At 66.7% G+C, this 57,671-nt stretch carries 47 protein-coding genes and 1 tRNA gene (1 of these 48 running past the window's edge); 24 read left to right on the top strand and 24 right to left on the bottom strand.

Features of this window, described 5'->3' with window-relative positions; genetic code table 11:
* Positions 1–145 precede the first annotated feature (145 nt).
* Entirely contained in the window at positions 146–1,282 is a 1,137-nt protein-coding gene (locus ABD022_RS01950; RefSeq protein ID WP_343819761.1) for a tellurite resistance/C4-dicarboxylate transporter family protein, read from the bottom strand.
* A gap of 166 nt (positions 1,283–1,448) precedes the next feature.
* On the opposite strand from ABD022_RS01950, the gene prfB reads away from it, so the two are divergent.
* Together prfB and lysS are read left to right on the top strand one after the other, a co-directional pair.
* Positions 1,449–2,553 (top strand): peptide chain release factor 2 gene (prfB, locus tag ABD022_RS01955; protein WP_325126489.1). Its coding sequence is split into 2 segments (ribosomal slippage): positions 1,449–1,529 and positions 1,531–2,553, totalling 1,104 coding nucleotides; the frame shifts between segments, so codons are not numbered across the junction.
* A gap of 88 nt (positions 2,554–2,641) precedes the next feature.
* Entirely contained in the window at positions 2,642–4,156 is a 1,515-nt protein-coding gene (gene lysS, locus ABD022_RS01960) for a lysine--tRNA ligase (protein ID WP_325126488.1), read from the top strand.
* A gap of 12 nt (positions 4,157–4,168) precedes the next feature.
* Here the strand turns inward: lysS and ABD022_RS01965 are convergent, their stop codons facing one another.
* The 8 genes from ABD022_RS01965 to uvrB all read right to left on the bottom strand — a co-directional run bounded on the left by ABD022_RS01965 (position 4,169) and on the right by uvrB (position 11,186).
* On the bottom strand, positions 4,169–5,068 hold the full coding sequence (locus ABD022_RS01965) for an alpha/beta fold hydrolase (RefSeq protein ID WP_325126486.1): 900 nt from the start codon (positions 5,066–5,068) through the stop codon (positions 4,169–4,171).
* A 21-nt stretch (positions 5,069–5,089) separates the two neighbouring features.
* A complete protein-coding gene (locus ABD022_RS01970) occupies positions 5,090–5,692 on the bottom strand; it encodes a TetR/AcrR family transcriptional regulator (RefSeq protein WP_343819766.1) in 603 nt (200 codons plus the stop codon).
* 93 nt (positions 5,693–5,785) lie between these two features.
* The gene (gene iscA / locus ABD022_RS01975) at positions 5,786–6,109 is read right to left on the bottom strand and encodes an iron-sulfur cluster assembly protein IscA (RefSeq protein ID WP_343819768.1); all 324 of its coding nucleotides are present in this window, start codon (positions 6,107–6,109) and stop codon (positions 5,786–5,788) included.
* Positions 6,078–6,509: an iron-sulfur cluster assembly scaffold protein gene (locus ABD022_RS01980; protein WP_325126481.1), complete on the bottom strand. Its 432-nt coding sequence runs from the start codon at positions 6,507–6,509 to the stop codon at positions 6,078–6,080. The genes iscA and ABD022_RS01980 overlap by 32 nt, the downstream gene beginning before the upstream one ends.
* Positions 6,509–7,720, bottom strand: a complete 1,212-nt coding sequence (locus ABD022_RS01985; RefSeq protein WP_343819772.1) for an IscS subfamily cysteine desulfurase — start codon at positions 7,718–7,720, stop codon at positions 6,509–6,511. Before ABD022_RS01985 ends, ABD022_RS01980 begins: the two co-directional genes overlap by 1 nt.
* 15 nt (positions 7,721–7,735) lie before the next feature.
* Positions 7,736–8,263, bottom strand: coding sequence for a Fe-S cluster assembly transcriptional regulator IscR (gene iscR, locus ABD022_RS01990; protein WP_325126476.1), 528 nt, complete (start codon positions 8,261–8,263; stop codon positions 7,736–7,738).
* Positions 8,264–8,489: 226 nt separating this feature from the next.
* A complete protein-coding gene (locus ABD022_RS01995) occupies positions 8,490–8,981 on the bottom strand; it encodes a low molecular weight protein-tyrosine-phosphatase (RefSeq protein WP_325126494.1) in 492 nt (163 codons plus the stop codon).
* 111 nt (positions 8,982–9,092) lie between these two features.
* Complete coding sequence (gene uvrB, locus ABD022_RS02000) at positions 9,093–11,186, bottom strand: excinuclease ABC subunit UvrB (protein ID WP_343819775.1); 2,094 nt, start codon at positions 11,184–11,186, stop codon at positions 9,093–9,095.
* Positions 11,187–11,279: 93 nt separating this feature from the next.
* On the opposite strand from uvrB, the gene ABD022_RS02005 reads away from it, so the two are divergent.
* A complete protein-coding gene (locus ABD022_RS02005; RefSeq protein WP_343819777.1) occupies positions 11,280–12,482 on the top strand; it encodes an amino acid aminotransferase in 1,203 nt (400 codons plus the stop codon).
* A gap of 118 nt (positions 12,483–12,600) precedes the next feature.
* Positions 12,601–13,356, top strand: a complete 756-nt coding sequence (gene lexA / locus ABD022_RS02010; protein ID WP_343819779.1) for a transcriptional repressor LexA — start codon at positions 12,601–12,603, stop codon at positions 13,354–13,356.
* Positions 13,357–13,502: 146 nt separating this feature from the next.
* Here lexA and lon read toward each other — a convergent pair whose 3' ends face one another.
* The 4 genes from lon to tig all read right to left on the bottom strand — a co-directional run bounded on the left by lon (position 13,503) and on the right by tig (position 19,471).
* On the bottom strand, positions 13,503–15,959 hold the full coding sequence (gene lon, locus ABD022_RS02015; RefSeq protein WP_325126467.1) for an endopeptidase La: 2,457 nt from the start codon (positions 15,957–15,959) through the stop codon (positions 13,503–13,505).
* A 237-nt stretch (positions 15,960–16,196) separates the two neighbouring features.
* Positions 16,197–17,489 carry an ATP-dependent Clp protease ATP-binding subunit ClpX gene (gene clpX / locus ABD022_RS02020; RefSeq protein ID WP_325126465.1) on the bottom strand — a complete coding sequence of 431 codons (1,293 nt, stop codon included), beginning with the start codon at positions 17,487–17,489 and terminating at the stop codon, positions 16,197–16,199.
* A 10-nt stretch (positions 17,490–17,499) separates the two neighbouring features.
* A complete protein-coding gene (gene clpP, locus ABD022_RS02025) occupies positions 17,500–18,159 on the bottom strand; it encodes an ATP-dependent Clp endopeptidase proteolytic subunit ClpP (protein ID WP_325126463.1) in 660 nt (219 codons plus the stop codon).
* A 1-nt stretch (position 18,160) separates the two neighbouring features.
* Entirely contained in the window at positions 18,161–19,471 is a 1,311-nt protein-coding gene (tig, locus tag ABD022_RS02030; protein ID WP_343819783.1) for a trigger factor, read from the bottom strand.
* A gap of 112 nt (positions 19,472–19,583) precedes the next feature.
* Here tig and ABD022_RS02035 point away from each other — a divergent pair.
* A tRNA-Leu gene (locus tag ABD022_RS02035) sits at positions 19,584–19,668 on the top strand.
* On the opposite strand, the gene ABD022_RS02040 is transcribed toward ABD022_RS02035, so the two are convergent.
* From ABD022_RS02040 to ABD022_RS02060, 5 genes are read right to left on the bottom strand one after another with little or no spacing between them, the layout of a single operon-like run.
* Complete coding sequence (locus ABD022_RS02040) at positions 19,647–20,711, bottom strand: DNA topoisomerase IB (RefSeq protein ID WP_343819785.1); 1,065 nt, start codon at positions 20,709–20,711, stop codon at positions 19,647–19,649. The two genes, ABD022_RS02035 and ABD022_RS02040, sit on opposite strands and share 22 nt — an antisense overlap.
* Entirely contained in the window at positions 20,708–22,840 is a 2,133-nt protein-coding gene (gene malQ, locus ABD022_RS02045; protein ID WP_343819787.1) for a 4-alpha-glucanotransferase, read from the bottom strand. The genes ABD022_RS02040 and malQ overlap by 4 nt, the downstream gene beginning before the upstream one ends.
* Before the next feature lie 37 nt (positions 22,841–22,877).
* Positions 22,878–24,986 (bottom strand): glycogen debranching protein GlgX, encoded by a 2,109-nt coding sequence (glgX, locus tag ABD022_RS02050; protein ID WP_343820176.1) that lies wholly within the window; start codon positions 24,984–24,986, stop codon positions 22,878–22,880.
* Positions 24,986–26,881 (bottom strand): 1,4-alpha-glucan branching protein GlgB, encoded by a 1,896-nt coding sequence (gene glgB, locus ABD022_RS02055; protein WP_343819789.1) that lies wholly within the window; start codon positions 26,879–26,881, stop codon positions 24,986–24,988. Before glgB ends, glgX begins: the two co-directional genes overlap by 1 nt.
* Complete coding sequence (locus tag ABD022_RS02060) at positions 26,878–28,722, bottom strand: putative maltokinase (RefSeq protein WP_343819791.1); 1,845 nt, start codon at positions 28,720–28,722, stop codon at positions 26,878–26,880. The genes glgB and ABD022_RS02060 overlap by 4 nt, the downstream gene beginning before the upstream one ends.
* On the opposite strand from ABD022_RS02060, the gene ABD022_RS02065 reads away from it, so the two are divergent.
* Positions 28,721–29,044, top strand: a complete 324-nt coding sequence (locus ABD022_RS02065) for a hypothetical protein (protein WP_343819793.1) — start codon at positions 28,721–28,723, stop codon at positions 29,042–29,044. The two genes, ABD022_RS02060 and ABD022_RS02065, sit on opposite strands and share 2 nt — an antisense overlap.
* A gap of 84 nt (positions 29,045–29,128) precedes the next feature.
* On the opposite strand, the gene ABD022_RS02070 is transcribed toward ABD022_RS02065, so the two are convergent.
* Positions 29,129–29,593 carry a hypothetical protein gene (locus ABD022_RS02070; protein WP_343819795.1) on the bottom strand — a complete coding sequence of 155 codons (465 nt, stop codon included), beginning with the start codon at positions 29,591–29,593 and terminating at the stop codon, positions 29,129–29,131.
* Positions 29,594–29,856: 263 nt separating this feature from the next.
* Between ABD022_RS02070 and ABD022_RS02075 the strand changes: the two genes are divergently transcribed.
* Positions 29,857–30,072 (top strand): prenyltransferase, encoded by a 216-nt coding sequence (locus tag ABD022_RS02075; RefSeq protein ID WP_325125144.1) that lies wholly within the window; start codon positions 29,857–29,859, stop codon positions 30,070–30,072.
* 77 nt (positions 30,073–30,149) lie between these two features.
* A complete protein-coding gene (locus ABD022_RS02080; RefSeq protein WP_325125142.1) occupies positions 30,150–30,311 on the top strand; it encodes a DUF1328 domain-containing protein in 162 nt (53 codons plus the stop codon).
* A gap of 85 nt (positions 30,312–30,396) precedes the next feature.
* Here the strand turns inward: ABD022_RS02080 and ABD022_RS02085 are convergent, their stop codons facing one another.
* A complete protein-coding gene (locus ABD022_RS02085; protein WP_343819799.1) occupies positions 30,397–31,416 on the bottom strand; it encodes a LysR family transcriptional regulator in 1,020 nt (339 codons plus the stop codon).
* Between the two features lie 141 nt (positions 31,417–31,557).
* Between ABD022_RS02085 and ABD022_RS02090 the strand changes: the two genes are divergently transcribed.
* The 12 genes from ABD022_RS02090 to ABD022_RS02145 all read left to right on the top strand — a co-directional run bounded on the left by ABD022_RS02090 (position 31,558) and on the right by ABD022_RS02145 (position 47,103).
* Positions 31,558–32,772 (top strand): efflux RND transporter periplasmic adaptor subunit, encoded by a 1,215-nt coding sequence (locus ABD022_RS02090; protein ID WP_343819801.1) that lies wholly within the window; start codon positions 31,558–31,560, stop codon positions 32,770–32,772.
* 8 nt (positions 32,773–32,780) lie between these two features.
* Positions 32,781–35,981: an efflux RND transporter permease subunit gene (locus ABD022_RS02095; protein WP_343819803.1), complete on the top strand. Its 3,201-nt coding sequence runs from the start codon at positions 32,781–32,783 to the stop codon at positions 35,979–35,981.
* Positions 35,978–37,414 carry an efflux transporter outer membrane subunit gene (locus tag ABD022_RS02100; protein WP_343819805.1) on the top strand — a complete coding sequence of 479 codons (1,437 nt, stop codon included), beginning with the start codon at positions 35,978–35,980 and terminating at the stop codon, positions 37,412–37,414. The genes ABD022_RS02095 and ABD022_RS02100 overlap by 4 nt, the downstream gene beginning before the upstream one ends.
* 118 nt (positions 37,415–37,532) lie before the next feature.
* A complete protein-coding gene (gene dapD, locus ABD022_RS02105; RefSeq protein WP_325125132.1) occupies positions 37,533–38,354 on the top strand; it encodes a 2,3,4,5-tetrahydropyridine-2,6-dicarboxylate N-succinyltransferase in 822 nt (273 codons plus the stop codon).
* 33 nt (positions 38,355–38,387) lie between these two features.
* Positions 38,388–39,521: a succinyl-diaminopimelate desuccinylase gene (dapE, locus tag ABD022_RS02110; protein ID WP_325125130.1), complete on the top strand. Its 1,134-nt coding sequence runs from the start codon at positions 38,388–38,390 to the stop codon at positions 39,519–39,521.
* A 55-nt stretch (positions 39,522–39,576) separates the two neighbouring features.
* Positions 39,577–40,473, top strand: a complete 897-nt coding sequence (gene prmB, locus ABD022_RS02115; protein WP_343819808.1) for a 50S ribosomal protein L3 N(5)-glutamine methyltransferase — start codon at positions 39,577–39,579, stop codon at positions 40,471–40,473.
* Positions 40,470–42,407 carry an ATP-binding cassette domain-containing protein gene (locus ABD022_RS02120; RefSeq protein WP_343819810.1) on the top strand — a complete coding sequence of 646 codons (1,938 nt, stop codon included), beginning with the start codon at positions 40,470–40,472 and terminating at the stop codon, positions 42,405–42,407. Before prmB ends, ABD022_RS02120 begins: the two co-directional genes overlap by 4 nt.
* Positions 42,408–42,580: 173 nt before the next feature.
* Positions 42,581–43,123 (top strand): carboxymuconolactone decarboxylase family protein, encoded by a 543-nt coding sequence (locus ABD022_RS02125; protein ID WP_325125124.1) that lies wholly within the window; start codon positions 42,581–42,583, stop codon positions 43,121–43,123.
* 14 nt (positions 43,124–43,137) lie between these two features.
* Complete coding sequence (locus ABD022_RS02130) at positions 43,138–44,238, top strand: acyl-CoA dehydrogenase family protein (protein ID WP_325125122.1); 1,101 nt, start codon at positions 43,138–43,140, stop codon at positions 44,236–44,238.
* A gap of 3 nt (positions 44,239–44,241) precedes the next feature.
* On the top strand, positions 44,242–45,081 hold the full coding sequence (locus ABD022_RS02135; RefSeq protein WP_325125121.1) for an ABC transporter ATP-binding protein: 840 nt from the start codon (positions 44,242–44,244) through the stop codon (positions 45,079–45,081).
* A complete protein-coding gene (locus tag ABD022_RS02140; protein ID WP_325125119.1) occupies positions 45,078–46,301 on the top strand; it encodes an ABC transporter substrate-binding protein in 1,224 nt (407 codons plus the stop codon). The genes ABD022_RS02135 and ABD022_RS02140 overlap by 4 nt, the downstream gene beginning before the upstream one ends.
* 25 nt (positions 46,302–46,326) lie before the next feature.
* Positions 46,327–47,103 (top strand): ABC transporter permease, encoded by a 777-nt coding sequence (locus tag ABD022_RS02145; RefSeq protein WP_325125117.1) that lies wholly within the window; start codon positions 46,327–46,329, stop codon positions 47,101–47,103.
* A 36-nt stretch (positions 47,104–47,139) separates the two neighbouring features.
* Here the strand turns inward: ABD022_RS02145 and ABD022_RS02150 are convergent, their stop codons facing one another.
* From ABD022_RS02150 to purN, 4 genes are all read right to left on the bottom strand, one after another.
* The gene (locus ABD022_RS02150) at positions 47,140–49,440 is read right to left on the bottom strand and encodes a UvrD-helicase domain-containing protein (RefSeq protein WP_343819814.1); all 2,301 of its coding nucleotides are present in this window, start codon (positions 49,438–49,440) and stop codon (positions 47,140–47,142) included.
* 8 nt (positions 49,441–49,448) lie between these two features.
* Positions 49,449–50,651 (bottom strand): DesA family fatty acid desaturase, encoded by a 1,203-nt coding sequence (locus tag ABD022_RS02155; protein WP_343819816.1) that lies wholly within the window; start codon positions 50,649–50,651, stop codon positions 49,449–49,451.
* Between the two features lie 67 nt (positions 50,652–50,718).
* Complete coding sequence (locus tag ABD022_RS02160; RefSeq protein WP_325125158.1) at positions 50,719–51,987, bottom strand: RsmB/NOP family class I SAM-dependent RNA methyltransferase; 1,269 nt, start codon at positions 51,985–51,987, stop codon at positions 50,719–50,721.
* Positions 51,988–52,174: 187 nt separating this feature from the next.
* Positions 52,175–52,864, bottom strand: coding sequence for a phosphoribosylglycinamide formyltransferase (gene purN / locus ABD022_RS02165; protein ID WP_325125111.1), 690 nt, complete (start codon positions 52,862–52,864; stop codon positions 52,175–52,177).
* A gap of 82 nt (positions 52,865–52,946) precedes the next feature.
* On the opposite strand from purN, the gene ABD022_RS02170 reads away from it, so the two are divergent.
* The 4 genes in view from ABD022_RS02170 to coaBC are tightly spaced (at most 13 nt apart) and all read left to right on the top strand, a layout consistent with a single transcriptional unit that may run on beyond the window.
* Complete coding sequence (locus tag ABD022_RS02170; RefSeq protein ID WP_325125109.1) at positions 52,947–53,912, top strand: bifunctional riboflavin kinase/FAD synthetase; 966 nt, start codon at positions 52,947–52,949, stop codon at positions 53,910–53,912.
* On the top strand, positions 53,869–56,727 hold the full coding sequence (ileS, locus tag ABD022_RS02175) for an isoleucine--tRNA ligase (RefSeq protein WP_414647440.1): 2,859 nt from the start codon (positions 53,869–53,871) through the stop codon (positions 56,725–56,727). Before ABD022_RS02170 ends, ileS begins: the two co-directional genes overlap by 44 nt.
* Positions 56,720–57,268, top strand: a complete 549-nt coding sequence (gene lspA, locus ABD022_RS02180; protein WP_325125105.1) for a signal peptidase II — start codon at positions 56,720–56,722, stop codon at positions 57,266–57,268. The genes ileS and lspA overlap by 8 nt, the downstream gene beginning before the upstream one ends.
* Before the next feature lie 13 nt (positions 57,269–57,281).
* On the top strand, positions 57,282–57,671 hold the 5' portion of the coding sequence (gene coaBC / locus ABD022_RS02185; RefSeq protein ID WP_325125103.1) for a bifunctional phosphopantothenoylcysteine decarboxylase/phosphopantothenate--cysteine ligase CoaBC. Its footprint extends 807 nt past the window's final position; the window shows 390 of its 1,197 coding nt (coding positions 1–390); the start codon lies at positions 57,282–57,284; the stop codon falls past the right edge of the window.

Consider the following 57,671-nt stretch of genomic DNA (forward strand, 5'->3'; position numbering starts at 1 on the left):
CCAAGATGAGCATCGGCCAGGTCGTGCGCGCCGCCTTCCCCTGGCTGCTCCTGCTGCTGACCTACCTGGCCTTCATCACCTACGTGCCTGCCGTCAGCCTCTGGCTGCCCCGGTTGCTGGGGTAAGACGGCCTCCCGGGCCGGTCTCAGGCCGGCCCGGCCCGGCCCGAAGCGCGCATGATCCGCACCACCTGGCGGATCATGCCCGCGAACGTCAGCACCCAGGCAAACAGCGCGATATACAGAAAGCCCCGCGGCAGCACGGAAAGAAACCCGAAGCCCATGGCATGGTCCATCTGCCAGGTGCAGGCGGCATACATGCCCAGCGGGAACACCGCGCCCCAATACAGGGGATCGTACTGGAACGGAAAGCGCTGGAAGACATAGCGCCAGATCCCCAGCAGCAGCAGCATCGGGATCCACCAGGTGCCCGTGGCCCAGTAGAACACCGTGAAGCCCTTCAGGAACGGCAGCAGCGACACCAGGTACGGCGCGGCGGGCGCGTTCAGGATCAGGAGCGAGCCGGCCAGGGTGGAGATCGCCATCGCCCCCATGTTGATCCAGTACGGCGGCGCCAGATCGTCGGGGGAAAACCGGAAGAACGCGTAGCGGTAGAAGATCAGCGACATCATCCAGATGTACAGCATTCCTCCCCACAGCCACATCGACAGCGCCATCAGGTTCAGTTCTAGGCGGAAAGGCTGGCCGATACGCGCCGCCAGCAGCGCGCTGGACACCGCCAGCGACTGGGTCGCCACCACCGCCAGCAGCCAGGCGCCGCTGATCCCCCGGTCCAGTGTGGGCTTGTCCGGCTTGACGGTGAAAGCGGTGAAGATGGTGTAGGTCAGCCCCAGCCACAGCACCACCGCCACGGCCCAGAGCACGAAACCGACCCGGATGTTGTCGGTCTGCACGATGAACTGGCTGGCCAGGATGCCGGTACCGGCCACCGTGGTGAAATATCCCGGCCCCCTCAGGTGGTCGACCATGTCGCCGAAAAAGCGGCGGGGATGGTGGATCGCCCGCAACGCATACAGCCCGCACAGCACGGCATACTGCACCACGTTCAGCAGGAACAGCAGCCGCGACACCAGCGGCAGCCCCATCATGCCGGATCCCAGCGACACGATGCCGGTTGCCATCACCAACCCGAAATAGGAAGGCGACAGGCCGGCCAGGGCTGCACGCCAGCCCGACGGCGGCGTCCCGCCGCCAGCCCGCAACGCGGTGGCTGCGGCCGACGCCGGCAACCGGCGACTGTCGTCCGAAGATGTCCTGTCCATGCCTGTTTCCCCCATGCGGCCCACGGACCCCATGTCCCTTTGCGCGGCCGCGTTAAAATATTCGATTATCCACATATTTCGACGCAGATGAAGATCGGCGCGCCCCAGCCGGAAGCCGGGGTGCGTGGTATGTCGCGTCGTGCAGACACCCACACAGGACATCTCCATGGAAGCCGAACGCCAGAACCAGATCATCGCCCGCATCGACGATTACGCCGAGCGCCAGGGCCTGCTCCGGAGGTATCTTTGACTACGATGCCAAGGCCGAACGCCTGCTCGTCGTCAACGCCGAACTGGAAAGCCCGGACGTCTGGAACGATCCGCAGCATGCCCAGGAACTGGGCCGCGAAAAGAAATCCCTGGAAACCGTCGTCCACACCCTGGCCGACATCGAACGCGGCCTGAACGACGCCCGCGACCTGTTCGAACTAGCCAGCGCGGATGACGACGACGCCACCCTGCTCGCCATCGAGCAGGACTGCGCCGCCCTGGGCGAGCGCCTGGAAGCGCTCGAATTCCGCCGCATGTTCTCCAACCCGGCCGACCCCCTGAACTGCTTCGTCGACATCCAGGCCGGCGCCGGCGGCACCGAGGCCCAGGACTGGGCTTCCATGCTGTTGCGCCAGTACCTGCACTACGGCGAACGCAAGGACTTCAAGACCGAGGTCCTCGAGGAATCCGAAGGCGAAGTCGCGGGCATCAAATCGGCCACCATCAAATTCGAAGGCGAATACGCCTACGGCCTGCTGCGCACCGAGACCGGCGTGCACCGCCTGGTGCGCAAGAGCCCCTTCGACTCATCCAACGGCCGACACACCTCCTTCGCCAGCGTCTTCGTCTATCCCGAGATCGACGATTCCTTCGAGATCGACATCAATCCGGCCGACCTGCGCATCGACACCTACCGCGCCAGCGGCGCCGGCGGCCAGCACATCAACAAGACCGATTCGGCCGTCCGCATCACGCACCAGCCCACCGGCATCGTCGTGCAGTGCCAGAACGATCGTTCCCAGCACCGCAACCGCGCCGAAGCCATGCAGATGCTGAAGTCGCGCCTCTACGAACTCGAAATGCGCAAGCGCATGGCCGAGCAGCAGAAGCTGGAAGACGCCAAGAGCGACGTGGGCTGGGGCCACCAGATCCGCTCCTACGTCCTGGACCAGAGCCGCATCAAGGACCTGCGTACCGGCGTGGAAATATCCAATACCCAGAAGGTCCTGGACGGCGACCTGGACCCTTTCATCACGGCCAGCCTCAAGCAGGGCGTCTGACACCGGCGCGCATGGCCGCCGGCCCGCGCGGGCCGGCGACCGCCGCCCGGCCCGGATGCCCCCGCCCTTCCCTTACCGACCGCACGACATGACTTCGACTGAAACCCAAGCCCCCGACGAGAACCGCCTGATCGCCGAGCGCCGCGCCAAACTCGACGCGCTGCGCCAGGCCGGCCCCGCCTACCCCAACGACTTCCGTCCCGACACCCGCGCCGCCGACCTGCACCGCGACTGCGGCGCACTGGACGAAGACGCACTGCAGGCCCTGGGTCGGCGCGCCCGGGTCGCGGGGCGCATGATGCTCAAGCGGATCATGGGCAAGGCCAGCTTCGCCACGTTGCAGGACGCCACAGGCCGCCTGCAGCTGTACCTGGACCGCGGCGTGCTGGGCGACGAGGCCTATGCCGCCTTCAAGTCGTGGGACATCGGCGACATCGTCGGCGCCGAAGGCGAGGTCTTCAAGACGCGCAAGGGCGAATTGTCTCTGCGCGTGGAATCCCTGCGCCTGCTGTCCAAGTCGTTGCGCCCGCTGCCCGACAAGTTCCACGGCGTGGCCGACCAGGAACTGCGCTACCGCCAGCGCTACGTCGACCTGATCATGACCGAGGGCACGCGCGAGACCTTCCTGGCACGCAGCCGCATCATTTCCGCGATCCGCCAGATCATGTCGGAAGCCGACTTCCTGGAAGTCGAGACACCCATGCTGCACCCCATTCCCGGCGGCGCGGCGGCCAAGCCATTCATCACCCACCACAATGCGCTGGACATGCAGATGTTCCTTCGCATCGCGCCCGAACTCTACCTGAAGCGCCTGATCGTCGGCGGCTTCGAGCGGGTCTTCGAGATCAACCGCAATTTCCGCAACGAAGGCGTCAGCCCGAGGCACAATCCGGAATTCACGATGATGGAATTCTATGCGGCCTACACGGACTACCGCTGGCTGATGGATTACACCGAATCCCTGATCCGCGAAACCGCGCGGCGCGTGTGCGGCACCGCCACCCTGGTCTACCAGGACCAGCCCCTGGACCTGGAACGCGCCTTCGACCGGCTGACCATCACAGAGGCCATCCTGAAGCACGCTCCCGGCTACAGCCCCGAGCAGCTCCAGGACGAAGCCTGGCTGCGGGGCGAACTGCGCCGCCTGGGGGCCGACATCGACGGTCCGGCCCTGGCTCATGCCGGCCTGGGCGCCCTGCAACTGGCGCTGTTCGAGGAAACCGCCGAAGCCAGGCTCTGGCACCCGACCTTCATCATCGACTACCCGGTCGAGGTCTCGCCCCTGGCCCGCGCGTCCGACGCCCAGCCCGGCATCACGGAACGCTTCGAGCTGTTTGCCTGCGGGCGCGAGATCGCCAACGGCTTTTCCGAACTGAACGACCCGGAAGACCAGGCTGCCCGGTTCCGTGCCCAGGTGGCCGCCAAGGATGCCGGCGACGAAGAAGCCATGTACTACGACGCGGACTACGTGCGCGCCCTGGAATACGGCATGCCCCCCACCGGCGGCTGCGGCATCGGGATCGACCGCCTGGTGATGATGCTGACCGACAGCCCCAACATCCGCGATGTGATCCTGTTCCCGCACCTGCGGCGCGAGGACTGAGCCGCAGACCCCTCAGGCGAAGCCCAGGGGCAGATTGGGCGAACCCACCACCCGGCTGCCGACATCGCGGCCGTCCGCGAATGCCAGGGCGGCCGCGATCGTTTCAGGGTCGTCCAGCAGCCGGCGGTGCCCCAGGCCCTGGGTCGTGAGCAGGCGGGCGCCCGGCCAGCGATACGCGTAGTATTCCCCTTCGCTCCAGGGCACCTGGCGGTCGCCCAGATCGTGCACGATCAGTGCAGGTTGCCCGAGCGCCGGCAGGCGCCGGGAAATGTCCAGGGACTCGATGTCCGCGCCTGTGCGCCGCAGCAGCCACGCGCACAGGGCCGGACGCAGAGTGTCCCCCAGCCACAAATGACGCAGGTGCCGGCCGATCGCCTGTTGCACGTCGGCGGGCGGCGCCACCAGCACGAGGCGGCGGGCCTGCCAGGCCTCGTCCTGCGCCAGGACCAGTGCCGCCCCACCCAGCGAGTGCCCGATCGCCAGGGCCGCGGGCCCATAGTGGACGCCCACGGCACGGATCGTGGCGACGAATTCCGGCAGCGAACTGTGCCTGCCGGTGCTTCGCCCATGGGCTGGCTGGTCGAACGCCACCACGGCATAACCCCGTGCGCGCAGGCCGTCCACCCACTGCCTGAAGCAGAGCCCGTGGCTGGACCAGCCATGCGCCAGCAAGGCGTAGGGCTCGGAGCCCGGATCACCCCAGACATAGGTGGCGACGGACTCGCCCAGGACCTCGAGCCGGCCATGCCGCGCGGTGCCGTCCTCGGGCACGGCCCGCGTCCGGGAAGACGGCGTGGCAAACAGCCGCGCAGCCCAATCGGCCGCATGGCCGGGCGCCAGCCAGGCGCTCAGCACCAGGCCCGTGCGCAGCGCCCCCAGGCGCAGGCGGGCAGAAGCAGGCAGGGAAGACATGGAAGAGCCTCTCGGTCGGGTTCAGGGTTGGCCGCTGCGCCAGAGACGCTCGAACGCCGCGGCAGCATGGCGGCCGGCTTCTTCGTGACCGAACAGACCGCCGTCATGGTGCAGGGCCAGCATCAGCGCCTGGACCTCGAAGGCCAGCTGGGCCGCATCGGTATCGGCGCGCAGGTGCCCTTCCTGCACGGCCTGCGCGATGGTCTTCTTCAGTTCGTCGCGCCAGCCCGCCTGCTGGGCCAGCACGGCTTCGCGCAACGCACCTTCGCGGCCATCGTATTCGCTGACCGCAGACAGCAGCAGGCAGCCGCTCTGGTAGCGGTGGACCCAGGCGATCCAGTTCGCCACAATGGCGCGCAGCCGCGGCAGGCCGCGGGGCTGCTTCAACGCAGGCACCAGCACATCGGCAATGAACCGGTCCTTGCCGACATCCAGCACGGCCAGCTGCAGGTCTTCGCGGGAACCGAAATGCGCGAACACGCCGCTCTTGGACATGCCGACGCTGGATGCCAGGGTGCCGATGGACAGGGCTTCCAGCCCCCCTTCGCAGGCAAGGGCATAGGCGCTGTCGAGGATGACATCGCGCGTGGCGGCGCGCTTGCCGGTATGGGATAAAGTATTCATGGAAAAAATAATAGCACGATCGTTCGTGCTATTCAAAGGCCAAAACAAAGGGCGTGGCGGCACCCCGCCCCGCCCCATGGAAACGACCGCGCGTCAGACGGAGAAGGATTCCCCGCAGCCGCAGGCGGCCTTCTCGTTGGGATTGTTGAAGCGGAAGCCTTCGTTCAGGCCTTCGCGGGCATAGTCGAGTTCCGTGCCCTGCAGATAGGGCAGGCTGTCGAGCGCCACGTACACGCGAGCCCCGAACTGCTCGAAGACCTGATCCCCGTCGGTGGGATCGTCGACGTATTCGAGATGGTAGGACATGCCCGAGCAGCCCGAGGGTTTGACCCCCAGGCGCAGCCCCAGCCCCTTGCCGCGTTTGTCCAGATGCCGCTGGATGTGCTCAGCGGCCCGTTGTGTCAGCGAGATTCCCATGATGTGCCTCAGGAATGGAATGTTTGTCGGTATAGTCGGCCACAGCCGCGCGGATGGCATCCTGGGCCAGCAGCGCACAATGCAGTTTGTCGGCGGCAAGGTCCAGGGCCTGGACGAAAGCCTGGCTGTCGATGGCCAGGGCCTGGTCCAGGCTGCGACCCCGCAGCCATTCGGTCGCAAGCGACCCGGCTGCGATGGCCTCGCCGCTGCCGAAGGCCCGAAAGCAGGCAGATTCTATGGTAGCGTCTTCCAGCCGGATCTGCAGTTTCAGGATCTGACCCAGTTGCGGCGATCCCACCAGCCCGGTGCCGACCCGGGGGTCGTCTGCGTCGAACGAGCCGACGTTGCGCGGATGCAGGTAGTGCTCCAGGACCTGCGGCCCATACCACGATCCCGTCATCAGCAGTGCTCCGCCCAGGCGCCCAGGGTGCCCTGCTGGCGCATTTCCCACAGGGGAGACAATTCGCGCAGACGTGCGATCTGGGTGCGCAGCAGCCGCACCGCACGATCCACTTCGTCTTGCGTGGTGAAGCGCCCCAGGGTCAGGCGCAGTGAGCTGTGCGCCAGCGTGTCGCTGCGCCCCAGGGCACGCAGCACGTGCGACGGCTCCAGGCTGGCCGAGGTGCAGGCCGACCCCGATGACACCGCCAGCTCGGGTACGGACATCAGCAGGGCCTCGCCCTCGACGTGGGCCACGCTGAGGTTCAGGGTATGCGCCACGCGCCGGTCCGGGTCGCCATTGAGATAAACGTCAGGCAGGTCGCGCAGGCCGTCCCAGAGGCGGTCGCGCAGCGCGCGGATGCGGGGAATTTCTTCGTCCATCGAATCGCCCGCCAGGGCAAAGGCCGCCCCCATGCCGACGATCTGGTGGGTGGGCAGCGTGCCCGAACGCAGGCCGCGTTCGTGGCCGCCGCCGTGGATCTGGGCTTCCAGGCGCACGCGCGGCTTGCGGCGCACGTAGAGCGCCCCGATGCCCTTGGGGCCATAGGTCTTGTGCGCCGACAGGGACATCAGGTCCACGCCCAGCGCCTGCACGTCGATCGGCAGCTTGCCCGTGGCCTGGGCGGCATCGGTGTGGAAAAGAATGCCGCGTTCGCGGCATAGCGCCGCCAGCGCGGCAATGTCCTGGATGACGCCGATTTCGTTGTTGACCAGCATCATCGACACCAGGATCGTGTCGGGCCGCAGGACCGCGGCCAGGGCATCCGGGCTCACCAGGCCGTTGGCATCCACGTCGAGCCAGGTGACATCGAAGCCCTGGCGTTCGAGCTCCAGGCATGGATCCAGCACCGCCTTGTGCTCGGTGCGCACCGTGACGATGTGCCTGCCCCGAGCGGCATGGAAATGCGCCACGCCCTTGATCGCCAGGTTGTCGGATTCGGTGGCGCCGGACGTCCAGACGATTTCACGCGGGTCGGCGTGGATCAGGCCCGCGACCTGGGCCCGGGCCCGTTCCACGGCTTCTTCCGCATCCCACCCCCAGGCATGGCTGCGCGAGGCGGGGTTACCGAAGCGTTCGCTCAGCCAGGGCAGCATGGCCTGGAGGACGCGTTCGTCGACAGGTGTGGTTGCGGAATAGTCCAGGTAGATCGGGAGCGGGTCCTTTGGCATCGAAACTCCGGTAAATCAGGCCGATACGGGCTCCTGGGCCCGGGAATCGGCCGCCACCGGCGTGATCGGGATCGTGGGGCGGCCGTTGTTGTTGCGCATATGGCCGGATTCCTGCCATTCGCGCAGACGCTGCTGATCGACCAGATCCTGCAGCGAGACCGAGTCCAGGTATTCCAGCATTTTACGACTCAAAGTGGCCCACAGGTCGTGGGTCATGCATTTGCCGCTGTGCCCGTTGCGCCCGATGTCGCAGTTTTCCTTGCCGCCACAGCTGGTGGCATCCAGCGGTTCATCCACGGCGAAGATGATGTCGGCCACCGAGATATCGCGCGCATGCCGGGCCAGCATGTAGCCGCCGCCCGGACCGCGCACACTGTCGACCAGTTCGTGCCGGCGCAGCTTGCCGAACAGCTGCTCCAGGTAGGACAGGGAAATGTTCTGGCGCGCACTGATGGCCGCCAGCGTCACCGGGCCGCTGTGATGGCGCAGGGCCAGATCGATCATTGCCGTAACGGCGAAACGTCCCTTGGTCGTCAAACGCATGGTGAGGTCCTCTGTGAGTGCTGAGAATTCCCGGGTATTCCTAATACCCGACTATTTGAGTCAAGTGTACCCTTTTACCCGACTAAAACACTCGGTTTTAGAGAGAAAAAATGGGAAAACTTGACTCTTGTCAATTCCCACCCCGCAACAGGGGTCATGCAGCCACACCGCGGCCAAAACACAAGGGGCGCCTGAGGCGCCCCTGGGCATGGCGAACGGAAAGGAATCAGGCGGCCTGGTACTGCAGCGCGCGCTTGCGCACCAGTTCGAGAACACCCTGACAGGAATCCTCGATGTAGTCCAGGACCTTGTTGAAGCCTTCGGGGCCGCCGTAATAGGGATCGGGCACCGTGGCTTCCTCGAATTCGTTCGAGAAGCGCATCAGCAGCATGAGCTTGTGCTGGTAGACCTTGGGGCACTGCTGCTGCAGCGCGGAAAGGTTTTCCCAGTCCATGGCCAGGATCAGGTCGGCGTCGCGGAAATCATCGGCGCGGATCTGCCGGGCCACCAGGGACGACAGGTCGTAGCCCCGCTTGCGCGCAGCCGCCTGGGCGCGTGCATCGGGAGCCTCGCCCACATGGAAATGGTGCGTCGCAGCGGAATCGACCGCAATGGCATCGGACAGGCCGGCCTCGTCGACGAGGTGCTGGAACACGCCCTGGGCTGTGGGGGAGCGGCAGATATTGCCCGTACAGACAAAAAGTACCTTATGCATGATGGTGAAAGTGTGCGGGAAAACCCGGAAATTGGCAAGCATTTTCTGTGGAAAACCGCAAAAAAACCTGACATCTGAAGCACTTCCGAAGCGGTCCCGCAACAGGCAGTGCCGTCACTCCATCAGGGCGCGGGCTTTGAGTGCGCGCAGGGCATCGCGCACTGCGGCCGCCTGCTCGAATTCCAGGTTGCGGGCATGTTCGTTCATGCGCTGTTCCAGGCGGCGGATCTCGCGCGCCAGCGATTTCTCGTCATGCAATGCCGACTCGTCGTACCCAGCCCCGGCCGGCGCCGAGGCCGCCGCGGACACGGCCACCCCGTCGATCAGGTCGCGCACCGCCTTGCTGACGCCCCGGGCGGTGATGCCGTGCTCGATGTTGAAGGCTTGCTGCTTTTCCCTGCGGCGAGCCGTCTCGTCCATGGCGCGCCGCATGGAATCGGTCACCTGGTCGGCATACAGGATGGCGCGGCCATTCAGGTTGCGCGCCGCCCTGCCGATGGTCTGGATCAGGCTGCGCTCGGAACGCAGGAAGCCTTCCTTGTCGGCATCCAGGATCGCCACCAGGGAGACTTCCGGGATGTCCAGCCCTTCCCGCAGCAGATTGATCCCGACCAGCACGTCGAAGGCCCCCAGGCGCAGGTCGCGGATGATCTCGACCCGTTCGACCGTATCGATATCGGAATGCAGGTAGCGCACCTTGAGGCCGTTTTCCCCCAGGTATTCGGTCAGATCCTCGGCCATGCGCTTGGTGAGCGTGGTGACCAGGACGCGCTCGTGGCGCGCGACGCGCAGCTTGGCTTCGCCCAGCAGGTCGTCGACCTGGGTGGCGGCCGGACGCAGTTCGACTTCCGGATCCACCAGGCCTGTGGGGCGCACGACCTGCTCGACCACCTGGTCCGCATGGGCGGCCTCGTACGGGCCCGGCGTGGCGGACACGAAGACGCACTGCGGCATGCGCGCCTCGAACTCTTCCAGCCGCAGGGGGCGGTTGTCCAGCGCCGAAGGCAGGCGAAACCCGAACTGGACCAGGGTTTCCTTGCGGGAGCGGTCACCCCGGTACATGCCGCCCAACTGGCCGATGGTGACGTGGCTTTCGTCGATGAACATCAGGGCATGGGCCGGCAGGTAGTCGATCAGCGTCGGCGGCGGCTCGCCAGGCAAGGCGCCCGACAGGTGCCGGGAGTAGTTCTCGATGCCCTTGCAGAACCCCAGTTCCTGCAGCATTTCCAGATCGAAGCGGGTGCGTTGTTCGAGCCGCTGGGCCTCGACCAGCTTGCCCGCGGCCGTCAGTTCGGCCAGGCGATCGCGCAGTTCTTCCTTGATGGTCTCGATGGCGCGCAGCACGGTCTCGCGCGGCGTGACGTAGTGGGAGCTGGGGAAGATCGTGAAGCGCACCAGGTTCTGGACCGGCTTGCCCGTCAGGGGATCGAACAGGTCCAGGGACTCGATCTCGTCGTCGAACAGGGTGATGCGCAAGGCATGCTCCGCGTGTTCGGCCGGAAAGACGTCGATGACCTCGCCGCGTGCCCGGAAGGTCCCGCGGGAAAATTCCATGTCGTTGCGCTCGTACTGCATCGATACCAGCCGCGCCAGGATTTCCTGGCGGCCGATCCGATCGCCCGTGCGCAGCGTGAGCACCATGGCGTGATAGTCGCCCGGGTTGCCGATGCCGTAGATGCAGGACACCGTACCCACGATGATGGTGTCGGGACGCTCCAGCAGGCTCTTGGTGGCCGACAGGCGCATCTGCTCGATGTGCTCGTTGATGGACGAGTCCTTCTCGATGAACAGATCGCGCGACGGCACGTAGGCCTCGGGCTGGTAGTAGTCATAGTAGGAAACGAAATATTCCACCGCGTTGCGGGGGAAGAATTCGCGCATCTCGGCATAAAGCTGGGCAGCCAGCGTCTTGTTGGGCGCCAGCACGATGGCCGGCCGCCCGGTGCGGGCGATCAGGTTGGCCATGGTGTAGGTCTTGCCCGAGCCCGTCACCCCCAGCAGGGTCTGGCACATGAGCCCGTCGCGCACACCCTCTTCCAGCGCGTCGATCGCGGCCGGCTGGTCGCCGGCAGGCGGATAGGGCTGGAAAAGCTGGAAAGGACTGTCCGGGTACTGCACGAAGCCCGCCCCGGCCTCGGGGACGGCCGGGGCGGCGACCGAAGGATCGGCCTGGGTCCGGGCCCGCTGGGTTTTGGCCTGATGTGGCATGGGGCTCAACTAGACACTGTTCGGGTAAACCCCTTATTATCACACTGTTGGCCCACGTGACCAAGACTCCTCTCTCTCGTCCTCCCGGTAACCATGTCTTCCATTTTCGCATCCGTCGAACTCGCCCCGCGCGACCCCATCCTGGGCCTGAACGAACAATTCAAGGCCGATACCCGGCCCACCAAGGTCAACCTCGGCGTCGGCGTCTACTATGACGACGCCGGCCGCATCCCCCTGCTCAAGGCCGTCCGCCAGGCCGAAGCCCGCCTGTTCGAGCAGGCCGAACCGCGCAATTACCTGCCGATCGACGGCATCCCGGGTTACAACAACGGCGCCCGCGCCCTGCTGCTGGGTGCCGGCTCGCCGCTGATCGCCGAGCACCGCTCGCTCACGGTCCAGACCCTGGGTGGCACCGGCGCACTGAAGGTCGGTGCCGATTTCCTCAGGCAGATCCTGCCTGACGCCAAGGTTGCCATCAGCAACCCCAGCTGGGCCAATCACCAGGCCCTGTTCTCGGCCGCCGGATTCCCGGTCGTCAGCTACGACTACTACGACGCCGCCACGCACGGCCTGGATTTCAACGGCATGCTGGCCTCGCTGCGCGCCCTGCCCGCCGGCACCGTCGTGGTGCTGCACGCCTGCTGCCACAACCCCACGGGCGTCGACCCGACCCTGGAACAATGGCAGGAAATCGCCCGCGTGCTGCAGGCCGGCCAACTGGTGCCTTTCCTGGACATCGCCTACCAGGGCTTCGGTGCCGGCATCGATGAAGACGCCGCCGTGGTGCGCCTGTTCGCGGACCTGGGCATGACCATGTTCATCAGCTCCTCGTTCTCGAAATCCTTCTCGCTGTATGGCGAACGCGTCGGCGCCCTGACCCTGGTCACCGGCGGCGACGAGGAAAGCACCCGCGTGCTCAGCCAGCTGAAGCGCGTCATCCGCACCAACTACTCCAATCCTCCCACCCATGGCGGTGCCCTGGTCTCGACCGTACTGAACACGCCCGAACTGTACGCGCAATGGGCCGAGGAACTGGCCGGCATGCGCGATCGCATCCGCACCATGCGCCACCAGCTGGTCGAAAAGATCCAGGCTCAGGGCGTGGACCAGGACTTCAGCTTTGTCAAGGCGCAGCGCGGCATGTTCTCCTACTCGGGCCTCACCAAGGCCCAGGTCGACCGCCTGCGCGAGGATTTCGGCATCTATGCCGTGGGCAGCGGCCGCATCTGCGTGGCGGCGCTGAACAGTGGCAATATCGACTACGTGGCCGAAGCGATCGCCCGCGTGATCAAGTGATCCGATAGCCATACCCGGCAAAGCGCGCGGCGCGGGCAGGTTCTCCTCCCGCGCCGCGCTTGCTTTCAGGAAACGCTTCGGACACAATATGGGCTGTGTTTCCATCCAGTAGCGCGACATGGCCCTGAAACTCACCGCCCGGCAGTCCCAGATCCTGGACATCATCCAGCATTCCATCCAGCATTCGGGCCGCCCGCCCACCCGGGCCGAAATCGCCGCCCAATTGGGATTTCGTTCGGCCAATGCAGCGGAAGACCACCTGCGCGCCCTGGAACGCAAAGGCTACATCCGCCTGTCGGCCGGCACGTCACGCGGCATCCAGCTCACCGGCCAGGCACAGGCACAGGCATCGGCGTCGGGCCACGATCCGGCAGGTCGCCCCGCCATCCCCGGCCACAGTCCGGAACCCACGTCCGCTGGCACGGCAACGGCCCATGATCCTGCCCCCCTGCCAGGCACGCCGGTCTGGATCGCTCCATCCGACAGCCGCCTGGTGCCCCTGGTGGGCCGTGTGGCCGCCGGCAGCCCCATCCTGGCGGCCGAGCACGTCGAACGCGAAATCCCCCTGGCCCCCCATCTGTTCGAATCCGCGCCCGACTACCTTCTGCGCGTACGCGGCAGCAGCATGCGCGATGCCGGCATTCTCGACGGCGACCTGCTGGCCGTGCGCAGCACGCCCAATGCGCGCCATGGCCAGATCGTCGTTGCCCGCCTGGGAGACGACGTCACCGTCAAGCGGCTCGAACACCAGGGCCGGCGCATCCGCCTGCTGCCGGAAAACCCGGACTTCCAGCCCATCGACGTGGGGCCGGGCGATGAATTCGCCATCGAAGGCATTGCCGTCGGATTGATCCGCACCACCGCGCTGCACTAGAACGGCCAACTCCGCCACGGCCTCGCGCCGCCGGCTGGCGCACGCGCCGCCATGGCTGCAGGTACCGCAGAAACGCCAAGGGCTCCCCGGAACGGGAGCCCTTGGGTTCTATCTGCAACGGCCGGGGCGATACGCCCCGAACGGCATCAGTGCTTCATCATTCCGCCGCTGCCGGTTTCCGCCGGCTTGGCGGTGGCGACCGCCTCGGCCGCCAGGCGGGCGACTTCTTCGTCGGACAAGGGTACGGGCATGCGCTGCAAGGCGACTTCCAGCACCCGATCGATCCAGCGCACCGGGATGATCTCCAGGTGGTTTTTCACGTTGTCGGGGATTTCAGCCAGATCCTTGACGTTTTCCTCGGGGATCATCACGATCTTGATGCCGCCGCGGTGCGCCGCCAGCAGTTTTTCCTTCAGGCCGCCGATTTCCAGGATCTCGCCGCGCAGGGTGATCTCGCCCGTCATGGCGACATCGGCGCGCACCGGGATGCCCGTCAATGCCGACACCATGGCCGTGGTGATGGCCGCCCCTGCCGAGGGGCCGTCCTTGGGCGTGGCGCCCTCGGGGAAGTGGATGTGCAAATCGCGCTTCTCGAAGGCCTGGTCTGCGATGCCCCACTTGCGGGCGCGGGCACGAACCACCGTGCGCGCGGCCTCGACGGATTCCTTCATCACATCGCCCAGCGAACCCGTGCGCAGGACCACGCCCTTGCCCGGCATGTCCGCCGCCTCGATGGTCAGCAGGTCACCACCGACTTCGGTCCAGGCCAGGCCGGTCACCTGGCCAACCTTGTCTTCCTTTTCGGCCACGCCGAAATTGAAGCGGCGGACTCCCAGGAAGTCGCTCAGGTTGGCGGCATTCACCGTGATCGCGGCCTCGCCGTCCGCCCTTTGCTGGTCCAGCTCGGGGCCTGCGCTCAGCAGGCGCTTGACGGTCTTGCGGCAGATCTTGGAGATTTCGCGTTCCAGCGCGCGCACCCCGGCCTCGCGCGTGTAGTAGCGCACGATGTCGCGGACCGCGTCTTCGGAAATACTGAGCTCGCCTTCCTTGACGCCATTGTTCTTCATCAGCTTGGGCAGCAGGTGATCGAAGGCGATGTGGACCTTTTCGTCTTCCGTGTAGCCCGACAGGCGGATGACTTCCATCCGGTCGAGCAGGGCCGGCGGAATGTTCAAGGTGTTGCTGGTGGCGACGAACATGACATCGGACAGATCGAAATCGACCTCGATGTAGTGGTCCTGGAAGGTATGGTTCTGTTCCGGATCGAGCACTTCCAGCAGTGCCGATGACGGATCGCCGCGGAAATCGGCACCCAGCTTGTCGATCTCGTCAAGCAGGAACAGCGGATTGCGCACGCCGACCTTGGCCATGTTCTGCAGGATCTTGCCCGGCATGGAACCGATATAGGTGCGCCGATGGCCGCGAATTTCGGCCTCGTCGCGCACGCCACCCAGCGCCATGCGCACGAACTTGCGATTGGTTGCGCGCGCCACGGACTGCCCCAGCGAGGTCTTGCCCACGCCCGGGGGGCCGACCAGGCACAGGATCGGCGCCTTGAGCTTGTCCACGCGCTGCTGCACCGCCAGGTATTCGATAATGCGTTCCTTGACCTTTTCCAGGCCGTAGTGGTCTGCCTCGAGGACTTCCTCGGCGTTCTTCAGCGCATTGTTGACGCGGCTCTTCTTGCGCCACGGCAGGCTGAGCAGCGTGTCGATGTAGTTGCGCACCACAGTGGCCTCGGCCGACATGGGCGACATCAGCTTGAGCTTCTTCAGCTCGGCGTCGGCTTTCTTGCGGGCTTCCTTGGGCAGATGCGCCGCCTCGATCCGGCGCTCGAGCTCTTCGATGTCGGCGCCTTCCTCGCCCTCGCCCAGTTCCTTCTGGATGGCCTTGACCTGCTCGTTCAGGTAGTAGTCGCGCTGGCTTTTTTCCATCTGCTTCTTGACGCGGCCACGGATGCGCTTTTCGACCTGCAGGATCTCGATTTCCGATTCCAGCTGGGCCAGCAGGGCTTCCAGGCGGCGGGCGGTGCCGGGCATGTCGAGCAGGGACTGTTTCTGCTCGATCTTCAGGGGCAGATGGGCTGCGATGGTGTCGGCCAGGCGACCGGCATCCTCGATCCCGGACAGCGAAGTCAGGATTTCCTGGGGGATTTTCTTGTTCAGCTTGACGTACTGCTCGAACTGGGCCACGACGGCGCGGCGCAGGGCCTCGGCCTCGGCCTGGTCGGACTGGTCTTCTTCGATGCCCGAGACGCGCGCCGAGAAATGCGTCTCGGCATCGGTGACTTCGTGGATGCGGGCGCGCTGCAGGCCTTCGACCAGAACCTTGACGGTGCCGTCGGGCAGCTTCAGCATCTGCAGGATGTTGGCCGCACAACCGATTTCATACAGGTCGTCGGGCGTGGGCTCGTCCTTGCCGGCTGACTTCTGGGCCACCAGCATCACGCTGCTGCCGGCTTCCATCGCCAGCTCGAGCGCCTTGATGGAACGCGGCCGCCCCACGAACAGGGGGATGACCATGTGGGGAAACACCACCACGTCGCGCAACGGCAGCAGCGGCAGTTCCACAGGTTCCTGGGTCAGAATCTGGCTAGCAGACATGATTGATTCCTCAAGCGATTGAATCTGAAAGAAAAAGGAAGCGCGGGCTTCCTTTTTCGCATAGTGCCTGCTTGTGATATGGTGCCGCGCGGGCGCTTTTCAAGGGCCGGAGACACATCGTCAGTATACGGGAACGGATGCGCGGACGGTGCCCGGAACCGGACCGCCCATGAGCGGACATGGCGCCGGCCTCGCCCGGTCCCGGCCCGAAGGGCGGGATCGAGCTTCGGCATGCGGTCAGGCGGCGGCGGAGCGCAGGGGCTTGTCTTCCGTCTGCCGGTCGGGCCGGGGACCCTTGACCAGCGTCGGCGCGGTCCGGCCTTCGACCGCGTCTTCTTCCAGGACCACGCGGTTGATGTCCGGACGCGACGGCAGTTCGTACATGGTGCCCAGCAGCGCCTGCTCGATGATGGAGCGCAGGCCCCGCGCACCGGTACGGCGTTTGATGGCCCGGCGGGCGATCGCCGTCAGGGCCTCGGGCGTCACGTCCAGTTCGACGTCTTCCATCTCGAACAGCTTCTGGAACTGCTTGACCACGGCGTTGCGCGGCTCGGTGAGGATGCGCACCAGCGTGTCCTCGGTGAGTTCTTCCAGGGTGGCAACCACCGGAAGACGGCCCACCAGTTCGGGGATCAGACCGAACTTGATCAGGTCCTCGGGCTCGACCTCGGCGAACAATTCGCCCACGCCGCGCTCGGAACGGGCGCGCACCGTGGCTGCGAAACCGATGCCGGAACGTTCGCTGCGATCGCGGATGATCTTTTCCAGCCCGTCGAAGGCGCCGCCCACGATGAACAGGATGTTGGTGGTGTCGACCTGGACGAAATCCTGGTTCGGGTGCTTGCGGCCACCCTGGGGCGGCACCGAGGCGACCGTGCCTTCGATGAGCTTCAGCAGGGCCTGCTGCACGCCCTCGCCCGAGACGTCGCGGGTGATGGACGGGTTGTCGGACTTGCGCGCGATCTTGTCGATTTCGTCGATGTAGACGATGGCGCGCTGGGCTTTCTCGACCTCGTAGTTGCAGTTCTGCAGCAGCTTCTGGATGATGTTCTCGACGTCTTCGCCGACGTAGCCGGCTTCCGTCAGAGTGGTGGCGTCGGCCATCACGAAAGGAACGTCCAGCATGCGGGCCAGCGTCTGGGCCAGCAGGGTCTTGCCCGAGCCGGTCGGCCCGATCAGCAGGATGTTGCTCTTGGAGAGCTCGACATCGCCATCCTTGGCGTCCTGGTAGCGGATGCGCTTGTAGTGGTTGTAGACCGCCACCGCCAGGTTGCGCTTGGGCGTTTCCTGGCCGATGACGTAGCCATCCAGGAAAGACTTGATTTCCTGCGGCGTGGGCAGTTCCTTGCGCACGGCAGCCCGTGCCGCGTCCTGGGACTCTTCACGGATGATGTCGTTGCACAGGCTGATGCACTCGTCGCAGATGAAGACGGAAGGCCCGGCGATCAGCTTGTGGACTTCGTGCTGGCTTTTGTTGCAGAAGGAACAATGCAGCGCCTTGTCCTCGCTGGAACCCTTTTTTTCGGTCATGGCAATCCAATCACTTGGCTTCGTCGGTGCGCGAAACCAGTACCTTGTCGATCAGTCCGTATTCCCGCGCATCGTCGGCGGACATGAAGTTGTCGCGTTCGGTATCCACGGCGATGCGCTCGATATCCTGGCCGGTGCGTTCGGCCAGGATGTCGTTCAGACGCTCGCGCAGGCTGAGGATTTCCTTCGCCTGGATCTGGATGTCCGAGGCCTGGCCCTGGGCACCGCCCGAAGGCTGGTGGATCATGATGCGGGAATTGGGCAAGGCATAGCGCTTGCCCTTGGCTCCGGCGGCCAGCAGGAACGCGCCCATGCTGGCGGCCAGGCCGGTGCACAGCGTGGAGACCTCGGGCTTGACGAACTGCATGGTGTCGTAGATCGCCATGCCGGCATAAACCGAGCCGCCCGGGGAATTGATGTACAGCGAGATGTCCTTGTCGGGGTTCTCCGATTCCAGGAACAGCAGCTGCGCCACGACCAGGTTGGCCGACTGGTCGTTGACCGGCCCCACGAAGAAGATCACCCGCTCGCGCAGCAGCCGCGAATAGATGTCGTAGGACCGTTCTCCACGCCCGGACTGTTCGATCACGATGGGCACATAGCCCAGGCCGGTGGGGACGACCGAGTCCCCGCCGTACATCGATGCGTAGAAATCGGTGAACCGGTTCATATCAGCGGGCACCCATCAAAGTGTCGAAATCGAGGGCTTCGTCGGTGACCTGGGCGGACGCCAGGATGTGCTCGACGAGGTTGTCTTCCAGGACCAGCGACTCGATCTCGGCGCGGCGCTGGCGATCGGACAGATAGTAAGCCACAACCTGGGCGGGCTGCTCGTAGCTCTTGGCGAAGTCCTCGATGCGCGCGCGCACCTGCTCGGGCTTGGCCTTGAGATCGGCGGACTTGATCAGCTCGGCCACCAGCAGGCCCAGGCGCACGCGGCGCTCGGCTTCCGGACGGAAGGTGTCTTCCGGGATGGGGATGCTGTCGGCGTTGGGCAGACCGCGCTGCTTCAGTTCTTCGCGCGCGGCGGCCGTGCGGTTGGCGACTTCGTTGTCGACCAGGGCCTTGGGCAGATCGAAATCGCAGGCGGCGGCCAGGGCGTCCATGACGCTGGCCTTGGTGCGGTTCTTGGCGCGGGCCTGGGCTTCGCGTTCGACGTTGGTGCGCACGTCGGCCAGCAAGGCCTGCACGTCGCCTTCGGCCTGGCCCAGGGCGCGGGCGAAATCGGCGTCGACTTCGGGCAGTTCGGGCTCGGCGACTTCCTTCACGGTGATGGTGAATTCAGCCTGCTTGCCGGCCACGGCGGGGCTGCCGTAGTCTTCGGGGAAGGCCAGCGGGAAGGTCTTGGTCTCGCCAGCCTTCAGTCCGGTGGCAGCCGCCTCGAATTCGGGCAGCATGCGGCCCTGACCCAGCACGAAGGGGAAATCCTGGGCGGAACCGCCTTCGAAGGCCACGCCATCGATGGTGCCGGTGAAGTCAAGGGTGACCCGGTCGCCGCTCTGGGCGGCGCGGTCGGCGGCCGGCTTGAAGATCGTGCGCTGGCGGCGCAGGATGTCGATGGTCTTCTGCACTTCGGCGTCGCCCACCTCGACGGTGTTGCGGGTGATCTTCAGGGTCGACAGGTCGGGCAGCTGGATCTCGGGATAGACCTCGAAGGTGGCGGAAAACGCCATCACGCCTTCTTCGACGCCTTCCACCTTGGGTTCCAGGCTGGGGGTGCCGGCCACGCGCAGGTTCGCGTCCTGGATGACCTTGTCCAGGGACTTGCCGATCTGCGTGTTGATCACGTCGTAGCGGACCGACGGACCGTGGCTGCGTTCGATCACCGACAGGGGGGCCTTGCCGGGGCGGAAGCCCTGCACTTTCGCCGTCTTGGCGACGCGCTTGAGCTGTGCCTGGACTTCCTTTTCGATGTCGGCGACCGAGACGGTCAGATCAACGCGGCGTTCCAGGCCGGACAATTTTTCAACCACGGGCTGCATTCGGGACCTATTGAATGATGGACAATAAACGAGGTATTTTAGCGGAAAGTGGAGCGCCCCGTAGACGCCCAGGACGCTTGGCTGAATTACGATACAATGCTCGGCTTGCCTGGCGAACGTGGCGGAATTGGTAGACGCACCAGATTTAGGTTCTGGCGCCGCAAGGCATGAGAGTTCAAGTCTCTCCGTTCGCACCACGGCCCCCCGATTCCCGTGGATGCCGGCCGGATCCCCGCGCAAGAAACCCGAACAGCCGGTGTTCCGCTGCGGTCAACCCGCGCGGGACGGGCGGGGCCCGCCGCCATTCCGGCATGCCCCCCTGCAGATAGGCGGACACGATCGACGGATGCACATAGCAGGCGCGACAGACCGACGCGCTATTCCCCAGCCGCCGGGCGACAGTCTTCATGACATCGTTCACCTGGTGCAAGCCCTCCGAAGGCGTGTTCGCATTTGGGGCACGGCCCAGCAGGTCCAGCGCCAGCACCGATCCTCCCCAGGTCCTGAAATGCTTGGCGCTGATGTCGCAGCCCGTGATCTCCCGTAGATAGGCATTGACTGCCGTGGAATCGATCCGGTGGCACACCCTGCGCTCATCGCGATACTCGAACAACCCCTGCCCGGGAAGTTCCAGGCTGCGCCGCAGCAAATTGGCCAGCCTTCGGTCCCTCACGGTGACATCCTGGTCCACGCCGCTCTTGCCGCGGAACCGCAAGCGTATTCTCTCGCCTGAAACGCGGGCATGGCGCCGCTCGAGCGTCGTCAGGCCATAGCTGCCGTTGCCGCGTGCATAACGGGAGCTTCCTATCCGGATGAGCGTCTGGTCCAGCAAGGCCACCGCCAGAGCGAGCACCCGCTCCTTCGGCATGCCCGGCAGGCGGAGATCGCGGCGGATCCTGAGCCTGATCCGCACGAGCGCGGCACCGAATTCAAGCAACTGGTCGAATTTGTCCCGATCGCGCAGTGCAGTCCAGCCGGGGTGGTAGATGTACTGCTTGCGGTCTCGCCCATCCCGCCCGGTGGCCTGCAGATGACCGTCGGCCCGCGCGCAGATCCAGACATCTTCATAGGCAGGCGGAATCCCCAGGGCACGGATGCGTGCCAGGACGGCCGGATGCCGGATGGGCCGTCCGGCACGGTCCCGATACAGGAAATCGCCGTGCCGGTCGCGTTCCCGGCGATAGCCGGGCTCGCTGTCCTCTGTGTAGACGAGCCCGCCGCCGGAACCCTCCGGCGTCATGCCGGTCCGCGCCACCGCCGGATGGCCTCGAACCGTTGGCGCCAGGGTGCCGAAGCGCACGCCCCGACCGCGTCGGCCGGCATGCGGCGACGCCAGTTGGGGAACGCATGCACCGTGCCGGGCACATTGGGCGCCTCTCCTTCGCCGGCGAGATCCTCCAGTGCCGCCAGCATGAGCGGGCACGGGGTCGCGGCGACGAAACCCAGCAACGCGGGTATCGGTGCCCGGTGCGGCGGCGCAGCGCAGTCGGGTCCGGCTACGCATTTCCACAACTGCGAGCGATCCTCGGCGCGCCGTGCCCGCAGCTCCACGGCTGTTTCGTGTGGGCCCAGCAGGCGGGCATGCGCGCGCTGGGCAATGTCGACACCCTGCCACCACCCGGCCAGCGTCGGCAGATCGTGTGTGGTGGCCATCGCCACGGCATGCGGTGGCCATCGCTTCGAAGGCGTGAAGGACACCCGCCCCGGACCGAGCCCGGGCTGCTGCATGAACCAGAGCACGTCCATGCCCAGGATGCCGTTCTGTCGCAGGGCCGCATCCAGGCCGGCCGGGACAGTGCCCAGGTTTTCACCGATCACCAGGGCCTGCCGGCGCCAGGCCTCCAATGCCGTCAATGCCAGCAACTCGCGCGCCGGCATCCGCAGGTAGGCTCCATCTGCCGCCTCGCCGCCTTCGGGAATGACCCACAGCCGTTCGAATCCGGCGATGTGGTCGATGCGAAGGCCTCCGACATGTTCGAGGCTGGCCCGCAGCACAGCCAGGAAAGGCGCCTGCGCATGGGTACGCAATGCCTGCGGGGAAAATGCCGTCAGGCGCCAGTTCTGGCCCAGCGGATTGTGGATGTCGGGTGGCGCCCCCACCGACACGCCTGCCAGCAGGTGGCCGGCCTGGCTCCACGCCTGGCTTCCGGCGGGACTGGTTCCCACCGCAAGATCCGCCATCAGCCCGATGCGCATGCCGGCACGACAGGCCGCACGATGGGCCTGGTCCAGGCTGGCCGCTGCCAGCCACTGGAGAAAGCAGTGAAAATCGACCTCACTGGCGTGTTCGGCGGCATAGGCCCGCACCTCGGGCGTCCCCGGATCCCGCCAGCAGGATTTCCACTGAGTCCAGGGCAAGGACTTCCCCTGGTGATCGGATGCAACGGATGCATCGGCCTGCAGGCACTCGAATACCGCGTGGTCTCTCAGCGTTTCGCCCCGGCTGCCCAGGAAATGCCGGTAGTCGGCCTGTACGTGCGGCCCGAAACCGGCAAGCCCATGGTGCAGGCGGCGCAGTAGCCGCATGCGTGCGGCGCATGCCCGTGGCCAGTCGATCCGCCGCGGCGCATCCAGGGCCGCCCAGTCGACCTCCGCCAGGGACCGCATCGCCTTGCGGACCGCATCTTCCCCCAGCACATCGGCGGGCGCCGCATAGGCGGCATTCAGAAAGAGGCGGCTCGACGGACAATAGGGACTGCACGCCGCCGGGTCTGCGCTGAACATCGCGTGGGCGGGGCTGAGCATCAGGGCGTCAGCGCCTTCCCGCGCGAGCTGCTGCGCCAACCGGCGAACCGCGGCGAAGTCGCCATGCCCCCAGGTGGCCTTCACCGGATCCTCATCGGTCGTGCGAAGGCTGTAGATCTGGGCCGCCACGCCCCACAACCGTTCGCGGCGCGCCAGCATGCGGCTGGCAGCGGTCTCGGAGCGGCACGGCGCGATGGCGAGCCGGACGGATTCGCCGCACCGCGGGTGCAGCCGGTAATACCCCGGCTGCGATGGCGCTCTCAGCCAGGCGCCGGATTCGTCGCAGGCAATGCGCAACCCAGCCTGCGGTGCGCTGCCCTCTTCCGGCTCCAGCAGGCAAGGCCCCAACGGCAGGCCCGGCAGCCGGACAGCGCCCCCGGCGTAGCCGACCAGCAGCTCCGGTCGGCTGCCGATGGATTCGACCGCCGCCCGGCTTTCTCGGACGCGAGCCGCCGTGCCGCCGGGCAAGCCCATCGAATCCAGCAGGGAACGCAGTGTATCGGACGATACCCGCCGTGGGACGCCGTACGGATCAACCCAATGCTCCTGCAGGCCGGCCTGCGCCGCCAGTGCGGACAACCCACCTTCGCCAGGAACGTGCCAGCGTTCTTCATCTCGTCTCATGCCTGCGCTCCAATACCGGCCCTGCCCCCCGCCGCCTTCACGCCGGGCCGTCCCCGGCCCCCTGCGCAGCCAGCAGGACAATGGAATGCGCCTGCACCTCGATTCCATCCGTCACGGCGGTGACGGAATGATCTTCAGTGCCGGAATCCAGCTCGCATGTCCAGGTCAGCGAAGGTTCGGGCAGCACGAAAGACAAGGCCCCGTCGCGGGGATTCAGCAGCAGCAGCGTGACATCCACCACTCCGCCGCGAAGCGAGGCCCGCCGCAACGCGAAGGCGCGCTGCTCGCCCTCTTCCCAGTCCGCTGGAGAAACCGGCCGGCCATCCGGCTCGAAGAAACCCGCACGCGCCACCCCAGGCAGTATTTCCTCGGCCAGGTCCAGGTAGCGGTCCGCATGCAGGCTGGGGTGAAGCCATCGCAATTCGGCAAGCCGCCCGACAAACCGTATCATCGTCTCGCCGCGGGTGCTGTCCACACGGCTCCAGTCCAGCCACGACAGCGGGTTGTCCTGGCAATAAACGTTGTTGTTGCCCGATTGCGTGTGGCCGAACTCGTCGCCCGCCAGCAGCATCGGCGTGCCATCCGAGAAGAACAGGCTGGCCAGCAAGGCGCGGCGGACGCAGTCACGCAAGCCTGCGATGGCTTTGTCGTCGGTATCGCCCTCCACGCCCCAGTTGGCACTGAAATTTTCATGGGTGCCGTCTTGGCCGTCCTCGCCGTTGGCTTCATTGTGGCGTTCGGCGTAGCTCACGAGATCGGCGAGCGTGAAACCATCGTGCGCGGTAATGAAGTTGACGCTGCTCCAGGGCCGCCGGTGGCGGCGATCGAAAAGACTGCGAGAGCCGCACAGCGCGCCCGCCATGCCCTGCCTCTGGGCCGCGTCGCCACGCCAGTAGCGACGCGCGCTATCCCGGAATACACCGTTCCACTCGGCAAATCCGGGCGGATGCTGGCCGAGCTGGTAGCCGCCAAGCCCCACATCCCAGGGCTCCGCGATCAACTTGAGGCGAGAAAGAACCGGATCCTGGAGAATGGCGTCGAAGAATCCCGCCCCCGGGTCGAACCCCGTGCCCTCGCGTCCCAGCGTCGCGCACAGGTCGAAGCGGAAACCGTCCACACGGTACGAGCAGGCCCACTCGCGCAGGGAATCGAGGACCATGCGCAGCACGGCGGGATGGGACAGATTGACTGTATTGCCGCAGCCGGTTTCATCGATGTAACGGCGCTCGTCGCCAGGCACGAGGCGATAGTAGCTGGCGTTGTCGATCCCCCGCCACGACAGCGTGGGGCCCCACTCATTGCCCTCGCAAGTGTGGTTGTAGACGACATCCAGGACGACCTGTATGCCTGCTGCATGCAGGCGGCGGATGGCCTGGCGCAGGGTATTGGGGCCATTGGGGACATAGCGGGGTTCGGGCGCGAAATAGGCCAGCGTGTCATAACCCCAGTAGTTGCACAGGCCCCGTTCTTCCAGCGTGCGGTTCTGCAGGAACGCATGCACGGGCAACAGTTCGACCGCCGACACGCCCAGCCGGTGCAGATGCTCCACGAAACGCGGATCGCCCAGCGCCGCGGCCGTGCCGCGCATGGATACGGGAATGTCATCGCGCATCATCGAGGCGCCCCGCACATGGACTTCGTAGAGGATCGTGTCGGCCCAGGGCGTGTCCGGCGCCCTGGAATCCCCCCAGGAATACGGGTGCTCCGCCGTGACGATGCATTTCGGCATCAAGGCTGCACTGTCGCGCCTGTCCATGCTGAGGTCGCCGCGCGCATGACCCACGCGATAACCGAACAAGGCGTCACCCCAGTGCACCTCGCCATGCAGGCGGCGCGCGTAAGGGTCGAGCAACAGCTTGAAGGGGTTGAAGCGATGGCCGTTGGCGGGATCGTAGGGTCCATGGACGCGAAAGCCGTACAGCAACCCCGGCTCCGCATCGGGCAGGTAGCCGTGCCACACCTCGTCGGTGCATTCGGGCAGCGCGACACGCCGCATTTCCTTGCGGCCATTGGCGTCGAACAGGCAAAGATCGACACGGGTGGCATTTGCGGAAAACAAGGCGAAGTTGACGCCGAGTCCGTCGTGGTTCGCACCGAGCGGATAGGGCCGCCCGGCCGATAGCGGGGCATGCGGGGCCTGGTTCATCATTGCGGCTCCTGTGAGACGAATAGCAGCGTGGAATTGCCCGGCAGGTCCAGCACGAGCGAACAGGGCCGCCCGTGCCTGGGCTCTTCCCATGCCGCGATGTTTCGGAGAGACGGCGGCCGGTCGGCGCAGCTCGAGTCCAGAAGCAATTGCCACGGCCCGGCACGGCTCGCCCCCACCGCATAGCCGGCATGGGGCACCGGCGTGAAATTGCAGACGGCCAGCAGCGACGCCTGCCCCGGCGCGGAACGCTCGAAGGCGAACACGCTGTTCTCCACATCATCCGCGACGGTCCACGAGAAGCCAGCCACATCGGCGTCGCTGGCGTGCAAGGCGGCCAGGTCGCCGTACAGGCGATTGAGCCGACCGACCAGGCGCTGCACATCTCTGTGGGCCGGCTGGTCGAGAAGATCCCAATCGACGGCGGCATCATGGTCCCATTCACGCCACTGGCCGATCTCGCAGCCCATGAATAGGAGTTTCTTTCCCGGATGGGCCCACATGAAGGCCAGGTAGGCACGCAATGCATCCAGCCTGCGCGCCGGGTCGCCTGCCATCTTCGCTGCCAGGGATCCCTTGCCGTACACGACCTCATCGTGCGAAAGCGGCAGGATGAAGCGCTCCGAGAACGCATACTGAAAGCCGAAGGCGATGTCGCCATGATGGTAGCGGCGATGGATCGGGTCGCGCCGCATGTATTGCAGGGTATCGTGCATCCAGCCCATGTTCCATTTGTAATCGAAGCCCAATCCGCCCTCTGCCGCCGGCGCCGTGACTCCCGGCCACGCAGTGGATTCTTCCGCGATGGTGACCGTGCCATCGCCCCGGGCGCGCACGCTGCCGGTCAATTCCCGCAGGAAATCGATCGCTTCCAGGTTCTCCCGTCCACCATGGCGATTAGGTATCCATTGGCCCGGCGCGCGGCTGTAGTCGCGATACAGCATCGAGGCGACCGCGTCCACGCGCAGGCCGTCGATGTGGTATTCGGTGAGCCAATGATGGGCGCTTGCCAGCAACATGGCTTTCACCTCGTTGCGCCCAAGGTTGTAGATGGCGCTGTGCCAATCGGGGTGATGCCCCTCGCGAGGATCCGCATGCTCGTACAGCGCGGTTCCATCGAAATGCTCAAGACCGTGCGCGTCTTCGGGAAAGTGCGAAGGCACCCAGTCCAGGATCACGCCGATTCCCTCGGCGTGGCAGTGCCCGACGAAACGGGCGAAGCTACGGGGCGTTCCATGGCGCGCGGTCGGCGCGAAAAGGCCAAGCGGCTGATAGCCCCACGAACCGCCGAACGGATGCTCCATGACCGGCAGCAGTTCGACATGGGTGAAACCCAGCGCGCGTGCATACGGCGGCAAACGTTCGCCCAGCCTTTCCCACAGATCGTCGCCTCCGCCTGGGCGCACCCAGGACCCTGCGTGGACTTCGTAGATGCTGACCGGCCGGGACGGATGCTGGCGGTCCGGCCGTGCGGCACACCAGTCGCCGTCATGCCACTCGACGAGTTCCGCGCCATCGACCACCGAAGCCGTATGCGGCGGGCATTCCGCGCGCCGGGCGAGCGGATCGGCCTTCCAGCGCAGGATGCCGTCCGCCCCCAGCACGGCGAATTTGTAGCGGTCTCCGGCGCGCACGCCCGGCATAAAGAGTTCCCAGACGCCCGTCCCATGACGCAAGCGCATCGGATGGCGGGACGGATCCCATGCATTGAAATCGCCCACCAGGGCGACCTGCCGCGCATTGGGCGCCCACACGGCGCAACGCAGGCCCTGCTCGGTTCCGATCTTCACGAGGGCGGGCGCGAGCGAAGCGACGGCGCGCCAGTCGCCCGCGCCGAAACGCTCAAGCGTGGCGTCGTCGATCAAGGCACCGGCCGTCTGGAGAGACTCGATCATGGCGAACCGCCTGCAGCAGGCGCGGCCTGCAACCCCAGTAGTGCGCCCGCGAGCCGCACGAGCGCATGCACGGGGATCGGCAGCCATTCGGGGCGATGCGCCGCCTCGTAGCGCACTTCGTAGGCCGCTTTTTCCAACTGGAATATCGTGAGCAGCGCGGATTCCGTCTCATCGCTCAACGCCAGCGCGGGGGCCCGGGCATCACGGTAGCCGTCCAGGAACGCCGCACCGGCGCGCGCGCGGAAGATCGACAGCAGCTCGGCAGGCGGCGCGGCGGGCGCAGCCCCGGGGGCCTGCGGCAGCCCCGCCCCGGCAGCCGCATCGGACGGCGTCTCCGGCATGCCCGGCGTGCGGTCTTCTTCCCGCCGCGCGAGCGCCGCAGCGTAATCGAAAGAACGCAGCATGCCCGCAAGATCCTTGTAGATCGTGGAAGCCTCGCGCCGCCGTTCCGGATCACTGAGCGGTTCACCCTCGAAATCGATCAGGTACGCATCGGCATGCGAGACCAGGATCTGACCCAGGTGCAAGTCGCCATGCCCCCGCAGCCGCATGACGCTTCCGGCCAGACGGACCACCTCGTCCACGCGGGACGCCAGGGCGACGCGATGGGTGCGCAGGAATGCAACGGCATCCCGCAAGGGCGCCAGAACATCCGCGGGCTGCCGCGCAAGCGCTTCGAGCGCCAAGGACAACGCGTGCAACGCCCGCCTGCCATCAGCGGCGATGTCGGCCAAGGTGCCAGCCGTCGCCGGCGGCGGTCCGCCATCTTCCGCATCCACCGGCCGTGCAAAGACCGCATGCAGTTCGGCCACTCTGCGGCCCATGCGCCGTGCAAGCGCCAGATAGCCCGACAGGCTCTCCTCGAACGCGGTCGCATCGTTTCCGGTCAGCAGCGTGGCCTCCAGGTTGCGGTGCAGGAACTCCAGAGTCCATTGCCAGGCATTGCCTTCATTGGGCACGTAGCGGTGCAGCACGGCCAACGTGCGGCAACTGCCGTCGGCGGCATGGCATTCGACGGTACCGAGCAAAGCAGGCGCATTGGCGTAGCCGGCCTGCGTCAGCCAACGGCTCATTTCGATCGCCGGGTCGGGTTCAGGTCCGACCTGCCGCAGGACCTTGATCACGATCTGTTCATCCACGATCGCGGAACTGTTGCTCTGTTCTCCCCCGACCCAGCGTACATCGGCATCGGGCGGGAGCGGCTCCAGGGCGTCCGCAACGCGCCGGTAATGCAACACCGGCTGGCCGGACGAGGACGGTCCGGCCCTTGGCTCCGGCTCGCCGCCCGCAGGGGCCCTGCTCAGTCCATCCACCAGCGCGCGCAGAAAACCGGCCTCCTGGACAGCATCGACCAGAACCCCCGTGTCGGCGCCGCAACGGACACGTGCAATCGGATAGGCCGGCCGGGCATCTTCGTTCCAGCACAAAGTGACCGGAACGCTCAGGCGCCTGGCACCTGAACCTTCGAATCCGAGCAGCACCCAGCAATGCCAGGATGCCGCCTGGGCTGCCGGCGCACCGGTGGCCGGCAGGGGAACCATCTCTTCGATGCAAAGGCTGGACAGACCGGCGGCCGACCAGCGCTGCCGGGCCAGATAAGCAGGCAGCGCCTCGCGTTCGAAGAGCTTGCGTGGCGCTTCACCGAAGGTCCGCGGATGCTTCGACCGCAGGACCAGCGTGGCGAGTTCCCGCACCCGCTCCGGTTGCTCGACATGCCAGTCCGGCGGTGCGGCATCGGCGTCCAGTTCGAACCAGTAGAAACCGTAAGGCGGCAGCGTCAACAGGTAAGGCAGCTCGCCGACGCTCGATCCACGTCCGTGCAAACGACTCGGGCGGCGCATGCAGCACGCGCCGGGTGATCAAGTCTTCATGAGGCACCTGGGGATCGATGCGTGGATCCTCCAGGTCGGGCTGCAGCCATTCCGGGCGCGCCGTGGCCGGAAGCGCGCCACGGGCGACGCGATCCAGCGCCAGCTCGAGATGGCAGGTCAGGCCTTGGTCCGCAAGGCGGCGGCCAGCTTCGGCAATCTCTTCGCCGATCGGCAGGCCGGACCGTTCGCTCAGATCCGCATCGAGGGGAGCCGCCCTGTGGGATCGGCCGCCAGTCCGCCAGGGCACGGGCGCAATGACGCCCGTGGCGCCAGCGGCCTTCCACCGTTCTGAGTGCTCTACCGCTGCCTCAAGCGAAACGGCCCTGGCGAGACAGGGCCAATGCGCAGCGCAATTCCGTTCCCGGGCCATGGGTGCTTATCCAGCCGCCGAAAAACGTGCTTCTTTGGCGCAGGCGATGAAGATTCGCGCGATGGCGCCCGCGAAAGCCTCGTCGAACCAGGGAAAGCACCCACTGACCCCCACCGCGACACCATCGACGATCACGCCGCCCCACAAAGGCAGCTCACCCGCCGCCATGCGGTGCGGTTCGAGGTCGCAAACCTCGTGTCCGTCACGCCCGGAGCGCCAGCACATGCGGGCCTTGCCGCGCGCATAGGCGGCATAATCGGCGTCCCAGCGTTCCGCATCCCCGACGTTGTGCTCGTACAGGATGGCGTCTTCGAAAGATGTTTCGCCGGGCGGCGCAAGCGGATTCATCACCACGACATGCAGGAAACCGCTGTCCCCGGCCTCGTGCGAATCCATGGCGGCGGCGATCATGGGCATGGCCAGGCGCACCGCACGCGCAGCCGATTCCCGGTCGAAGAATGCTCCCTTCATGAAGCCTCCTCTTGGCTTTTCATCCTCGAAGATTCAGCAAGCGGCATGCCCGCGTTTTCTGAAGGAATTGATTTGTATCCTGGTGTACGGACCCCTGCATCGATATTTCCGTGGCACGGACCCACGGCGGCCGGAAACGAAGCATTAGCCAGGAAAATTATTTCCTTGTTACTGCATACAATATTCGCAAGAAAACCGTCGGTTAATCACGGCCAATATCGTGCTAGGGTGAAAGCGAATATCAACAACACGGAGGCCGTATCATGAGAAAACTGAAAATGATCGCCAGCCATGTGACCATGGCGGGGATGTTGCTCAGCCTGGGCGCTTGCGGCGGAATGTCGCAGCAGGGCAAAAGCACGGCCGCAGGGGCGGGAATCGGAGCGGTCGGCGGCGCAGTCCTGACGGGCGGAAGCGCCGCAGGCACGATCGGCGGCGCGGCAGTGGGCGGCATCGTGGGCCATGAGGCCGGAAAATAATCATCCATCGCCTGCCGCGTGAATCCACACTCCCGATTCACGCCGAAACACGCCATTCCTGATTCTGGAGATCACCAATGCTGTATTACGCCATCGTTTTTCTCATTATTGCGCTGGTCGCCGGCGTCTTGGGCTTTTTCGGTATAGCCGGGATGGCCGCGAGCATTGCCAAGATCCTGTTCTTCATTTTCATCGCCCTGTTCGTGCTGTCGCTCATATTCGGCCGCAGGCGGCCATGAAAGCGCTGCCTCATGGCGGCCCCGCAGCCGCCCGCCGGCGGCGCGCGTCAGGGGCGGGGCGGACCGCGGGTGGCCCGCCCCGTTTTCAGAATGCGCCTTCCAGTTCGTTTTGCCGGTCCAGTATCTCGCGCAAGGCGTGTCCGTGCTGCGACCCGCCCGCAAAGCGGCAGGTTTCTTCCTGCGGATAATCTGCCAGGCACTTCTCCATGGCGGAGCAGCAGCGGAAAACCCCGGTGATCCAGTCGACGAAGACATTCACTTTCGGGGAGAGGTGGCGGCTCGGCTGATAGACGACGGAAATCGGCATGGGCGGTGGCGCCCAGGCGTCCAGCACTTCGATCAATTCACCCGATTCCAGGTACGGCGCCGCCATGTACAGGGGCGGCTGGATCATGCCGAATCCCGCCAGCCCGGCGGTAACGTAGGCATCCGCATCGTTCACCGACAGTGCGCCCGGCACGGCAATATCCACGATCTCGTCGCCGACCTTGAAACTCCAGTCGATATTGCGCCCCGTGCGTGAAGAAAAATAATTGACGGCACGGTGCCTGCTCAGGTCATCCAGCGTCTGCGGCTTTCCGTGCCGGGCGATGTAGGAAGGCGCCGCGCACGACACCCCCTTGAATACCCCGATCCGCTTCGCGATCAGGGAAGAATCCTTCAGATCTCCGATCCGCAACGCGCAGTCCACGGCTTCCTGGACCAGGTCGACAGGCCGGTCGCTCAGGCCGACGACCAGTTCGATGTCCGGATAGCGTTCGTGGAAATCGCACAATTTTGGAATGAGCAACGTACGGCCCAGGGATGGGGGCGCATCGATGCGCAGGCGTCCCCGCGGCCCCCGGGTGCGGTCCTGGAAGGAAGCCTCGGTCTCCTCGACCTCCGCAAGAATGCCGATGCAGCGCTCGTAATAGGCGGCCCCATCGGGCGTCAGGCTCAACCGGCGCGTGCTGCGGTTCAGCAGCCGGACGCCCAGGTGCTCCTCCAGCTTGCGGATGATCGTGCTGACGGTTGCCCTGGGCATGTCGAGGCTGTCCGCCGCCAGGGAAAAGCTGTTGGCATCCACGACCCGGACGAAAACCTGCATGGCTTGAAGACGGTCCATCGCGACACTCCTGTGCGGACATGGTGTGGCATCCACGCCCGCCATTGTTATCCATTAATGAATAGTGATGACAAAAATTGGGTATTTATCCGTTTTTGCGAATAACAAATAATACCGCACTGTTCAAAAGGGAACTTCACCATGCTCACTCCACGCAGACGATACGCGGTCGCGATCGCCGCATTGTTGCTCGCAGCAGGTTTCCTGCTGGTGCGCAAAAGCATTGGCGGGCCGGCATCCCCCTCCCCCGTCGGGCCGCCCGCGATCCCGGTCGACGTAGCCACGGTCCAGGCGCGCAAGATCACGGATTGGCACGAATATTCCGGACGCCTCGAGGCCGTGGACCGCGTCGAGATCCGGCCGCTGGTGTCCGGCACCCTGGTCAAGGTGCATTTCAAGGACGGCGCGCTGGTACAACGAGGCGATCCGCTCTTCACCATCGATCCGCGCCCCTACCAGGCCGCGGTGGATGAAGCACAGGCGCGGCTGGCCGCCGCAAAGGCAAGAGCCGCCTACGCCAGCGCCGATCTGGCCCGCGGGCAACGGCTGCTCGCCGGCAATGCCATCGCCCGCCGCGACTTCGAGGAGAAGCGCAACGCGGCCCGGGAAGCGGCCGCCAACGTCGAGGCCGCCAGCGCGGCGCTGCAGACCGCGCGGCTGGACCTGGAACACACCCGGATCGTCGCGCCGATCTCCGGCCGTGTCTCGCGCGCGGAAGTCACCGAAGGCAACATCGTCGGCGCCGGCGAGGCGCGGCCGCTGACCACCCTGGTTTCCGTGGCGCAGATCTATGCAACGTTCGAAATGGACGAACCCACCTTCCTGCGCACCATGGGCAGCACCGCCGCCGGGGCTGCGCCGGCCGTCCCGGTATCCATGGGGCTGGCCAGCGAGAAGGGGCATCCCCGCCAGGGCCGGCTGGCATCCCTGGACAACCAGCTCGATCCCCTGAGCGGCACGATGCGGGTGCGGGCGCTGTTCGACAACCCGGACGGACTGCTGCGCCCAGGCCTGTACGCAAGAATCCTGCTGGGTGCGGGCCAGCCCCATGACGCTGTCCTCCTGGAGGAAAAGGCCATCGGCACCGACCAGGCCAAGCGTTTCGTCCTGGTCGTGGACCAGGCCAACAAAGTGGTCTACAGGGAAGTGACCCTGGGCGCGGGCCGCAACGGGCTGCGCGTGGTCGAAACCGGACTGAAGGCTGGCGACAAGGTCGTGGTCGGCGGCATGCAACGCGTCCAGCCCGGCGATCTCGTGGCACCGACGGCCATCGAGACGGACGACACGGGCAGGCTGGCGGCCGGCGAAGCCGGCACACCCGCAGCAACGGCAGCTCCGGCATCCCATCAATCCTGAGCAAACCGATGAACATTTCCAAATTCTTCGTCGACCGGCCGATCTTCGCCGCCGTCCTGTCCGTGCTGATCCTGCTGGCGGGGCTGCTGTCCGTCTTCCGCCTGCCCATCTCCGAGTATCCGGAAGTCGTTCCGCCCTCCGTGGTCGTGCGCGCCCAATTCCCCGGGGCCAATCCCAAGGTGATCGCCGAGACCGTCGCCGCCCCCCTGGAAGAAGCGATCAATGGGGTGGAGGGCATGCTGTACATGCAGTCCCAGGCCAATAGCGACGGCAATCTGGCGGTGACGATCCATTTCCACCTGGGCACCGACCCCGACAAGGCACAGCAACTCGTGCAGAACCGTGTCGCCCAGGCCCTGCCTCGCCTGCCGGAAGACGTCCAGCGGCTGGGGGTCACCACAGTCAAGGCGTCTCCTGCCCTGACGATGGTCGTGCATCTGATCTCGCCGGACGATCGCTACGACCTGACCTACCTGCGCAACTACGCCGTCCTGAACGTCAAGGACCGGCTGGCCCGCATTCCGGGCGTGGGCGAGGTGCAGATCTGGGGCTCGGGCAACTACGCCCTGCGCGTCTGGCTGAACCCGCAGCGCGTCGCCGAGCGCGGCCTGACCGCCGGCGACGTGGTGGCGGCGATCCGCGAGCAGAATGTACAGGTGGCCGCCGGCGTGATCGGCGCCGCACCCAGCGGGCCGGACGTCGCCATGCAGTTTTCCGTCAATGCCCAGGGCCGGCTACGGACGGAGGAAGAATTCGGCGACATCATCCTGAAGACGTCGGCCGACGGCGGCGTGACCCGCCTGCGCGATGTGGCCCGCATCGAGCTGGGCGCTTCGGAATACGCGCTGCGATCCCTGCTGGACAACAAGCCGGCGGTCGCCATGGCCATCATGGAAGCGCCAGGCGCCAACGCGCTGGAAATATCCGCGGCCGTGCGCCAGACCATCCAGGAACTTTCCGCGGATTTCCCGCCCTCGCTGGAAAGCCGCATCGTGTACGACCCCACCCAGTTCGTCCGGTCCAGCATCCGGGCAGTGGTCACGACGCTGCTCGAAGCCATCGCCCTGGTGGTCATCGTCGTCATCGCATTCCTGCAGACCTGGCGCGCATCCATCATCCCGCTGCTGGCCGTACCCGTGTCCATCATCGGCACGTTCTCTCTGATGCTGGCATTCGGCTACTCCATCAATGCCCTGTCCCTGTTCGGCCTGGTGCTGGCAATCGGCATCGTCGTGGACGACGCGATCGTGGTCGTCGAGAACGTCGAACGCGGCATCGAGGACGGCCTGGGCCCGCGCGAAGCCACCTACCGCGCCATGCGCGAGGTCAGCGGACCGATCATCGCGATCGCGCTGACACTGGTGGCAGTCTTCGTGCCACTGGCGTTCATGACCGGGCTGAGCGGCCAGTTCTTCAGGCAATTCGCCATGACGATCGCGATCTCGACCGTGATCTCGGCCTTCAACTCGCTGACGCTGTCGCCGGCGCTGGCCGCGCTGCTGCTGAAGCCCCATGGCGCCCGGCCCGACGCGCTCACCCGCGGCATGGAGCGCACGCTGGGCGGCTTCTTCCGCGCGTTCAACCGCACCTTCGGCCGCGCGTCGGATGGCTATGCGATCGGGGTGGGCGGAGTGCTGCGGCGCAAGGGCGCGACCCTGGGCGTCTACCTGATCCTGCTGGCGCTCACGGCGGGCATCTCCTACGTCGTCCCTGGCGGCTTCGTGCCCGGGCAGGACAAGCAGTACCTCGTCAGCTTCGCGCAGCTGCCCAGCGGCGCATCGCTGGAACGCACGGATGCGGTCGTGCGCCGCATGACCGACATGGCGCTGACCCAACCCGGAGTCGAAAGCGTCGTGGCCTTCCCCGGCCTGTCGATCAATGGATTCACCAACAGCTCCAGCGCCGCCGTGGTGTTCATCAAGCTCGACGATTTCGCGCAGCGGCGGGACGCAGCGACATCCGCCCAGGCCATCACGGCCGCCCTGAGCCAGCAGTACTCCGGCATCAAGGACGCCTTCATCGCCGTCTTCCCGCCGCCGCCCGTGATGGGCCTGGGCACCGTCGGCGGCTTCAAGCTGCAGATCGAAGACACGGCCGGGCTGGGCTACGACAAACTCAACGACGCCGCGCAGGCCTTCCTGGCGCAGGCCGCGAAAGCGCCTGAACTGGGGCCCGCGTTTTCCAGCTACCAGATCAACGTGCCGCAACTGGATGTCGACCTGGACCGTGTCAAGGCCAAGCAGCTGGGCGTGCCCGTCACGGATGTCTTCGAGACCATGCAGATCTACCTGGGCTCTCTCTACATCAACGATTTCAACCGCTTCGGCCGGGTCTACCAGGTCAAGGCGCAGGCCGACGCGCCATTCAGGGCGCACCCCGACGACATCCTGCGCCTGAAGACGCGCAGCGCCTCGGGCGCCATGGTCCCCCTGGGCTCACTGGTATCGCTGACACCCACCTACGGTCCTGAAATGGTCGTGCGCTACAACGGCCACACGGCCGCCGACATCAACGGCGGCCCGGCGCCCGGCTACTCATCGGACCAGGCGCAGGCGGCCGCCGAGCGCATCGCCGCCTCGACACTGCCCAAAGGCATCCGGTTCGAATGGACGGACCTGACCTACCAGCAGATCCTGGCGGGCAACGCGGGCATCTGGGTGTTCCCCATCAGCGTCCTGCTGGTGTTTCTGGTGCTCGCCGCGCTCTATGAAAGCCTGACTCTGCCCCTGGCGGTGATCCTGATCGTGCCCATGAGCGTGCTCGCCGCGCTGGCGGGGGTCTGGCTGACGGGAGGCGACAACAACCTGTTCACCCAGATCGGCCTCATGGTACTGGTCGGCCTGGCGTGCAAGAACGCGATCCTGATCGTCGAGTTCGCCCGCGACCTGGAAAAGGAAGGCCTGTCGCCCGCCGACGCCGCGCGGGAAGCCAGCCGCCTGCGCCTGCGCCCCATCCTGATGACGTCGATCGCCTTCATCATGGGCATCGTGCCCCTGGTCCTTTCCACCGGAGCAGGCGCGGAAATGCGCCATGCCATGGGCATCGCGGTCTTCTTCGGCATGCTGGGCGTGACGCTGTTCGGCCTGTACCTGACCCCGGTCTTCTACGTGCTGCTGCGCAGCCTGAACCGGCGCCAGACGCGCAGCGGCCCCTCGCTCCAGCCCGCAGGCGATCCCGTCGCGCATCCCTCTCTGGAATCCTCGAAATGAGCAATACCCTTCGTCTTGCCGGCGCCTCCGGCCTGCTGGCAATCCTGCTGACCGGCTGCGCGGTCGGCCCTGAATACCGGCGCCCTTCCATCGAAGTCCCGGCAGCCTTCAAGGAGGCGCACCAGGCCGCCGGCGAAACGCTTCAATGGAAGCAGGCACAGCCCGCCGACGAACTGGAGCGGGGGCACTGGTGGTCCGTATTCCAGGATCCGACGCTGGACGCTCTGGAAAAACAGGCCATGCAGGCCAACCAGAACCTTCGGGCCGCAGCGGCCCGGGTCCGGCAGGCACGCGCATTGCGGCAAGGCGCCGGCGCGGACCGTTATCCGGAACTGACAGTCGGCATGGGACCGACCCGCCAGCGCACATCCGATGCCGGCCCCCAGGGCGGCAGCACCGCCACAGCGTGGCGCGCACAGGCCGGCATCTCGTACGAGGCCGACCTGTTCGGGCGGGTGGCGTCCCACCTGGATGCAGCCAGCGCCGACGCACAGCAGGCCCAGGCCCTGTACCAGTCCGTGATGCTGGCCCTGCAGGCCGATGTCGCTCAAGCTTATTTCACGATCCGGCAACTGGATGCGGAATCGATGCTGTACGCCCATACGGTGTCACTGCGCCGCGCGGGCCTGGATCTGCTGGAAACACGCTTTCACGAAGGCGACATCACGGAGCTCGACGTGACGCGCGCACGATCCGAACTCGCGTCCGCGCAATCGCAAGCCCTGGAAGCCGCGCGTCAAAGAGCTGCCGCCGAACACGGGCTGGCCCTGCTGCTGGGCCGGGCACCCTCGGAATTCACCCTGGCGGCGCAGGAATTGCACAGGATCTCGATCGACATCCCGGCAGGCCTGCCGTCTTCCCTGCTGGAGCGCCGGCCCGACATCGCCGCCGCCGAAAGGGCCGTCGCAGCGGCCAACGCCCGCATCGGCGAGGCCCGGGCGGCGTTCTTTCCCCAGCTCATCCTGACCGGCGCATTCGGCTACGAATCGACGGACCTCGGCGACCTGCTGCGTTGGTCCAGCCGCAGTTTCATCCTGGGCCCCCTGGCAGGGACGATGCTCAGCCTGCCCCTGTTCGACGGCGGGCGCCGCCAATCCAGGGTGGATCAGGCCCGGGCACGCTACGAAGAAGACGTGGCGCTGTACCGCCAGAGCGTGCTGCAGGCGTTCAAGGAGGTCGAGGACGGTCTGTCCGCGCTGCGCCTGCTGGACGAGCAATCGAAGACCCAGGACGTCGCCGCCGCCTCGGCGAGCCGTGCCGCGGAACTGTCGAAGGCCCAGTACGACGCCGGATCGATCAGCTACCTGGAAGTCATCGATGCCGACCGCGAAGTGCTGCGGCACCGGCAGACCGGGGTACGGCTGGACGGCCTGCGCGCCCAGGCGACCGTCCAGCTCATCAGGGCGCTCGGAGGCGGCTGGAGCCAGTCCTGAACTCCCGGCCGCCAGGCATATCGACAAAGAGCCGGACCTGGCGGCCAACCCGGCTTTGCAACGGACGGGCGGCACGCTGTTAAAATTTCCGGTTCAATTTTTTTCCGAGCCGACCGCCATGCAGACATCCCTTCAGAATCTGATCGAATCCGCCTGGGAAGACCGTTCCTCCCTGCGCCCCGGGCAGTTCCCCTCCGATCTGGCCGATGCGGTCGAGCAGACCATCCAGGGCCTGGACGACGGCTCGTTGCGCGTGGCGGAAAAGATCGACGGCCAGTGGCAGGTCCATCAATGGGTCAAGAAAGCCGTGCTGCTGTCCTTTCGCCTGGCCGACAACCGCGTCATGGGGCAGGCGCCCCAGCTTTATTACGACAAGGTCCCGCTGAAATTCCAGGATTACGGTCCCGACGACTTCCAGCGCGGGGGCTTTCGCGTGGTGCCGACCGCCACGGTGCGGCGCGGGGCATACATCGCACCCGACGCGGTGCTGATGCCTTCCTACGTCAACATCGGCGCCCGCGTGGGCGAAGGCACGATGGTGGACACCTGGGCGACGGTCGGCTCATGCGCGCAGATCGGTAGCCACGTCCACCTGTCGGGCGGCGTGGGCATTGGCGGGGTGCTGGAACCCCTGCAGGCCGGGCCGACCATCATCGAGGACAACTGCTTCATCGGCGCACGTTCGGAAATCGTCGAAGGCGTGGTCATCGAGGAAAACTCCGTCCTGGCCATGGGCGTCTTCATTTCCCAGAGCACGCGCATCTATGACCGCGCCACCGGAGAAATCCATTACGGCCGCGTACCGGCGGGCTCGGTCGTGGTGCCGGGCTCGCTGCCCGCACCCGACGGCAGCCACAGCCTGGCCTGCGCGGTGATCGTGAAGCGGGTCGATGCGAAGACCCGCGCCAAGACCAGCATCAACGATCTGCTCCGGGCCTGAGGCCCGCACATACGATCCAAGGAGACGCACAGCATGGCAGACGCCGACGTCCGCACCCTGGCCCGCGCACTGATCGCCCGCCCCTCCGTCACGCCGGACGATGCCGGCTGCCAGGATCTGATCGCGGATCGCCTGCGGCCGCTCGGCTTTGCGTGCGAGTCGCTGCCCAGCGGCGCCGTGAGCAACCTCTGGGCGCGGCGCGGCACCGCCGGGCCGCTGCTGGTGTTCGCCGGCCACACGGACGTCGTTCCGCCCGGCCCCGAGGCCGAATGGCCCAGCCCGCCCTTCACCCCCACTGAAACCGGCGGCATGCTGGTGGGCCGGGGCGCGGCCGACATGAAGACCTCGATTGCCGCCTTCGTGGTCGCGGCCGAAGAGTTCATCGCGGCCCATCCCGACCACCCGGGCTCCATCGCCCTGCTGGTCACCTCCGACGAAGAAGGGCCGGCGACCGACGGCACGGTCCATGTCTGCCGCATGCTGGAAGCGCGCGGCGAACGGCCCGACTACTGCATCGTCGGCGAGCCGACCTCGGTCCAGGCGCTGGGCGACACGATCAAGAACGGCCGCCGTGGCTCGATGTCGGCCCGGATCACGGTGCACGGCGTCCAGGGCCACGTGGCCTACCCTCACCTGGCCCGCAACCCGATTCACGAACTCGCCCCTGCCCTGGCCGAACTGACCGCGGTCCGCTGGGACGAAGGCAACGAATACTTCCCGCCCACCACCTTCCAGGTCTCGAATCTGCACGCAGGAACCGGAGCGGGCAACGTCATCCCCGGTACCGCCACGGTCGATTGCAATTTCCGCTTCTCGACCGCCAGCACGCCCGAAGGGCTGCAGACACAGGTGGCCGCCATCCTGGACCGTCATGGCCTGCGCTACGACATCGACTGGACGATCAGCGGACTGCCCTTCCTGACGCCCAGGGGGGCGCTGTGCAGCGCCGTGCAGACAGCCATCGCCGAAGAAACCGGCGTCCAGGCCGAGCTTTCCACGACGGGCGGCACATCCGACGGGCGCTTCATCGCCAGGATCTGTCCGCAGGTCGTCGAATTCGGCCCGTTGAACCGGACGATCCACCAGACGGGCGAACACATCCCCCTGGACAGCCTCGCGCCGCTGAAGAACATCTACCGCCGCACGCTGGAAAAACTGCTGGCCTGACCCTCATTCCTGCCCGCGCCCCACGGCCCGGGCGATCGCACCCATCCCGCACGCCATGACCTCTCCCCATACCGAACTCCTGACCCTGCGCGATCTGCTGCGCTGGTCCATCAGCCGCTTTCACGCCGCGAACCTGGTCTTCGGCCACGGCAGCGACAATGCCTGGGACGAGGCCGCCTACCTGCTGCTCCACGGTCTGCACCTACCGCCCGACACCCTGGAACCTTTCCTGGACGCGCGCCTGCTGGAACGCGAACGGCAACGCTGCGTCGACCTGATCCACGAGCGCATCAGCACGCGCAAGCCCGCCGCCTACCTGACCGGCGAGGCCTGGCTGCAGGGCGAACGCTTCCTGGTGGACGAGCGGGTCATCGTGCCGCGTTCGCCGATTTCCGAACTGCTGGCAGAGGGCCTCGCCCCCTGGATCGACGACCCGGACGCGGTCGGCCAAGTGCTGGATCTGTGCACCGGCTCGGGCTGCCTGGCAATCCTTGCGGCCCATGCTTTCGGCAACACCGCCGTGGACGCGGTGGACATATCCGCCGATGCCCTGGCAGTGGCGCAATCGAACATCGAACTGCACGGCCTGCGGGACCGCGTCCGGGCGCTGCGCAGCGATCTGCTGTCGCAGGTGCCGGCGGATCGCCGCTACGACCTGATCATCTGCAACCCGCCCTACGTCAACGAACGGTCGATGAAGGCACTGCCGCCCGAATACCGGCACGAGCCCAGGCTGGCACTGGCGGGCGGCGCCGACGGCATGGACCTGGTGCGCCGCATCCTGGCCGAAGCGCCCGGCCTCATGGCGCCCGAAGGCCTGCTGGTGCTGGAAATCGGCCACGAGCGCGAGCACTTCGAGGCTGCCTTCCCCGAACTGGAGCCAATCTGGCTGGACACCGCCGCCACCACCGGCCAGATCCTGCTGCTGCGCCGCGCGCAGTTGGCCTCGTGATCCGCGCCGCCGGCCTGACCCTGCGGCGCGGCGTCAAGGTCCTGCTGGAAAACGCCGAATTCGTCGTCCATCCCGGAGAACGCGTCGGCATCGTCGGCAAGAACGGCGCCGGCAAGTCCTCTTTGTTCTCCCTGCTGCAGGGAGAGATCGATCCGGACGCCGGCTCGCTGGACATGCCCGCATCCTGGCGCCTGGCCAGCGTCGAGCAGATCCTGCACGACACCGGGCGCCCCGCGCGCGATTTCGTCATCGACGGCGACCGGCACCTGCGCGAGCTGCAGGCGCGCCGCGCCGCCCTGGACCCCGACCAGGGCCAGGCGATCGCCGAACTCGAGGCGGCCCTGGTCGAGGCCGGCGCCTGGAGCGCCCCGTCGCGGGCCGAGCAACTGCTGGCCGGCCTGGGTTTCGCGCCCGACGAATGGACCCGCCCCGTGGCCAGCTTTTCGGGCGGCTGGCAGATGCGCATCGCCCTGGCGCGCGCCCTGATGGCGCCTTCCGATCTGCTCCTGCTGGACGAGCCCACCAACCACCTGGACCTGGATGCGATGCTGTGGCTGGAGCGCTGGCTGGCCGGCTATCCGGGCACGGTGCTGCTGATCTCCCACGACACCGAGTTCCTGGATGCGGTCGCGCGCGTGATCCTGCATTTCGAACAGGACAAGCTGGTGCGCTACAAGGGCGGCTACGAGTCGTTCCTGGAGCAGCGCGCCGAGCGCCTGCGCCAGAACCGCCTGGCGATCCAGCGCCAGGCGCGCGAGACGGCGCATCTGCAATCCTTCATCGACCGGTTCAAGGCCAAGGCCACCAAGGCCAAGCAGGCGCAGAGCCGGGTCAAGGCCCTGGCGCGCATGCAGACGCTGGCTCCGCTGGCCATCGAATCGGGCATCGACATCCGCCTGCCCGAACCGGCACAGACACCCGACGTGCTGCTGACGCTCGAGGACGCGGCCCTGGGCTATCCGCCGGACAGCGCCGCAGACGGTTCGCCGCGCACCATCCTGCAGGACGTGAGCCTGATGGTGCGCGGCGGCAGCCGCATCGGCATCCTGGGTGTCAACGGCGCCGGCAAGAGTACGCTGGTCAAGACCCTGGCGCGCGAACTGCGGCCTCTGGCGGGCGACTACCGCCCGGCCAAGGGTCTGGAGATCGGCTATTTCGCCCAGCAGCAGCTGGACGTGCTGGAGCCCGGCCTGAGCCCGCTGCAGCATTTCACCCGCATCGCCCCCGATACGCGCGAGCAGGAACTGCGCAACATGCTGGGCGGCTTCGGTTTTGGCGGCGACATGGTGAACCAGCCCGTGGCGCCCTTCTCCGGCGGCGAAAAGGCGCGCCTGGCCCTGGCCCTGATCGTCTGGCGCAAACCCAACCTGCTGCTGCTCGACGAGCCCAGCAACCACCTGGACGTGGACACCCGCGAGGCACTGGCGCGTGCGCTGGCGGAGTTTCCAGGCAGCGTGTTGCTGGTGTCCCACGACCGGCACCTGTTGCGCACCACCGTGGACAATTTCTGGATCGTGGCCGATGGCCGGGTCCAGCCCTTCGATGGCGACCTGGAAGACTACCGCGACTGGCTGCAGCAGCGGCAAGCGCAGCACAACCAGATTGCACGCGCTGCGGCCCCGGCCCCGAGCCAGGACCGCAAGGCCCAGCGCCGCGAACAGGCTCAGGCGCGGCAGGAACTGGCAGCGCGCCGCAAGCCGCTGGAAGCCCGCCTGAAGCGGGTCGAGGAAGCGATGGCCAAGGCCCAGGCCAGGCTGGCGGAACTGGACGCACTGATGGCCGACCCGGCCTTCTACACCGATGCCCACAAGGACGCCCGCCCCCGCCTCATGGCCGAGCACGGCGAGCTCAGCAAGGCCTTGCAGGGCCACGAGGAAGATTGGCTGGATCTGCAGACGGAGATCGAAGCGCTGGGCGAACCCGGAAAATCCTGAACGGTGCGCTGAAAACCGCAGCCCGCCCCCCGGCGGCAACGTGCGCGCCGAGCACTGATTTTCCTGCATATTCCAAGGCTGAATAATTTAATACTCTTATATTCGTTCGGCATGAGAAGGGCGCTCCTTAGAATGGACGGGTCTTATAACTTCCCGTTCACATCGCCCGCGCCATGAGCCGTCTACCCATCCAATCCGTCGAATCCGCCCCTGCCGAAGCCCAGGAACGCCTGCGCGCCGCCGCCCAGGCCAATGGTTTCCTGCCCAACCTGCTGGGCGTCCTGGCCAATGCGCCCACCGCCCTGGAAACCTACCAGGTCGTCGGCGCCATCAACGGCCGCAACAGCCTCACCCCCACGGAACGCGAAGTCGTGCAGATCACGGCCGCCACCTATAACGGCTGCGGCTTCTGTGTTGCCGGCCACACCAAGCTCGCCTACAAAAAGCTGCAGCTGCCCGAAGAGCTGGTCGAGGCCCTGCGCGGCACCCGCGCTTTATCCGACCCCAAGCTCAATGCTCTGGCGCAATTCACTCTGCAGGTGCTGGAACATCGCGGTCAGGTACCCGACGAAGCGCTGGATGAACTGCGCGCGGCGGGTTACGGCGATGCCCAGGCGCTGGATGTGGTGCTGGGTGTCAGCCTGGCCACGTTGTGCAACTACGCCAACAACCTGGCCCGCACCCCCATCAATCCGGAACTGCAGGCCTACGCCTGACCCAGGAGGCCCGCATGTCCACCGATCTGCTGCCCGCCCCCCATGGCGAGGGCATCGACGCCCTGATCCGGGACGCCCTGGCGCCCCAGGCAGAAGCCATCGACCAGGGCAAATACCCTGGCGATTTCATGCGCGCGCTCGGCCTGCTGGGCGGTTTCGGCGCCGCGCTGCCCGCCGAATCGGGCGGCCTGGGCCTGGGTCTCGCGGCCCAGATCGAGATCATCGCCCGAGTCGGACGCGCCTGCGGCTCCACCGCCTTCCTGGCCTGGTGCCAGTCGGCCTGCACCTGGTACCTGCGGCAGACGGACAATGCCGCGGCACGCCAACGCTACCTGGCCCCCATCGCCCGAGGCGAGATCCTGGCCGGTACGGGCATGTCCAACTGCGTCAAGCATCTTGCCGGGATTGAACGCATCAATCTGCGCGCGCGCCGCGACGGCGAAGGCTACCGCGTGAGCGGCGCCCTGCCCTGGGTCTCGAATCTGGGGCCGGACCATCTGGTCATCGCCGCCGCGTCCGTGGAAGATGGCGGCTACATCATGTTCGCCGTGCCACCGGGTTCGCCTGCCCTGACGCTGCGCCCCTGCCCCGCATTTTCCGGCATGGAGGGCACCGGTACCTACGGCGTGCACCTGAAGAACGCCTGGATTCCCCCGGAAGACCTGCTGGCCGAATCCGCCGCTTTCGAGGACTACATCCGCCGCATCAAGCCCGGCTTCCTGCTGATGCAGATCGGCATGGGCGTGGGACTGATCCGGGCCAGCCTGGAAACCATCCATACGACCAATCAGCGGCTGAGCCACGTCAACACCTATCTGGATGACCAGGAAGGCGACCTGGAGCGGGATCTGCAGTCCCTGCTGGCGGAAACCGTGCGGCTGGCCGGGCAGGACCTGGACGCGTTGCCCCTGGACATCCTGCGCGCGCGCGCCAGAGCTTCCGAACTGAGCCTGCGGGCCACGCAATCGGCCGCCCTGCACGCGGGCGCGGCCGGTTACCTGATGAGCCATCCCGCCCAGCGCCGCCTGCGCGAGGCGCTGTTCGTCGCCATCGTGACGCCGGCCTTGAAGCATCTGCGCAAGGAAATCCACGCGCTCGAACAACAGGCGGCCTGAACGATGAGTCTCGCTGCGGCAATTCCCGATGCGATCGTCGAGCCCGCTGTCTCGGAGACCGGTGTGCTCAGTGCCGAGGACGTGGCCCTGGGCTACGCCCGGCCGGGCGCCGGCACGCATCGCATCCTGCAGGATTTTTCCCTGGAACTCCAGCAGGGCGAGATCGTCGCCCTGCTGGGCCCCAGCGGGGTCGGCAAATCCTCGCTCCTGCGGGTGCTGGCGGGCCTGCAGCGGCCGCTGGCCGGACAGATCCGCCTGCGCGGCCGGCACCTGACCGGCCCCGCCCCCGATGTCGGCTTCGTCTTCCAGGACCCCTGCCTGCTGCCCTGGCTGACGCTGGAAGAAAACGTTGCCTTCGGCCTGGATTTCCGCCACCAGCCCAAGCTGGACGAAGCGCTGCGCCGCCAGCGCGTGCAGCAGGCCATCGCAGAAGTCGGCCTGGCGCACGCCCGGACACGCTACCCGGACGAATTGTCGGGCGGCATGGCCCAGCGCGCCTCCCTGGCCCGCAGCCTGGCGCGCGCACCCGAAATCCTGCTGCTCGACGAACCCTTCAGCGCCCTGGATGAAGTCACCCGCGGCGAAATGCAGGCCCTGCTGCTGGAAGTCAGCGCACGCCACCATGCCGCCGCGATCCTGGTGACGCACGACATCGACGAAGCCTTGCTGTTGGCCGACCGCATCCTGCTGCTGGGCGGCCAGCCGGGCCGCCTGATCGGCCAATGGCGGCCCGGCCGCCCTCACCCCCGGGACGAAACCGATCCCCACCTCACCGCCTTGCGCGTCGAGATCCTGCAGGCACTGCGCGCTGCCCGTCCTCCCAAACCGACCCTCGCATCATGACATTGAAGCTCATCGACTCCTGCTGCGGCACTGCCGCCAACACCCTGGCCGGCCGCCGGCAGTTCCTGAAACTGTCGTCGCTGTTCACGATCGCCGGCGCCCTGCCCCTGCTGCAGGCGGGCCGGGAAGCGCGCGCCGCCGAGCCGGACGCGCCCGTGCGCATCGGCTACCTGCCGATCACGGACGCCACTCCGCTGCTGGTGGCCCACCATAACGGCCTGTTCGAGAAACGCGGCCTGCAGGTGGAAAAGCCGCGCCGTTTCCGCAGCTGGTCGCAGATCGTCGAGGCTTTCCTGAGCGGGCAGGTCAACGTGGTCCACCTGCTCATGCCGATGACCATCTGGTCGCGCTACGGCAGCAAGTCCCCGGCCAAGGTGGTCGCCTGGAACCACATGGAAGGCTCCTGCCTGACCGTGCAACCCGGCATCGCCAGCCTCGCCGACCTGGGAGGCACCACGGTGGCCATCCCGTTCTGGTATTCGGTGCACAACATCGTCCTGCAGGCCATGCTGCGCGAATCCGGACTCGAATTCATCAGCGAAGGCGAACCGACGAAACAACAGGTCAAACTGGTGGTGATGTCGCCCGGCGACATGCTGCCCGCCCTGGGTTCGAAGCGGATTTCCGGCTACATCGTGGCCGAGCCGTTCAACGCCAAGGCCGAGGAACTGGGTGTCGGCAAGGTCTGGCGCTTCACCGGCGATGTCTGGCGCAACCACGCCTGCTGCGTGGTCACCATGCACGAGCGCGACCTGCAGGAGCGCCCGGAATGGTCCCAGAAGACCGTCGACGCCATCGTCGAGGCCCAGGCCTGGGTGCGCGGCCATCGCGAGGAAACCGTGAAGATCCTGGCGCGCAACAACCCCGCCGACTATACCCCGCACGAACCCTCGACCCTGGCGCGAGTCCTGCTGGCCTCGCCCGAGCGGGATGCCGAATACGCGCGCACCGGCGCGATCCGGCATGCCGACTGGAACGAGCAGCGCATCGACTTCCAGCCCTACCCCTTCCCCAGCTACACCGAGAAACTGGTGGAGCTGCTCAAGAACACCTTCGTGCTGGGCGAGAACGCCTTCCTGAAGGACCTGGATCCCGCGTTCGTCGCGCGCGACCTCGTGGACGACCGCTACGTGCGCAAGGCCATCGAAGCCCAGGGCGGCCTGGAAAACTTCGGCGTGACCGGCGGCTACACGCGCACGGAAACATTCTCGGTCGCCTAGACCGGGCCGGACGGACACCGAACCCATGAAACCGCGCACCACTCCCCTGCCCGCCCACAGACGCCTCGCCCTGAGCCTGGGCGGGCTACTGGTCCTGCTGTTGCTCTGGGCCGCAGGCATCGGTCTGGTCGGCGAAGAAACGGCCATGGCCGGCCTGTTCTCGCCGATCAAGGCCTTGCCCAGCCTGGTCCACCTGGTCCTGGACAACCAGTTGACGGTGCATACCCTGGTCAGTCTGCGGCGCGTGGCAGTGGGCCTGTTCTGGGCGCTGGTCTTCGGCATACCCCTTGGGCTGGCCATCGGCGCCTCGCAGAAGCTGGAACTGGCCACCAGCGGTGCCTTCCAGTTCCTGCGCATGGTCTCGCCCCTGTCCTGGATGCCGGTGGCCGTGATGCTGTTCGGCATCGGCGATGCGCCCATCTACTTCCTGCTTAGCTTCGCCGCCGTCTGGCCCATCATCCTGAACACCAGCGCCGGCGTGCGGCAGCTGGATCCGCGCTGGCTGATGCTGGCGCGCAGCCTGAGCGCCACGCGGTCCGAGGTCCTCTGGAAGATCGTGATCCCCGGTTCCCTGGGGCACATGCTGACCGGCCTGCGGCTGGCCATCGGCATCGTCTGGATCATTCTGGTGCCCTGCGAGATGCTGGGCGTCAGTTCGGGCCTGGGCTATTTCATCCTGGACACCCGCGACCGCCTGGCCTATTCCGAACTGATGGCCGTGATCGTGCTGATCGGCGCACTGGGTTTCCTGCTGGACGCCACCGCGCAGAAGCTGCATCGGCGCTGGGCGCGGGGACGCTGACACAACCCGGTCCGGCGGGACCGGATCGGGCCCGGATCAGTCCAGCACTTCCAGCTTTGCCACGCCCAGGGCCAGGGTCTTGGTGCCCGCATCGCGGAATTCGATCCGCGCCTGGGCATCGGCCCCGCTGCCGCTGAGCGCAACCACGGTGCCCTCGCCGAAGCGCCCATGGCGCACTCCCGTACCGATACGGAAGCACTGCTCGCCCACCGTGACGCCGGCCGACTGGGTGCGGGGGGATCGCGGCGCGAAAGAGCTGCCCGCCTCGCCCTGCCAATCCCCCAGGCCGCGCCGAAACGCACCGCTCCAGGGCGGCCGGGCTGCGACCTGGCGTTGACGCGGAGTGATCCATTTCAGGTGCTCTTCCGGAATTTCGTCCAGGAAGCGCGAACGCATGCCGTAGCGCGTCTGGCCATGCAGCATGCGGCTCTGCGCCAGGGTCAGGGTCAGGCGCCTGCGGGCCCGTGTGATCGCCACGTACATCAGACGGCGTTCTTCTTCCAGGCCGCCCTGATCCAACAGGCTGTTCTCGTGGGGAAACAGGCCTTCTTCCAGCCCGGTGATGAACACTGCGTCGAACTCCAGGCCCTTGGCCGCATGCACCGTCATCAATTGCACGGCATCCTCGCCGGCCTGGGCCTGATTGTCCCCGGCTTCCAGGGAAGCATGGCTGAGAAAGGCGCCCAGGGGCGACATGACGACGGGGGACGGCTGCCCGCCGTCGCCAAAGGCCGGGTCGGTGCCGGCAGGCGCATCGGCGGCAATGGCCGCAGTCTCTGGAATCCGGGCTGCCGGCAGGCCCTGGAAGCCTTCCTCGGCGACGAAGGCGGCGGCCGCATTGACCAGTTCCTGAAGGTTTTCCAGGCGATCCTGGCCCTCCCGGTCGGCCCGGTAATGGGCCTCCAGGCCGCTGTGGTGCACCACGTGGCCGATGAGTTCGGGCAGATCCAGGGTCCTGGCTTCCTCGGCCAGCTCGCGGATCAGGGTGGCGAAGCGCGCCAGGCTGGCGCCTGCCTTGCCCGGCACGAAAGCGACCGCCCCGGCCAGGCTTGTGCCCTGCTGCGCGGCCATGTCGGCTTGCTGTTCCAGGGTGCGGGCACCGATCCCGCGCGTGGGGAAATTCACCACCCGCATCCAGGACGTATCGTCGTTCGGATTGTCGATCAGACGCAGATAGGCCAGGACGTGCTTGACTTCCTGGCGCTCGAAGAAGCGCTGGCCGCCATAGACCCGGTACGGAACCCGCGCGGAAAACATGGCATGCTCGATCGGACGCGATTGGGCGTTGCTGCGGTACAGGATGGCAATCTCGTGCGCGGGATGGCCTTCGCGGACCAGGGCGCGGATCTCGTCCACCAGCCACTGGGCCTCGAGCGCATCGGATGCCTGCTCGACCACGCGCAGGGGCTCGCCCTCGCCCGCATCGGTCCACAGGTTCTTGCCCAGGCGATTGGCATTGTGCGCGATCAGGGCATTGGCCGCATCCAGGATGTGTCCCTGGGAACGGTAGTTCTGCTCGAGCCGGATCACGCGCCCCCGGGCGTGGCGCTGCTCGAAGTCGGCCATATTGCCGACGTTCGCCCCACGAAAGGCATAGATCGACTGATCGTCGTCACCCACCGCGAACACCGGGGTGTGGGCGCCCGCCAGCAGCATCAGCCAACGGTACTGCAAAACATTGGTGTCCTGGAATTCGTCGACCAGGATCTGCTGGAAGCGGCGCTGGTAGTGTTCGCGGATCGGCGCCTCGCGCTGCAGCAGTTCATAGGCCCGCAGCAGCAGCTCACCGAAATCGACCACACCCTCGCGCTCGCACTGGTCCTGGTAGCGCTGATACAGATCGGCCAGGCGCCGGGCATGGGAGTCGCGCGCGTCCAGGTCGCCAGGACGCAGGCCGTCTTCCTTGGCACTGTTGATCATGCGCTGCACGTCGCGCGGCGGGAAGCGCTCGTCATCGATGCCGGCAGCCTTCAGCATGCGCTTGATGGCCGAGAGCTGATCGGCACTGTCCAGGATCTGGAAGGCCTGGGGCAGCCCCGCCTCGCGGTGGTGCGCACGCAGCAGCCGGTTGCACAAGCCATGGAAGGTACCAACCCACATGCCCCGCGTGTTGATGGGCAGCAGCGCCGACAGCCGCGTCAGCATTTCCCGCGCGGCCTTGTTGGTGAACGTGACGGCCAGCAAGCCGTGGGGACCCACCTGCCCGGTCTGGATCAACCAGGCCATGCGGGTGGTCAGGACACGGGTCTTGCCGCTGCCCGCACCAGCCAGCACCAGGGCGTGTTCTGCGGGCAAGGTGACTGCGGCCTGCTGCTGCGGATTCAGGCCTTCCAGCATCCCACCGATCATGCTGCGTAGCGCCCGAGGCGAAGGGCGAACTGCTCCAGGCCGTCGATGCCGCTGTTCCGGGCACGCTGGCACCAGGCGCGCAAGTCGGCCAGCAGCTGCTCGCTGCTGGCACTGGAGGATTCCCACAAGGCCGTCAGTTCGCGACGCATCTGCACCAGGGTGGAAAGCGTCGGCGCTGCCGACAGCGCCCGATCGACTTCGGCCTGCTCGCAGGGCGCCAGCGCGGCGGCATCGCGCACCAGCCATTTCCGGCAGCGCCGCAGCAGCAGGCGCTCGCCGCGCCGGTGGCGCAGTTTCAGGGCCTTGAGCTCATGCGCCACGGCCGTCTTGATCACCCCGGAATAGCGGGCCAGGACTTCGTAGCGGTGGGCGATGATGCCCTGAAGCTGGTCCTGCCCGAGCGCATCCCCTGCTGCCGGCGCGCGCAGCTGCAGCCGGGGCGCCACCCGGCGCACCTGGGCCAGGCCCAGGGCCTGCAGGATGCGGATATAGGCCCAGCCCAGGTCGAACTCAAACCAGCGCGAGGAAAATTTGGCCGAAGTTCCGTAGGCATGGTGGTTGTTGTGCAGTTCTTCCCCGCCGATCAGCAGTCCCCAGGGCACGACGTTGGTACTGTTGTCTGGGCAGGCAAAATTGCGGTAGCCCCAGGCGTGGCCCAGGCCATTGACCACCCCCGCCGCCCAGAACGGAATCCAGGCCATCTGCACCGCCCAGACCGTCAGGCCCAGGACACCGAACAGAGCCAGGTCCAGGACCAGCATCAGGCCCACGCCCAGCAGGTTGTGGCGGGAATACAGGGTGCGCTCGATCCAGTCATTGGGCACGCCATGACCGAAGCGCGCCAGGGTTTCCTCGTTGCGGGCCTCGTCGCGATAGAGTTCCGCCCCACGAAAGAAGACCTGGGCCAGGCCGAACACGGCCGGCGAATGCGGATCGCCTTCGCGCTCGCACTTTGCGTGGTGCTTGCGGTGGATGGCGACCCATTCGCAGGTCACCATGCCCGTGGTGAGCCACAGCCAGAAGCGGAAGAAATGCGCCACGACGGGATGCAGGTCCAGGCCCCGGTGCGCCTGGCTGCGATGCAGGTACAGGGTCACCGCGGCGATGGTGACGTGGGTCAGTGCCAGCGTCACGCCCACCAGGGCCCAGGGGCCCAGATCCAGCATGCCGCCCTGAAGAAAGGAAAGCCAGGTGTTCATTGCATTCGGGCCATGCCCGCGTGGTACTGAAAGATGATTCCAGTGTAGCCCACGCGGTTTTCCTGCGTCAGGGGGACAACCCCGACTCGGGTTCGCCGGCCGCCGGCCGCTCGGCCTTGGCGCGCTGCATCACGGCGGCAAAGAAACCATCGGTGCCGTGGACATCGGGGCGCAGCCGCAGATACGGCCCATCCAGTGCCACCTCGATGCCCCGGTCGGCCAGGATGACGCCAGCGTCCAGCAAGGAGAATTCCGGATGGTCGGCCAGGAAGGCCTCGACCTGGAGCTCGTTTTCCTCCGGCAGGATGCTGCAGCTGGCGTACACCAGGCGCCCGCCCGGCATCACGCAGGCGGCGGCGTCCCGCAGGATCGCCGCCTGGGTCTCGCACAGCTGGGCGAGAGATTCCGGATGCTGGCGCCATTTCAAGTCGGGATTGCGGCGCAACGTGCCCAGGCCGCTGCATGGCGCGTCCACCAGCACGCGATGCGCCTTGCCCCGCAGGCGGCGCACCCGCTGGTCGTTGCGTTCCGAAATGGCGACCGGCACGATGTTGGACAGGCCGCTGCGCGCAAAACGCGGCTTGGCCCTGGCCAGGCGCGCGGCCGACACATCGAAGGCATACAGGCGGCCGGTGGAACGCATCAACGCGCCCAGCAGCAGGGTCTTGCCTCCCGCCCCGGCGCAATAATCGATGACCATCTCGCCGCGCCGGGGCGCCACCAGTGCGGCCAGCAGCTGGCTGCCCTCGTCCTGGACCTCGATCTCGCCACGCTCGAAAGCCTGCCAGCGGTTGACCGGCGGGCGCCCCTGGATGCGGATGCCCCAGGGGGAATACGGCGTGGGCTGCGCCGCCCAGCGGGCCTCCGGGCCCTGGGCCCAGGCAGCCAGCAGGGCCTCGCGCTCGGTCTTCAGCGGATTGATCCGCAAGTCCAGCGGCGCGGGCGCATTCAGCGCCTGCAGCAGGGATTCGGCGTCCGACAGGGCCGCCAGACGCTCGTCGAGCCAGTCCGGCACGCTGTGGCGCACCGCCCGCGGCAAGGCGTCGGCGGGCAGCGAAAGCACATGGCCCAGCCAGGCTTGCTCATGCTCGTCCAGGCCGGTGTCCAGGGTCTCGCGGGGCCAGACGGCCGCCAGGCCTAATATCGCCAGGCGCCGCGTGCCCGAACCCGATCCGCTTTCGGCGAATTGACGATAGCGCCGCAGATGGCGCAGCACGTCGAACACGGCCTCGGCGATCTCGCCCCGGTCGCGCAGCCCGGCATTGGGATGGGCGCGGAACCAGTGCGACAGCACGGCGTCGGCCGGGTATTTCCATTGCAGGATATCGCCCAGCACCTGGCGCACCTGCTCGATGCGCGCCGCCGCCATGATGTAGGGCCGCGCCGGCTGGCCACCCCCCGTGCCGCCGCGCGCCGCATCCCTGCCCCGCGGGGCGCGGGGACGATCGCCCGATTCGGAACGCCGCCCGCCGTCAGCGGCGGCCGCGCGGCCGCGCGGCCGGGAGCGGGATCCGTCCCGCGTGTCATTCCTGCTCATGATGTTCCTCGTTGAAAAGCGCGTCTCCGGCCCAGGCGCGGTGCGCCGCCCCCGCGACCGAAACCCGGCCGTCGGCCAGCAGCTGCACCCGGCCCTGTGCCAGCCAGCGCAGCACCTGGGCGTAGACCCGGTGCTCGACCGGCAGCAGCCGTGCCGCCAGCGTGTCGGGTGTGTCGCCGTCGAGCACCGGGATGGCACCCTGGGCGATGATCGGCCCATGGTCGAGCTCCGGTGTCACGAAATGCACGGTGCAGCCATGCCACTGCACCCCCTGGCTCAGGGCCTGCTCATGGGTATGCAGGCCCGGAAACACCGGCAGCAGCGAAGGATGGATATTGATGATGCGTCCTTCGAAATGACGCACGAGATCGGCGCCCAGCACCCGCATGAAGCCGGCCAGCAGGATATAGTCGGGCGCCAGCGCATCCAGCCGCGCCCGGAGGGCGGCATCGAAGGCATCGCGGCTGCCGAACTCGCGGTGGGCAAGCACGTCGGCGTGCAGGCCGTGCGCGCGGGCCCAATCCAGCCCTGCCGCATCGGCGCGGTTGGACAGGACGGTGCAGATGTCGACGGGCAGGTCTTCGGCCGCGACGGTCTCGGCCAGAGCCTGCATGTTCGAGCCCCGGCCCGAAATCAGAATGGCCACCCGGATCGGGCGGTCGGGGGAATGCGGCATGCGCAGGGTCTCCAGCAGGAAAGGTGTGTCGGCAGCCCGGAAGACATCCTGGGCACAAACGTAAAATTGTAAACTCTCGCCTGTGAATACCGAACTCCGCCTCTACCGCCACCTGCCCCGGCACGATTCGACGGCCCCGAGCGCCGTCACCATCGGCAATTTCGATGGCGTGCACCGGGGCCACCAGGCCATTCTCGAACAGGTCCGGCGGCAGGCCGAAGCACTCGGCCTCGTGCCCACCGTGATGACCTTCGCCCCCCATCCGCGCGCCTTCTTCGCCCGCCGGGGACAGCGGCCGGAACTCATACCCACTCAGATCAGCAGCCTGCGCGACAAGGTCGCCCTGCTTGCCCAGCATGGCATGCGGCAGATCGTGGTCCAGCGCTTCGACCAGCGCCTGGCCGACATGGGCGCCGAGGACTTCATCCGCCACCTGCTGGTGCAGGGCCTGAACACCCGCTGGCTGCTGGTCGGCGAAGATTTCCGCTACGGCCACAAGCGCAGCGGCGACATCGACCTGCTGCGCCGCATGGGGCGCGAACATGGCTTCGAAGTCCGGACCCTGGCCGACGTCGCCGATGACCAGGGCCAGCGGATTTCCAGTTCCGCGCTGCGCACCGCGCTGGCGGTGGGCAACCTGGAGCGCAGCGGCGAACTATTGGGCGCCCCCTACCGCATCAGCGGCCACGTCATCCACGGCCGCAAGCTGGGCCGCGACCTGGGGTTCCCCACGCTGAACCTGCGTGTGCCGGAACCCTGCGCGGCCCGCTCGGGCATCTACGTGGTGCGCGCGCACGGGCTGGGCGAACATCCCCTGCCGGGCGTAGCCAGCCTGGGCGTGCGCCCCACTGTCAACCGCGACGGCACCCTGTTGCTCGAGACGCACATCCTGGATCGGCGGGTGGACGCCTACGGTAAACTGGTGTGCATCGAATTCCTCGAATTCCTGCGCGACGAGGAATCCTTTCCCGACCTGACCACCCTGACCGCCGCCATCCGCCAGGATGCGCAAGACGCTCGCGACTATTTTGCCTCCCATGGACTATAGAAACACCCTGAACCTGCCCGAATCCCCCTTTCCCATGCGCGGCGATCTGCCCAAGCGCGAGCCGGGCTGGATCAAGGAATGGGAGGAAAAAGGCCTGTACAAACGGCTGCGCGAGGCCCGCCAGGGGGCGCCCCTGTTCATCCTGCACGACGGTCCGCCCTACGCCAACGGCAAGATCCACATCGGCCACGCGGTCAACAAGATCCTGAAGGACATGATCGTCAAGAGCCGCCAGCTCGAAGGTTTCGATGCAGTGTACGTGCCGGGCTGGGACTGCCATGGCCTGCCGATCGAGAACGCCATCGAAAAGCTGCACGGCCGCAATCTGCCGCGCGACGAAATGCAGTCCAGGAGCCGCTCCTTCGCCACCGAGCAGATCGCGCAGCAGATGGTGGATTTCAAGCGTCTGGGCGTGCTGGGCGACTGGGACCATCCATACAAGACCATGAACCACGCCAACGAGGCGCTGGAATTGCGCGCCTTGAAGAAGGTCATGGAACGCGGCTTTGTCTACCGCGGGCTCAAGCCCGTGTACTGGTGCTTCGACTGCGCTTCTTCGCTGGCCGAATTCGAAATCGAGTACGCCGACAAGCAGAGCCAGACGCTGGATGTGATGTTCCCGGCCGCCGATCCCGGCAGGCTGGCCGCCGCCTTCGGCCTGGACTCGCTCGGCAAGGACGCCTTCATCGTCATCTGGACGACCACGGCCTGGACGATCCCCGCCAACCAGGCGCTCAACGTCAACCCGGAACTCGAGTACAGCCTGGTCGATACCGAGCGCGGCCTGCTCATCGTCGCCTCCGCACTGGTCGAAAAATGCCTGGAGCGCTGGAAACTGCATGGCCGGGTCATCGCCACGGCCAAGGGCGAAAAACTCGATCACATGCCTTTCAGGCATCCGCTGGCGCACGTGGACAAGGGCTATGACCGCATCTCGCCCGTGTACCTGGCCGACTACGCCACGGCCGAGGACGGCACAGGCATCGTGCATTCCTCTCCCGCCTACGGCGTGGACGATTTCAATTCCTGCACGGCCAACGGCCTGGCGTACGAGGACATCCTCAATCCCGTACAGGGCCACGGCGTATACGCCGACGACCTGCCGCTGTTCGGCGGCCAGCCCATCTGGAAGGCCGTGCCGGCCATCCTCGACGCGCTGAAGGCCGCGGACCGCCTGGTGGACACATCCCCCATCACCCACAGCTATCCGCACTGCTGGCGCCACAAGACACCGGTGATCTATCGCGCCGCCGCGCAATGGTTCATCCGCATGGACGAGGGCCAGGGCGTGTTCACCGACCCGGCCCAGAAGCCCGAAAAGACGCTGCGCCAGATCGCGCTCGAAGCCATCGAGCAGACCCGCTTCTATCCCGAAAACGGCAAGGCCCGCCTGCGCGACATGATCGCGGGACGGCCCGACTGGTGCATTTCCCGCCAGCGCAGCTGGGGCGTGCCCATCCCGTTCTTCCTGCATGTGGATACGGGCGAACTGCATCCGCGCACGATGGAAATCATCGACCAGGCGGCCGACATGATCGAGCAGGGCGGCGTAGAAGCCTGGAGCCGCGTGACGGCCGAAGAAATCCTGGGCGCCGAGGACGCCAGGCACTACACCAAGAGCACCGACATCCTGGAAGTCTGGTTCGACTCGGGCTCCACCTTCTGGCACGTGATGCGCGGTTCGCACCCGGCCATGCACCACGACAACGGCCCCGAAGCCGACCTGTACCTCGAGGGCCACGACCAGCACCGGGGCTGGTTCCACAGCTCGCTGTTGCTGGCTTCGGCCATCTTCGGCCGCGCGCCCTACCGCGGCCTGCTCACCCACGGGTTCACCGTGGACGGCCAGGGCAAGAAGATGAGCAAGTCCCTGGGCAATACCGTGGCGCCGCAGGACGTGGGCAACAAGATGGGCGCCGAGATCATCCGCCTGTGGGTGGCATCGACCGATTACTCGGGCGACCTGGGCATCGACGACAAGATCCTGGCGCGCGTGGTGGACAGCTACCGCCGCATCCGCAACACGCTGCGCTTCCTGCTGGCGAACACCAGCGATTTCGACGCGGCCAGGGACGCCGTGGCCTACGAAGACATGCTGGAGATCGACCGCTACGCCCTGGCGCGCGCGGCACAGCTGCAGCAGGAAATCCTCGGCCACTATCAGGTCTACGAATTCCACCCCGTGGTCGCCAAGCTGCAGCTGTTCTGCTCCGAGGACCTGGGCGGCTTCTACCTCGACGTACTGAAAGACCGCCTCTACACCACGGCCCCCAAGAGCCTGGCGCGCCGCAGCGCCCAGACCGCGCTGCACCAGATCACCCACGCACTGTTGCGCTGGATGGCCCCATTCCTGTCGTTCACGGCCGAAGAGGCCTGGCGGATCTTCGGCAGCAGCGACAGCATCTTCCTGGAAACATTCACCACCCTGCCCGAAGGCGACGAAGCGCTGCGAACCAAATGGACGCGCATCCGCGAAATCCGCGACCAGGTCAACAAGGACATCGAGGCCGTGCGCGCCGAAGGCAAGGTCGGCGCTTCGCTGCAGGCCGAGGTAACCATCACGGCCCCGGCCGAGGACCTGGCCCTGCTGCAATCGCTGCAGGACGACCTGAAGTTCGTCCTCATCACATCTGCCGCCCAGGCCGTGGCGGGCGACGGCCCCCTGCAGATCCAGGTTCGCGTCACGACGCACGAGAAATGCGGCCGCTGCTGGCACCACCGCGCCGATGTCGGCCAGGACCCCGCCCATCCGGAACTCTGCGGCCGCTGCGTGGACAATCTGTACGGCGATGGCGAGGTCCGCGCCCATGCCTGATCCGGGCCTCGACCCGGATTCCGGGCCAGGCGCGTCGCCAGCCGCTCCGGCCGCATCGCGCCTGCGCCCGCTCGCCGGATGGCTGGCCTGGGCGCTCTGCCTGGTGCTGCTGGACCAGGCGACCAAGGTCTGGGTCTCCGGCTCGCTGGGCTACGCCCAGCGCATCGCCGTGCTGCCCGTCTTCGACCTGACCCTGTTGCACAACACCGGCGCGGCCTTCAGCTTTCTTGCCGACGGCGGCGGCGCCCAGCGCTGGCTGTTCACCGGCATCGCCGCGGTTGCCGCCGTCCTGATCCTGCGCTGGCTGTACACTCACGCAACCGAACGCCTGCTGTGCGCGGCCCTGGCCAGCATCCTGGGCGGCGCCCTGGGCAATGCCATTGACCGGCTGCAACATGGGCATGTCGTCGATTTCCTGCTGTTCTACTGGCGCGACTGGTATTTCCCGGCCTTCAACCTGGCCGACGTCGCCATCACCTGCGGGGCCGCGCTGCTGATCCTGGACGAAATCCTGCGCGCGCGCCGCGCACGCACACCCTGAAGGAGGCCTCTCCATGGACCTGTCGGGCAAACGCATCATCCTGGGGCTGACGGGCGGCATCGCCTGCTACAAATCGGCCGAGCTGCTGCGCCGCATGCAGGACGAAGGCGCCACGGTGGACGTGGTGATGACCGAGGCAGCCACCCGCTTCATCACGCCCGCCACGATGCAGGCCCTGTCCGGCCGGCCCGTCTGGGTGGACGCCTGGGACGAGCGCATGGACAACCGCATGGCGCACATCAACCTGACGCGCGGCGCCGACGCGATCCTGGTGGCACCGACCAGCACCGATTTCCTGGCCCGCATCGCCCATGGCCTGGCCGACGACCTGCTGACCACGCTGTGCGTGGCGCGCGGCGCCGTGCCGCTGCTGGTGGCACCGGCCATGAACCACGAAATGTGG

The sequence above is a fragment of the Castellaniella daejeonensis genome, assembly GCF_039523555.1.
Classification (GTDB): Bacteria; Pseudomonadota; Gammaproteobacteria; order Burkholderiales; family Burkholderiaceae_B; genus Castellaniella; species Castellaniella daejeonensis.

What these genes read in the sequence shown, in the direction of transcription:
- ABD022_RS01970 (WP_343819766.1), bottom strand. Translation starts at nt 5,692, where the DNA reads ATGAATACTTTATCCCATACCGGCAAGCGCGCCGCCACGCGCGATGTC.
- ABD022_RS02155 (WP_343819816.1), bottom strand. Translation starts at nt 50,651, where the DNA reads ATGAACACCTGGCTTTCCTTTCTTCAGGGCGGCATGCTGGATCTGGGC.
- ABD022_RS02075 (WP_325125144.1), top strand. Translation starts at nt 29,857, where the DNA reads ATGAGAAAACTGAAAATGATCGCCAGCCATGTGACCATGGCGGGGATG.
- prmB (WP_343819808.1), top strand. Translation starts at nt 39,577, where the DNA reads ATGACCTCTCCCCATACCGAACTCCTGACCCTGCGCGATCTGCTGCGC.
- uvrB (WP_343819775.1), bottom strand. Translation starts at nt 11,186, where the DNA reads ATGCCACATCAGGCCAAAACCCAGCGGGCCCGGACCCAGGCCGATCCT.
- tig (WP_343819783.1), bottom strand. Translation starts at nt 19,471, where the DNA reads ATGCAGCCCGTGGTTGAAAAATTGTCCGGCCTGGAACGCCGCGTTGAT.
- ABD022_RS01980 (WP_325126481.1), bottom strand. Translation starts at nt 6,509, where the DNA reads ATGACGGGATCGTGGTATGGGCCGCAGGTCCTGGAGCACTACCTGCAT.
- lspA (WP_325125105.1), top strand. Translation starts at nt 56,720, where the DNA reads ATGCCTGATCCGGGCCTCGACCCGGATTCCGGGCCAGGCGCGTCGCCA.
- ABD022_RS01985 (WP_343819772.1), bottom strand. Translation starts at nt 7,720, where the DNA reads ATGCCAAAGGACCCGCTCCCGATCTACCTGGACTATTCCGCAACCACA.
- ABD022_RS02100 (WP_343819805.1), top strand. Translation starts at nt 35,978, where the DNA reads ATGAGCAATACCCTTCGTCTTGCCGGCGCCTCCGGCCTGCTGGCAATC.
- clpX (WP_325126465.1), bottom strand. Translation starts at nt 17,489, where the DNA reads ATGACCGAAAAAAAGGGTTCCAGCGAGGACAAGGCGCTGCATTGTTCC.
- ABD022_RS02130 (WP_325125122.1), top strand. Translation starts at nt 43,138, where the DNA reads ATGTCCACCGATCTGCTGCCCGCCCCCCATGGCGAGGGCATCGACGCC.
- iscR (WP_325126476.1), bottom strand. Translation starts at nt 8,263, where the DNA reads ATGCGTTTGACGACCAAGGGACGTTTCGCCGTTACGGCAATGATCGAT.
- ABD022_RS01950 (WP_343819761.1), bottom strand. Translation starts at nt 1,282, where the DNA reads ATGGACAGGACATCTTCGGACGACAGTCGCCGGTTGCCGGCGTCGGCC.
- clpP (WP_325126463.1), bottom strand. Translation starts at nt 18,159, where the DNA reads ATGAACCGGTTCACCGATTTCTACGCATCGATGTACGGCGGGGACTCG.
- ABD022_RS02095 (WP_343819803.1), top strand. Translation starts at nt 32,781, where the DNA reads ATGAACATTTCCAAATTCTTCGTCGACCGGCCGATCTTCGCCGCCGTC.
- dapD (WP_325125132.1), top strand. Translation starts at nt 37,533, where the DNA reads ATGCAGACATCCCTTCAGAATCTGATCGAATCCGCCTGGGAAGACCGT.
- ABD022_RS02135 (WP_325125121.1), top strand. Translation starts at nt 44,242, where the DNA reads ATGAGTCTCGCTGCGGCAATTCCCGATGCGATCGTCGAGCCCGCTGTC.
- lon (WP_325126467.1), bottom strand. Translation starts at nt 15,959, where the DNA reads ATGTCTGCTAGCCAGATTCTGACCCAGGAACCTGTGGAACTGCCGCTG.
- ABD022_RS02065 (WP_343819793.1), top strand. Translation starts at nt 28,721, where the DNA reads ATGCAGCACGCGCCGGGTGATCAAGTCTTCATGAGGCACCTGGGGATC.
- ABD022_RS02070 (WP_343819795.1), bottom strand. Translation starts at nt 29,593, where the DNA reads ATGAAGGGAGCATTCTTCGACCGGGAATCGGCTGCGCGTGCGGTGCGC.
- ileS (WP_414647440.1), top strand. Translation starts at nt 53,869, where the DNA reads ATGCGCAAGACGCTCGCGACTATTTTGCCTCCCATGGACTATAGAAAC.
- ABD022_RS02145 (WP_325125117.1), top strand. Translation starts at nt 46,327, where the DNA reads ATGAAACCGCGCACCACTCCCCTGCCCGCCCACAGACGCCTCGCCCTG.
- ABD022_RS02150 (WP_343819814.1), bottom strand. Translation starts at nt 49,440, where the DNA reads ATGCTGGAAGGCCTGAATCCGCAGCAGCAGGCCGCAGTCACCTTGCCC.
- ABD022_RS02040 (WP_343819785.1), bottom strand. Translation starts at nt 20,711, where the DNA reads ATGACGCCGGAGGGTTCCGGCGGCGGGCTCGTCTACACAGAGGACAGC.
- ABD022_RS02060 (WP_343819791.1), bottom strand. Translation starts at nt 28,722, where the DNA reads ATGCGCCGCCCGAGTCGTTTGCACGGACGTGGATCGAGCGTCGGCGAG.
- dapE (WP_325125130.1), top strand. Translation starts at nt 38,388, where the DNA reads ATGGCAGACGCCGACGTCCGCACCCTGGCCCGCGCACTGATCGCCCGC.
- malQ (WP_343819787.1), bottom strand. Translation starts at nt 22,840, where the DNA reads ATGAGACGAGATGAAGAACGCTGGCACGTTCCTGGCGAAGGTGGGTTG.
- ABD022_RS02125 (WP_325125124.1), top strand. Translation starts at nt 42,581, where the DNA reads ATGAGCCGTCTACCCATCCAATCCGTCGAATCCGCCCCTGCCGAAGCC.
- ABD022_RS02085 (WP_343819799.1), bottom strand. Translation starts at nt 31,416, where the DNA reads ATGGACCGTCTTCAAGCCATGCAGGTTTTCGTCCGGGTCGTGGATGCC.
- ABD022_RS02140 (WP_325125119.1), top strand. Translation starts at nt 45,078, where the DNA reads ATGACATTGAAGCTCATCGACTCCTGCTGCGGCACTGCCGCCAACACC.
- iscA (WP_343819768.1), bottom strand. Translation starts at nt 6,109, where the DNA reads ATGGGAATCTCGCTGACACAACGGGCCGCTGAGCACATCCAGCGGCAT.
- glgX (WP_343820176.1), bottom strand. Translation starts at nt 24,986, where the DNA reads ATGAACCAGGCCCCGCATGCCCCGCTATCGGCCGGGCGGCCCTATCCG.
- lexA (WP_343819779.1), top strand. Translation starts at nt 12,601, where the DNA reads ATGGCCCTGAAACTCACCGCCCGGCAGTCCCAGATCCTGGACATCATC.
- purN (WP_325125111.1), bottom strand. Translation starts at nt 52,864, where the DNA reads ATGCCGCATTCCCCCGACCGCCCGATCCGGGTGGCCATTCTGATTTCG.
- lysS (WP_325126488.1), top strand. Translation starts at nt 2,642, where the DNA reads ATGACTTCGACTGAAACCCAAGCCCCCGACGAGAACCGCCTGATCGCC.
- ABD022_RS02080 (WP_325125142.1), top strand. Translation starts at nt 30,150, where the DNA reads ATGCTGTATTACGCCATCGTTTTTCTCATTATTGCGCTGGTCGCCGGC.
- ABD022_RS02005 (WP_343819777.1), top strand. Translation starts at nt 11,280, where the DNA reads ATGTCTTCCATTTTCGCATCCGTCGAACTCGCCCCGCGCGACCCCATC.
- ABD022_RS02090 (WP_343819801.1), top strand. Translation starts at nt 31,558, where the DNA reads ATGCTCACTCCACGCAGACGATACGCGGTCGCGATCGCCGCATTGTTG.
- ABD022_RS01965 (WP_325126486.1), bottom strand. Translation starts at nt 5,068, where the DNA reads ATGTCTTCCCTGCCTGCTTCTGCCCGCCTGCGCCTGGGGGCGCTGCGC.
- glgB (WP_343819789.1), bottom strand. Translation starts at nt 26,881, where the DNA reads ATGATCGAGTCTCTCCAGACGGCCGGTGCCTTGATCGACGACGCCACG.